Annotated in this window: 44 protein-coding genes (1 of these 44 running past the window's edge); 28 read left to right on the top strand and 16 right to left on the bottom strand. The window is 50.3% G+C overall.

Features of this window, described 5'->3' with window-relative positions; all coding sequences use genetic code 11:
* From IAE27_RS11575 to IAE27_RS11535, 9 genes are all read right to left on the bottom strand, one after another.
* Positions 1 to 54, bottom strand: partial view of a DUF4034 domain-containing protein gene (locus IAE27_RS11575; RefSeq protein WP_200092448.1) — the start only. Its footprint begins 2,058 nt before the window's first position; 54 of the gene's 2,112 nt are visible here — the first part of the coding sequence; the start codon lies at positions 52 to 54; its stop codon lies beyond the left edge, outside the window.
* Between the two features lie 11 nt (positions 55 to 65).
* On the bottom strand, positions 66 to 782 hold the full coding sequence (locus tag IAE27_RS11570) for a DUF1266 domain-containing protein (RefSeq protein ID WP_004103748.1): 717 nt from the start codon (positions 780 to 782) through the stop codon (positions 66 to 68).
* A complete protein-coding gene (locus IAE27_RS11565) occupies positions 782 to 1,978 on the bottom strand; it encodes a PcfJ domain-containing protein (protein WP_154022232.1) in 1,197 nt (398 codons plus the stop codon). The genes IAE27_RS11570 and IAE27_RS11565 overlap by 1 nt, the downstream gene beginning before the upstream one ends.
* A gap of 199 nt (positions 1,979 to 2,177) precedes the next feature.
* On the bottom strand, positions 2,178 to 2,900 hold the full coding sequence (gene baeR, locus IAE27_RS11560) for a two-component system response regulator BaeR (protein ID WP_004103744.1): 723 nt from the start codon (positions 2,898 to 2,900) through the stop codon (positions 2,178 to 2,180).
* Positions 2,897 to 4,426 carry a two-component system sensor histidine kinase BaeS gene (baeS, locus tag IAE27_RS11555; protein WP_070556059.1) on the bottom strand — a complete coding sequence of 510 codons (1,530 nt, stop codon included), beginning with the start codon at positions 4,424 to 4,426 and terminating at the stop codon, positions 2,897 to 2,899. The genes baeR and baeS overlap by 4 nt, the downstream gene beginning before the upstream one ends.
* On the bottom strand, positions 4,423 to 5,838 hold the full coding sequence (locus tag IAE27_RS11550) for an MFS transporter (protein ID WP_070556061.1): 1,416 nt from the start codon (positions 5,836 to 5,838) through the stop codon (positions 4,423 to 4,425). Before IAE27_RS11550 ends, baeS begins: the two co-directional genes overlap by 4 nt.
* A gap of 1 nt (position 5,839) precedes the next feature.
* A complete protein-coding gene (gene mdtC / locus IAE27_RS11545) occupies positions 5,840 to 8,917 on the bottom strand; it encodes a multidrug efflux RND transporter permease subunit MdtC (RefSeq protein WP_200092445.1) in 3,078 nt (1,025 codons plus the stop codon).
* Positions 8,918 to 12,040 (bottom strand): MdtB/MuxB family multidrug efflux RND transporter permease subunit, encoded by a 3,123-nt coding sequence (locus IAE27_RS11540; protein WP_108704763.1) that lies wholly within the window; start codon positions 12,038 to 12,040, stop codon positions 8,918 to 8,920.
* Positions 12,040 to 13,293: an MdtA/MuxA family multidrug efflux RND transporter periplasmic adaptor subunit gene (locus IAE27_RS11535; protein ID WP_115239400.1), complete on the bottom strand. Its 1,254-nt coding sequence runs from the start codon at positions 13,291 to 13,293 to the stop codon at positions 12,040 to 12,042. Before IAE27_RS11535 ends, IAE27_RS11540 begins: the two co-directional genes overlap by 1 nt.
* A gap of 383 nt (positions 13,294 to 13,676) precedes the next feature.
* On the opposite strand from IAE27_RS11535, the gene IAE27_RS11530 reads away from it, so the two are divergent.
* From IAE27_RS11530 to IAE27_RS11515, 4 genes are all read left to right on the top strand, one after another.
* Complete coding sequence (locus IAE27_RS11530) at positions 13,677 to 14,438, top strand: dimethylarginine dimethylaminohydrolase family protein (RefSeq protein ID WP_004113999.1); 762 nt, start codon at positions 13,677 to 13,679, stop codon at positions 14,436 to 14,438.
* 28 nt (positions 14,439 to 14,466) lie between these two features.
* Positions 14,467 to 15,240 (top strand): ABC transporter substrate-binding protein, encoded by a 774-nt coding sequence (locus tag IAE27_RS11525; RefSeq protein ID WP_016809226.1) that lies wholly within the window; start codon positions 14,467 to 14,469, stop codon positions 15,238 to 15,240.
* Positions 15,241 to 15,304: 64 nt separating this feature from the next.
* Entirely contained in the window at positions 15,305 to 15,997 is a 693-nt protein-coding gene (locus IAE27_RS11520) for an ABC transporter permease (RefSeq protein ID WP_004113996.1), read from the top strand.
* Positions 15,994 to 16,719, top strand: a complete 726-nt coding sequence (locus IAE27_RS11515; protein ID WP_016809225.1) for an ABC transporter permease — start codon at positions 15,994 to 15,996, stop codon at positions 16,717 to 16,719. The genes IAE27_RS11520 and IAE27_RS11515 overlap by 4 nt, the downstream gene beginning before the upstream one ends.
* Here IAE27_RS11515 and IAE27_RS11510 read toward each other — a convergent pair whose 3' ends face one another.
* Positions 16,720 to 17,175 (bottom strand): Lrp/AsnC family transcriptional regulator, encoded by a 456-nt coding sequence (locus IAE27_RS11510; protein WP_064372571.1) that lies wholly within the window; start codon positions 17,173 to 17,175, stop codon positions 16,720 to 16,722. It lies immediately after the preceding gene.
* Between the two features lie 14 nt (positions 17,176 to 17,189).
* Between IAE27_RS11510 and IAE27_RS11505 the strand changes: the two genes are divergently transcribed.
* Both IAE27_RS11505 and IAE27_RS11500 read left to right on the top strand, forming a co-directional pair.
* Positions 17,190 to 18,308 (top strand): succinylglutamate desuccinylase/aspartoacylase family protein, encoded by a 1,119-nt coding sequence (locus IAE27_RS11505; RefSeq protein ID WP_115239401.1) that lies wholly within the window; start codon positions 17,190 to 17,192, stop codon positions 18,306 to 18,308.
* Positions 18,309 to 18,534: 226 nt separating this feature from the next.
* Positions 18,535 to 19,809 (top strand): dicarboxylate/amino acid:cation symporter, encoded by a 1,275-nt coding sequence (locus IAE27_RS11500; protein WP_004113990.1) that lies wholly within the window; start codon positions 18,535 to 18,537, stop codon positions 19,807 to 19,809.
* A 298-nt stretch (positions 19,810 to 20,107) separates the two neighbouring features.
* Here the strand turns inward: IAE27_RS11500 and IAE27_RS11495 are convergent, their stop codons facing one another.
* The 4 genes from IAE27_RS11495 to IAE27_RS11480 all read right to left on the bottom strand — a co-directional run bounded on the left by IAE27_RS11495 (position 20,108) and on the right by IAE27_RS11480 (position 23,994).
* Complete coding sequence (locus tag IAE27_RS11495; RefSeq protein WP_004103721.1) at positions 20,108 to 20,725, bottom strand: helix-turn-helix transcriptional regulator; 618 nt, start codon at positions 20,723 to 20,725, stop codon at positions 20,108 to 20,110.
* 106 nt (positions 20,726 to 20,831) lie between these two features.
* On the bottom strand, positions 20,832 to 20,972 hold the full coding sequence (locus tag IAE27_RS11490; protein WP_004200439.1) for a small membrane protein: 141 nt from the start codon (positions 20,970 to 20,972) through the stop codon (positions 20,832 to 20,834).
* A 356-nt stretch (positions 20,973 to 21,328) separates the two neighbouring features.
* A complete protein-coding gene (locus IAE27_RS11485; protein WP_004103720.1) occupies positions 21,329 to 22,027 on the bottom strand; it encodes a response regulator transcription factor in 699 nt (232 codons plus the stop codon).
* A complete protein-coding gene (locus IAE27_RS11480; RefSeq protein ID WP_181879908.1) occupies positions 22,024 to 23,994 on the bottom strand; it encodes an ATP-binding protein in 1,971 nt (656 codons plus the stop codon). Before IAE27_RS11480 ends, IAE27_RS11485 begins: the two co-directional genes overlap by 4 nt.
* A gap of 812 nt (positions 23,995 to 24,806) precedes the next feature.
* On the opposite strand from IAE27_RS11480, the gene IAE27_RS11475 reads away from it, so the two are divergent.
* Entirely contained in the window at positions 24,807 to 26,093 is a 1,287-nt protein-coding gene (locus IAE27_RS11475) for a citrate synthase (RefSeq protein WP_004113987.1), read from the top strand.
* 92 nt (positions 26,094 to 26,185) lie between these two features.
* Here the strand turns inward: IAE27_RS11475 and yegD are convergent, their stop codons facing one another.
* Positions 26,186 to 27,538, bottom strand: a complete 1,353-nt coding sequence (yegD, locus tag IAE27_RS11470; RefSeq protein WP_024274463.1) for a molecular chaperone — start codon at positions 27,536 to 27,538, stop codon at positions 26,186 to 26,188.
* 135 nt (positions 27,539 to 27,673) lie between these two features.
* Between yegD and alkA the strand changes: the two genes are divergently transcribed.
* The 4 genes from alkA (at position 27,674) to asmA (ending at position 31,825) form a co-directional block, all read left to right on the top strand.
* Complete coding sequence (gene alkA / locus IAE27_RS11465) at positions 27,674 to 28,522, top strand: DNA-3-methyladenine glycosylase 2 (protein ID WP_115239404.1); 849 nt, start codon at positions 27,674 to 27,676, stop codon at positions 28,520 to 28,522.
* A gap of 114 nt (positions 28,523 to 28,636) precedes the next feature.
* Positions 28,637 to 29,278, top strand: coding sequence for a uridine kinase (gene udk / locus IAE27_RS11460; RefSeq protein ID WP_004103715.1), 642 nt, complete (start codon positions 28,637 to 28,639; stop codon positions 29,276 to 29,278).
* Positions 29,279 to 29,368: 90 nt separating this feature from the next.
* Entirely contained in the window at positions 29,369 to 29,950 is a 582-nt protein-coding gene (dcd, locus tag IAE27_RS11455; protein ID WP_004103714.1) for a dCTP deaminase, read from the top strand.
* A gap of 27 nt (positions 29,951 to 29,977) precedes the next feature.
* Positions 29,978 to 31,825 carry an outer membrane assembly protein AsmA gene (gene asmA, locus IAE27_RS11450; RefSeq protein ID WP_115239405.1) on the top strand — a complete coding sequence of 616 codons (1,848 nt, stop codon included), beginning with the start codon at positions 29,978 to 29,980 and terminating at the stop codon, positions 31,823 to 31,825.
* Between the two features lie 300 nt (positions 31,826 to 32,125).
* Here asmA and IAE27_RS11445 read toward each other — a convergent pair whose 3' ends face one another.
* Complete coding sequence (locus tag IAE27_RS11445) at positions 32,126 to 33,712, bottom strand: TerC family protein (protein ID WP_004103710.1); 1,587 nt, start codon at positions 33,710 to 33,712, stop codon at positions 32,126 to 32,128.
* Between the two features lie 985 nt (positions 33,713 to 34,697).
* On the opposite strand from IAE27_RS11445, the gene galF reads away from it, so the two are divergent.
* The 17 genes from galF to IAE27_RS11360 all read left to right on the top strand — a co-directional run bounded on the left by galF (position 34,698) and on the right by IAE27_RS11360 (position 57,671).
* Positions 34,698 to 35,594 (top strand): UTP--glucose-1-phosphate uridylyltransferase GalF, encoded by an 897-nt coding sequence (gene galF / locus IAE27_RS11440; RefSeq protein ID WP_049592957.1) that lies wholly within the window; start codon positions 34,698 to 34,700, stop codon positions 35,592 to 35,594.
* Positions 35,595 to 36,053: 459 nt separating this feature from the next.
* Positions 36,054 to 36,683: a phosphatase PAP2 family protein gene (locus IAE27_RS11435; RefSeq protein WP_200092441.1), complete on the top strand. Its 630-nt coding sequence runs from the start codon at positions 36,054 to 36,056 to the stop codon at positions 36,681 to 36,683.
* 1,004 nt (positions 36,684 to 37,687) lie between these two features.
* Complete coding sequence (locus tag IAE27_RS11430; RefSeq protein WP_023321292.1) at positions 37,688 to 39,127, top strand: capsule assembly Wzi family protein; 1,440 nt, start codon at positions 37,688 to 37,690, stop codon at positions 39,125 to 39,127.
* 73 nt (positions 39,128 to 39,200) lie between these two features.
* On the top strand, positions 39,201 to 40,337 hold the full coding sequence (locus IAE27_RS11425; protein ID WP_032726404.1) for a polysaccharide export protein: 1,137 nt from the start codon (positions 39,201 to 39,203) through the stop codon (positions 40,335 to 40,337).
* 4 nt (positions 40,338 to 40,341) lie between these two features.
* Complete coding sequence (locus IAE27_RS11420) at positions 40,342 to 40,776, top strand: protein-tyrosine-phosphatase (RefSeq protein ID WP_004200407.1); 435 nt, start codon at positions 40,342 to 40,344, stop codon at positions 40,774 to 40,776.
* Between the two features lie 16 nt (positions 40,777 to 40,792).
* Positions 40,793 to 42,958, top strand: coding sequence for a polysaccharide biosynthesis tyrosine autokinase (locus tag IAE27_RS11415; RefSeq protein WP_023321290.1), 2,166 nt, complete (start codon positions 40,793 to 40,795; stop codon positions 42,956 to 42,958).
* Positions 42,959 to 43,042: 84 nt separating this feature from the next.
* Positions 43,043 to 44,464: an undecaprenyl-phosphate galactose phosphotransferase WbaP gene (gene wbaP / locus IAE27_RS11410; protein ID WP_023321289.1), complete on the top strand. Its 1,422-nt coding sequence runs from the start codon at positions 43,043 to 43,045 to the stop codon at positions 44,462 to 44,464.
* A 19-nt stretch (positions 44,465 to 44,483) separates the two neighbouring features.
* Complete coding sequence (locus tag IAE27_RS11405) at positions 44,484 to 45,626, top strand: glycosyltransferase family 4 protein (protein WP_070556072.1); 1,143 nt, start codon at positions 44,484 to 44,486, stop codon at positions 45,624 to 45,626.
* 25 nt (positions 45,627 to 45,651) lie between these two features.
* A complete protein-coding gene (locus IAE27_RS11400; RefSeq protein ID WP_070556073.1) occupies positions 45,652 to 46,638 on the top strand; it encodes a glycosyltransferase family 4 protein in 987 nt (328 codons plus the stop codon).
* Positions 46,639 to 46,808: 170 nt separating this feature from the next.
* Complete coding sequence (locus tag IAE27_RS11395; RefSeq protein WP_023321286.1) at positions 46,809 to 47,945, top strand: glycosyltransferase family 4 protein; 1,137 nt, start codon at positions 46,809 to 46,811, stop codon at positions 47,943 to 47,945.
* A gap of 26 nt (positions 47,946 to 47,971) precedes the next feature.
* A complete protein-coding gene (locus tag IAE27_RS11390) occupies positions 47,972 to 49,204 on the top strand; it encodes an O-antigen ligase family protein (protein WP_200092427.1) in 1,233 nt (410 codons plus the stop codon).
* 45 nt (positions 49,205 to 49,249) lie between these two features.
* Positions 49,250 to 50,902 (top strand): hypothetical protein, encoded by a 1,653-nt coding sequence (locus IAE27_RS11385; RefSeq protein ID WP_200092424.1) that lies wholly within the window; start codon positions 49,250 to 49,252, stop codon positions 50,900 to 50,902.
* A gap of 142 nt (positions 50,903 to 51,044) precedes the next feature.
* The gene (locus tag IAE27_RS11380; protein ID WP_200092422.1) at positions 51,045 to 52,517 is read left to right on the top strand and encodes an MOP flippase family protein; all 1,473 of its coding nucleotides are present in this window, start codon (positions 51,045 to 51,047) and stop codon (positions 52,515 to 52,517) included.
* Positions 52,518 to 52,531: 14 nt separating this feature from the next.
* Positions 52,532 to 53,479 carry a polysaccharide pyruvyl transferase family protein gene (locus IAE27_RS11375; protein WP_115239406.1) on the top strand — a complete coding sequence of 316 codons (948 nt, stop codon included), beginning with the start codon at positions 52,532 to 52,534 and terminating at the stop codon, positions 53,477 to 53,479.
* On the top strand, positions 53,476 to 54,465 hold the full coding sequence (locus tag IAE27_RS11370) for a glycosyltransferase family 2 protein (RefSeq protein ID WP_115239407.1): 990 nt from the start codon (positions 53,476 to 53,478) through the stop codon (positions 54,463 to 54,465). The genes IAE27_RS11375 and IAE27_RS11370 overlap by 4 nt, the downstream gene beginning before the upstream one ends.
* Positions 54,466 to 54,635: 170 nt before the next feature.
* A complete protein-coding gene (gene gndA / locus IAE27_RS11365) occupies positions 54,636 to 56,042 on the top strand; it encodes an NADP-dependent phosphogluconate dehydrogenase (protein ID WP_200092420.1) in 1,407 nt (468 codons plus the stop codon).
* A 213-nt stretch (positions 56,043 to 56,255) separates the two neighbouring features.
* Positions 56,256 to 57,671, top strand: a complete 1,416-nt coding sequence (locus IAE27_RS11360) for a mannose-1-phosphate guanylyltransferase/mannose-6-phosphate isomerase (RefSeq protein ID WP_024274448.1) — start codon at positions 56,256 to 56,258, stop codon at positions 57,669 to 57,671.

Here is a 57,671-nt window from a genome sequence, read left to right as displayed (position 1 = left end):
TTTACGGTTGCACATCTCAAACATGGCGGTGAGCAGTGGGTCATCCTTTTCCATAAACACTCCTTTTAAACCGGGTCGAAAATTTTGAAGTCATTCCACGGCAGCGTTTTCCAGCGGCTGAAGGAGGCTTTCAGATAACAGGCCACCTCCTGCACATCGCGTCCGGCAACCGCCGTTGGCGTATCCATTAACGCCAGCCGTACCCGGCGGGCGCGGACGTAGGCGGTGGCGTAATCTTCCCACGAAGCAAAACAATCCTGCGCCCGCTGGGCGTTTAACAGGAGAACCAGCCAGGCCTGATTTTCGTCGCACCAGCCGAGCCCGGCGATACAGCGCGTCAGAAAGGCGGTGCGCATGCAGTCGAACGCCAGCGCGTCGCGAACCCGGCCCTGGGCCGCCAGGTGGTGGTAAAACGTGCGCGGCGAGTTGCCCATGCCCGCCGGCCAGCAGCGCAGGATCTCGGCGATCTGCTGGCGTAACGCCGCGCCGTCGAGGTGCTGATGCAAGCCCAGTTCTTTTTTTACCTGCTGCGTCAGGTGGCGGCGCTGGTCATCATCAAGTTTCAACGCCAGCTGTACGCCTTTTGTCGGCAGGCCATTGCGGTGCGAGAGGAGATCGGCTAACGCCAGCGCCCACTGGCGTCTTCGGCTATCGCGGCGCAGATCGTTAAGACGGTCCTTTTCTTTTTCCTCGGCGATGCGGGCGGCAACCAGCTGTTTATTCTTTTTTTTGGCGCGTAAGCGCAGGTAATAAGCGGTGGTAAACAAGGCTATCAGCAGCATCAAGGACTCTCTCCGGTGTGGGGTCGGTAGCGCGTGGTTTGTAGCGTCAGGCTCTCAATTTCAAAAGGCTGGCTGCAGGTGTTTTTCCCGGCAAGCGTAGGGTGCCATTCATGCTGTGGGAACAGCATTTCCGCCGCGGTCGCCACGTTGGGATCGATCGTCCGAAGATAGCGCAATGCCTCCGGAGCGCTGTGCAGAAGCAGCCACTGTAGCGCCACCGGTGGGTGAGGGAAGTGCGTCATTAAATAAAAATTGTTATGCAGAACGTTGAGTAAAAAATCAAAATCAACCACATCGGTGATAAATTTCCAGCCAGCAAATTGCGGCGTCGCTTCATAGACGATCCCCATACCTTCACAATCGGCGTGGCGCTCGGGACGTGGTTGCAGATAATGTAATAAAGCCAAAACGTCGGCGGCATATTTTTTAACAGGATGCTGGTTCTGCTTACCTTTAATTTGATCGATACTCATGCTGTCATTATTTATCCTCAGGCTCAGGGTGACGTGGGGAATATTATTTTCGTCGCGCAGGCTCAGAAGGCGAAATGCGCCTTGTTCAATTTGCCGGGCGTAGTACTCGCCGTAGCCGCCGGAGAGTGACCCTTTATCCTCGAACTGGCCGACGCAGTGCTGCATATGCCAGGATTCATAGGCCATTTCACTACGCAAGGCCGGGCTGGCGGCATCGAAGGCGACCCACTGGCCAGCAGTGACCTTCATCAGCGGCTTAACGGCGTCGTCGCTGGAGGGGTACCAGCCTCGTTCGCGCAGGCGCTGCATTTTCTGGTGCTCGGCCTCGCGCATGTCCAGGACGGTGAAACAGTTAATGCGCTGAAGTTTGCTTTCCAGCCGCGTGCCTTCCAGCCGCGACAGGAACTCCAGTAACTCTCTTTCCGTCGCCAGCAGCTGCGGATGCTGTGGATTAAGATAGTAAAAGGCGCCGCCGCCCAGCCCGGATATCAACCACGCGGGGATCGCCTTCTCCGCGCCAAAGTAAACCGCATAATCGGCGGCGGAGCGTACGGGGTAAACGTGGGGAAAATTACCGATAGCCCAGCGAAAAAAATGGTTGCTTAGCCAGCGTTGAATACTACTACCGTCGTCACGCTGTTCGCTGCGAGAAATAATGGCCGATTTTACATCAGGGGCGTTAATTATATTTCGTGGACTATATTTTCTATGAATATTACTCATGGCATTCCTTGCGCAGTTGAATATATAGAGAATATCCGCCTGCAATATATCATGCCGGTGACGTATTTCTTATTTTTGCCAGTATTCTCAGATTATGACCCGAAGGGCGCAGTTTTTTCCTGAAGCGCCGCTGAGGGGCTTATTTGGGGGAGCGGATAACAGAAAATGCCAGCCCCGGCGCTGAGCCGGGGCTGTGCGGTTACGCCAGGCGGCAGGCGTCGGCTTCCCAGCGATATCCAACGCCGTAAACGGCGCGGATAAACGACTGCTCGGCGTCCAGCGATTCCAGCTTGCGGCGCAGGTTCTTGATATGGCTGTCAATGGTGCGGTCGGTGACCACGCGGTAATCGTCGTACAGATGATTGAGCAGCTGTTCGCGGGAGAAGACTTTACCCGGCTCCTGAGAGAGGGTCTTCAGCAGCCGGAACTCGGCGGGCGTGAGGTCCAGCAGCTTGTTGCGCCAGGAAGCCTGGAAGCGGCCCTCGTCGACAATCAGCGGGCTTTCGGCATCCAGCGCCTGCAGATCGCGCTGCGGCTTGCAGCGGCGAAGAATGGTCTTCACGCGGGCCACCACTTCACGCGGGCTATAGGGCTTACAGATATAGTCATCGGCGCCGATTTCTAACCCCAGCAGGCGGTCGATCTCCTCGATTTTGGCGGTTACCATCACCACCGGAACCTCAGAGAAACGGCGGATTTCCCGGCACAGAGTGAGCCCGTCGGTACCGGGCAGCATCAGATCCAGCAGGATCAGATGCGGCGGCGTCTGGCGAACGTACGGTAGAACCCGATCGCCGTGATTGATCAGCGTCGGCGCATAACCCGCCGCCTGAAGATAATCGATCAGCAATTGGCCCAGTTTGGGCTCATCTTCCACGATAAGAATGCGCGGCGTGTTTTCATCAACAGGTAATTCAGTCATACGTCTCTCGATAAATTACGTTCCAGAGGTAACTCTACTTTAATGCTAACCCCGCCCAAAGGCGAATGGCCGGCACGTAAAGTGCCGCCGTGGGCAGCCACGATGTTAAGGCAAATCGCCAGCCCCAGACCAGAGCCGCCGCTGGCACGATTACGCGACCCTTCGGTACGATAAAAGCGCTCAACCAGCCGCTCCAGCTGTTCGTCGGTGACGCCGGGCGCGCTATCGGCAAAGTCGAGAATCAGCATCTGGCCGCTCTGGCGGGCGCTAATCTGCAGGCCGCCGCCGCTATCGGTATAGCGCAGGCTGTTTTCCAGCAGGTTGTTGAACAGCTGCATCAGGCGATCCCGGTCGCCGAAAATCGTCGCGCTTTCCGGCAGCGAAACGCCAATCGACAGTCCACGGCTGGCGAAGCGCTCGCGAAACGCGCCGGCGGCGACCTCCAGCAGATTAATAATATCCACCGAGCTTTTCTGGTAGGTGAGGGCGCCTTCATCGGACATGGAAAGCTGGTGCAAATCCTCGACCAGTTTGGTGAGGGTGGCGACCTCCGCCTGTAGGGAGGCGATGGAATCCGGGGTAAATTTCCTGATGCCATCCTGAATCGCCTCCAGCTCGCCGCGCAGCACCGCCAGCGGCGTGCGAAGTTCATGAGAAATATCGGCCATCAGGTCGCGGCGCATTTGCTGATTGCGTTCAAGGGTACTGGCTAGCTGGTTAAAATCTTTCGCCAGGCGCCCCAGTTCATCGCTGCTGGTGGCGGTGACCCGGGTGGAGAAATCGCCGGCCGCCAGACGATGAGTCCCCTCAACCAGCCGTTTAACCGGGGCGAGCAGACCGCGCGCCAGCGGGAAGGTGGCCAGCGCCGCCAGCAGCGTAGCGAGGGCGACAATCAGCCAGCTGGTGCGTTTCTGCTGACGGTCGAAGTTGATATCGGTGTTGCGCGTCAGGCGCTCAACCGGCGAGGCAATGACCGCGCCAACCTCGACGCCGTTAACCATAATACTGCGCCGGGTGCCGTCTGCCGGGACGCGCTCGCGCGGGCCCACCAGTACGCGCCCTTTCTGATCGACCACCCAGAACATCGTGCGCCAGCCGTGCGGAGGCATATCAGGACCGGGACCGCGATCGCCACGATCGCCGCGCGGGCCCTCAAGGGGGCGGTCCGGCGCGGCATCCGGCGGCATCTCTCCGGGGCCGGGGCCCGGACGCGGTTCGTCCATCGGACCCATACCGCGACCCGGCGGCGAGCGATCGTCATTGTCGCGCTCAAAGGTTTTCAGCAGCTGGAAAATAAAGCGGTCGTTGTTGCGCAGGAACTTCCAGCTGCCGTGCTGGGCATACTGTTCGCTCAGGGCATCGCCGAGCATGGTCAGGCGCTGTTCGTTGCCGCGCTTGATATAGTCGATAAAGCCGCGTTCAAAACTGATACGCACCGCCCAGTGCATGCTGATTAGCAGCACGATGCAGGTGGCAAGAATCGCGATAAACAGCTTGCCGGTAATGCCGGGACGCCAGAACTTCAAGACTCACTCCTTTTACGGCGACGAATCACGGTATTCATCGTGGTGTCGTCCGGTACGCGGGAAAAAATGAGTGCCGGCAGCGCAATAACCACCGCCATGCTTAAGTAGGTATAAAGAAACACCTGATGAGCGGTCGCCGCATCGACGCCGATATGCTGCTGGCCGTAGAGACCGAGTAGCATCCCGGCGATAGTGACGCCGATACTCATCGACAGCTGCATGACCATCGATAGCATGCTGTTGCCGCTGCTGGCCAGATCGTCGGGCAGGTCCTTCAGGGTCAGGGTATTCATTGAGGAGAAGCGGCTGGAGTTAATCATTCCCTGCAGAAACAGGACCATCGGCAGCAGCCAGTACCAGCCCGCGAGCGCGACGGCCATAAATAGCAGGCTGACCAGCGCGAGGCCGATCGTTGAAGTCACCAGCACCCGACGATAGCCGAAGCGGTTGACCACCTGAACCACAATGCGCTTCATTCCCATGCTGCCAAGCACCATCGGGATCATCATCAGCCCGGCGTGGAACGGCGAAAAGCCGAGGCCAATCTGTAAAAACACCGGGGTCATGAACGGCAGCATGCCGCTGCCGATGCGCCCGGCGAAGCTGCCGCCAAGGCCGAGAGAAAAGGTGCGGTTGTTGAACAGCTTCAGGCTGAACAGCGCGTTGCGGTTGCCGCGCGCGTGCCACAGATAGCACAGAATTGACGCCGCGCCGATGGCCACCAGCGCCGTCAGCCACAGGGGGGAGATTCCGAGCCCCTTTTTGCCGTCGAGCGCCAGGGTGAGCGTTGCCATGCCGGCGGCCAGCAAAATAAAGCCGAGGATATCAAAGCGCCGGGTTTGCAGGGTGTAGTTGGGCATCAGGCACAGCGTGGCGATGGCGCCGACGATGCCAACCGGAATATTGATCAGAAAGATCCAGTGCCAGGAGGCGTACTCCACCAGCATCCCGCCCAGCGCCGGGCCAAGCAGCGGCCCCACCTGGCCGGGCAGGGTGACGAAGGTCATCGCCGCCATATATTGGCTGCGCGGGACAATTTTCATTACCGTCAGGCGGCCTACGGGAACCATCATTGCGCCGCCGACGCCCTGCAGCACCCGGGCCAGAATCAGCTGATCGAGCGTGGCGGCCTGCGCGCAGAACAGGGAGCCGGCGGTGAACAGCACGATGGCGCTAAAAAAGATATTTCTTACTCCGACACGATCCGCCAGCCAGCCGCTGGCGGGCAGCATCACCGCCACCGTCAGCACGTAGGAGACGATAACCATATGCATATGCAGCGGGCTCTCCCCAAGACTTTGCGCCATTGAGGGGAGGGCGGTGTTAACGATGGTGGTATCCAGCGCCTGCATAAAAAAGCCAAAGGCCACTATCCACAGCTGCCAGCGTACGCTGGAAGGAAGATCTGTCATGTTATTCGCTTACCGGTTGATGGACTTTTCGCGAAAAACGCAGCCGCAGACGGTCGAAGAACAGATAGACCACCGGCGTGGTATACAGGGTCAACAGCTGACTCATTACCAGACCGCCGACAATGGTGATCCCCAAGGGCTGGCGCAGCTCGGCGCCAACGCCGCCAGAGATAACCAGCGGCAGCGCGCCGAACAGCGCCGCCAGGGTGGTCATCATTATCGGCCGGAAGCGCAGCAGACAGGCCTGGAAGATTGCCTCTTCCGGCGGCAGGTTGCCGTTGCGCTGCGCTTCCAGGGCAAAGTCGACCATCATGATGGCGTTTTTCTTCACAATGCCAATTAATAGCATAATCCCGATAAGCGCGATTAGGCTGAACGGGGCATCGAAAAGCTCCAGCGCCAGCAGCGCGCCGACGCCCGCGGACGGAATAGTCGACAGAATGGTTAGCGGATGAACGTAGCTCTCATAGAGGATCCCCAGCACGATATAGACCGTGGCGATAGCCGCCAGAATCAGGATCACCTGCGAGTTCATGGTCTCCTGGAACACCTGCGCGGTCCCGGCGAACGACCCGCGGACGCTGGACGGTACGCCAAGCTGGGTCATCGCCCGGTTAATGGCGTCGCTGGCTTCTGACAGCGATTTGCCGGTAGGCAGGTTAAACGACACGGTCGATGCCGCCGACAGCCCCTGATGGTTCACCGACAGCGGGGCGTTGGCCGGCTGCCATTTGGCGAAATAGGATAGCGGGATCGGCTTGTCTTCGCTGTTGATCACAAACATTTTATCGAGGGCGCTGACGTCCTGGGTGTAGACCGGGTCGACCTGCATCACCACTTTATACTGGTTCAGCGGCTGGTAGATGGTTGAGATCTGCCGCTGACCGAAGGCGTTATTTAGCAGATTATTGGCGTCCTGCACGCTGATGCCGAGTCGCGACATGGTATCGCGGTCGTAGATCAGGTCCATCTCGGCGCCGTTATTCTGGCTGTCGGAGTTGACATCCGCCAGCTCCGGCAGCGCCGCCAGCGTTTTGCGGATTTTGGGTTCCCACTCCCGCAGCGCCGCAAGGTCGTCCGACAGCAGCGTGTACTGGTAGCTGGCGTTGGCCTGACGGCCGCCGACGCGGATATCCTGTACCGCCATCAGGAACAGGTTGGCCCCCGGCTCTTTGGCCAGCTTCTTCCGCAGCCGATCGATAATCTGCTGGGCCGTTTCATGGCGCTCATCGCGCGACTTCAGGGTGATAAACATCATCCCGCTGTTGACCCGCGAGCCGCCGGTAAAACCGGTGACGTTGTCCACCGCCGGATCTTCACGAATGATCTTCATAAAGTCCTCCAGCTTGCCGCGCATCGCCTGGAACGAGATGCTCTGATCGGCCTGGATCCCGCCCATCAGCACCCCGGTGTCCTGCTCCGGGAAGAAGGTTTTAGGAATCGAAATATAGAGCCAGACGCTCAGCGCGATGGTGCCAAGCAGCACCAGGCCGGTTAAGCGGCTATGCTTCAGTACCCACTTCAGCGACTTACCGTATCCGCCCTGAATCGCCACCAGCAGGCGGCCAACACCGCGCTTGCGCGTCGGCTCGTGCGGCTTGCCGCTTTTCAGCAGCCAGCCGCACATCATCGGCGTCAGGGTCAGGGAGACCGCCAGCGAGATACCGATCGCCACCGACAGAGTAACGGCGAATTCGCGCAGCAGCCTTCCCGGCAGGCCGCCCATCAGCAGCAGCGGCAGGAATACCGCCACCAGCGACAGGCTCATCGACAGAACGGTAAATCCGACTTCCCGGCTCCCCTGCAGCGCCGCCTGCAGCGGCTTCATGCCCGCTTCGAGATGGCGGGAAATGTTTTCCAGCACCACGATGGCGTCATCAACCACGAAGCCGGTAGCGATGGTCAGCGCCATCAGCGACAGGTTGTTAAGGCTGAAGCCGCACAGGTACATGGCGGCGAAGGTGCCGATCAGCGAAACCGGAACCGCCACCGCCGGGATCAGCGTCGCGCGCCCCGAGCGGAGGAAGAGGAAGACCACGAGGATCACCAGCGCCACCGAGATCACCAGCGTTTGCTCGACTTCCTCCAGCGAGGCGCGGATGGTCGGCGAACGGTCCTGGGCGATTTGCAGATCGACAGAGGCCGGGATGGTGCGCTGTAGCTCCGGCAGACGGGCGCGAATGCTGTCCACCGTTTCAATGATATTGGCCTCCGGCAGCTTACGGATCATCAGCAAAATCGCCGGTTTGGCGTTAGTCATCCCGGCGTTGCGCACGTCCTGCACCGAATCGGTGACGTTGGCGACGTCGCCGAGGCGCACCGCCGCGCCGTTGTTGTAGTGCACGATCAGCGGCTGGTATTCGGCCGCGGTTTTCAGCTCGTCGTTGGTCGCCACCTGCCAGCGGTGGGTGGCATCTTCCAGCGCCCCCTGCGGTTTACGCACGTTGGCGTTGCTGATGGCGGTGCGCACCGCGTCGAGCGACACGCCCTGGTTAAACAGCGCCTGCGGGTTGAGGTCGACGCGCACAGCGGGCAGCGAACTGCCGCCGACGTCGACGTCGCCGACGCCGTCAATCTGGGCAATGGTCTGCGCCAGTTGGGTTGAGGCGAAGTCGTACAGCTCACCCTGGGACCAGGTATCCGAGGTGAGGGTGAGGATCATGATCGGCGCGTCTGACGGGTTGGCTTTGCGATAGGTCGGACGGCTCGGCATACCGCTCGGCAGCAGGCTTTGCGCAGCGTTAATCGCCGCCTGCACGTCGCGGGCCGCGCCGTTGATATCGCGGTCAAAGTTGAACTCAAGAATGATGCGCGTACTGCCGAGCGAGCTGGAGGAGGTCATCTCATTGACCCCGGCAATCCGCCCCAAAGAGCGCTCCAGCGGCGTCGCCACCGAAGAGGCCATAGTCTCCGGCGACGCGCCGGGCAGCGAGGCGCTGACCATGATAACCGGGAAGTCCACCTGCGGCAGCGGCGCTACCGGCAGCAGGCGAAAACCGAGGATGCCGCAGAGAGTAATGGCGAGCGAAATCAGAATCGTCGCCACCGGACGGTAAATGAAGAGCGCGAAAAACTTCACCTACGCCTCCTCTTCACGCCGCGGGAATCGGCTCTTCATATACAGCGACAGTCGGTCGAACAGCAGATAGATCACCGGGGTAGTGAACAGGGTCAGCACCTGGCTGAGCATCAGACCGCCGACCATGCCAATCCCCAGCGGACGGCGCAGCTCCGCGCCGACGCCGGTGCTGAGCATCAGCGGCAGCGCGCCGAGCAGGGCGGCGAGGGTGGTCATCAGGATGGGACGAAAGCGCAGCAGACAGGCCTGGTAGATAGCCTCGCGCGGCGGCATGCCCTGTTCGCGTTCGGCGGCCAGCGCGAAGTCGATCATCATGATGGCGTTTTTCTTGACGATGCCGATCAGCAAAATGATGCCGATAATCGCGATAACGTCCAGTTCGCTCCCCGCCAGCCACAGCGCCAGCAACGCGCCCACGCCCGCCGTCGGCAGGGTGGAGAGAATCGTTATCGGGTGAATAAAGCTTTCATACAGTACTCCGAGGACGATATACATCGCCACTACCGCAGCGACCACCAGCCAGACGGTGCTGCCCAGCGCCGACTGGAAAGCCAGAGAGCTGCCCTGGAACTGGGTGCGGATATCGCTCGGGAATTCCAGCGCCTGTTCGGCGCCAAGGATGGCATCGACCGCATCGCCCAGCGAATAGTTATCCGGCACGTTAAACGAGATGGTGGTGACCGGGAACTGATCGAGATGGTTTATGGATAGCGGGGCAAAACGCTCCTCGACGCTGGCGATGGATTTCAGCGGCACAATCCCGCCGTCGCTGCTGGTCAGGCGAATATTATCCAGCGCCGCCAGCCCCGGCGTGGCCTGGGTATCATGCTCCAGCACCACGCGGTACTGATTCGCCTGGGTATAGATGGTGGAGATTAAACGCTGGCCGAAGGCGTTATACAGCGCATTATCGACGTCCGCCATGCTGATGCCGAGGCGGCTGGCGCTATCGCGGTCAACGTTGATATACGCCGCCAGGCCCTTGTCCTGCCAGTCGCTGCTGACGTCGGAGAGCTGCGGCAGCGCCTGCAGCCGGGTCAGCAGCTGTGGCACCCAGTTGCTGAGCGCATCCAGCGAGTTCGCCTGCAGGGTGAACTGGTACTGAGTGCGGCTGGCGGTGGTGTCAATGGTCAGATCCTGCGTGGGCTGAAGGTAAAGCTCAATGCCGGGAATCCCGCTCACCGCGTTCTGCAGGCGGCCGATCACCGTCTGCACGCGATCGTCGCGCTCGTCCAGCGGCTTAAGGTTGATTTGCAGGCGGGCGCTGTTGAGCGCCGGGTTAGTGCCGTCAACTCCGACGTAGGAGGTCAGGCTTTCCACCGCCGGATCTTTGAGTATCGCCGCCGACACCTGCTGCTGGCGCTCGGCCATGTTGGCGAACGACGCCGACTGCGGCGCCTGCAGCGTACCCTGAATGATGCCGTTGTCCTGAATCGGGAAAAAGCCCTTCGGAATAAACACCCACAGCATAATCGACAGCACCAGGGTACCGAGGGCCACGCTCAGTGTCAGCCAGGGATGATTCAATACCCGGCTCAGCCAGCGGCCATAGACGGCGATCACCCGTTCAAAGAAACGCTCGCTGGCGCGCGAGAAGCGGTTCTGCTTGCGCAGCGACTCGTGGCTCAGCATGCGGGCGCACATCATCGGCGTCAGGGTCAGCGACACCACCGCGGAGATCAGGATCGCCACCGCCAGGGTAATGGCAAACTCGCGGAACAGGCGGCCCACGATATCGCCCATAAACAGCAGCGGGATCAGCACCGCAATCAGCGAGAAGGTCAACGAGATAATGGTAAAGCCAATCTCTCCGGCCCCTTTCAGGGCGGCGGCCAGCGGCTTTTCGCCTTTCTCGATATAGCGCGAGATGTTTTCGATCACCACGATAGCGTCATCGACCACAAAGCCGGTGGCGATGGTCAGGGCCATCAGCGTCAGGTTGTTAATCGAGAAATCGAGAAACACCATTACCGCAAAGGTGCCGACCAGCGATAGCGGCACGGCGATGCCGGGAATAATCGTCGCCGGGACGTTGCGCAGAAAGACGTAAATAATCATCACCACCAGGGCGATAGCCAGCATCAGCTCGAACTGGGTGTCGCTAACCGACGCCCGGATGTTGGTAGTGCGGTCGGAAAGCACCTGTACTTTGACTGATTTCGGCAGGCTTTCGGTCAACTGCGGCAGCATCTGGCGGATGCTGTCGGCGGTAGAGATAATATTGGCCCCCGGCTGGCGCTGGACGTTCATGACGATCGCCCGCTGATTGTTCGCCCATGCCCCAAGCCAGCTGTTTTCCGCGCCCTGTTCCACGGTGGCGACGTCGCCGAGGCGAATCGGTGCGCCGTTCTGCCAGGCGATAATCAGGCGGCGATAATCTTCTGCCGACTGCATCTGATCGTTGGCGGAGAGGGTCACCGCCCGCGCCGGGCCGTCAAGGCTCCCTTTCGCCGAGTTGACGTTGGCGCTGGTTATCGCGGTGCGCACCGTTTCGCTGGTCAGCCCGAGCGCGGCGATGGCCTGGGCGTTGAGCTTGACGCGTACCGCCGGGCGCTGGCCGCCCGCGAGGGTGACCAGCCCGACGCCGGAAACCTGGGAGATCTTCTGCGCCACGCGGGTCTCGACCATATCCTCGACCTGGGTCATCGGCACGGCGGAAGAGGTGACCGCGAGGGTCATAATCGGCGGATCGGCGGGGTTAACTTTGCTGTAGACCGGCGGGTTAGGCAGGTCAGAAGGCAGCAGGTTGGTGGCAGCGTTGATGGCCGCCTGTACTTCCTGTTCCGCGACGTCCAGCGGCAGCGTGAGCTGGAACTGGAGCGTGACCACTGACGCGCCGCCGGAGCTCTGGGAGGACATCTGCTTGAGGCCGGACATCTGGCCAAACTGGCGCTCCAGCGGGGCCGTCACGGATGAGGTCATCACGTCCGGGCTGGCGCCGGGATAGAGGGTTACCACCTGAATCGTCGGGTAGTCCACTTCCGGCAGCGCCGAAACCGGTAAGAATCGATAGCCGATAATCCCGGCCAGCATGATGGCCACCATTAACAGCGTCGTGGCGACCGGGCGCATGATAAACAGACGGGAAGGGCCGCCCGTACTGCTCGGCGGTAACACTTGCATCAGGAGCGCGCTCCTTTTTTACCGTATTCGCGGCTGGTGGCTTTTTCCGGCTCGGCGGCGGTTGCCGCATCGTGGGCTTCGACGACCTCAACTTTTGCGCCTTCCGTCAGACGATCGATCCCGTCAGTGACCACGCGATCGCCAGCGGAAAGACCGGCGTTAATCACCACTTTCAGACTGTCCTGAATACCCGGCGTGACGGTGTGCTTGCTGACCTTATTCTCGTCGTTCAGTACCCAGACGAAATGACCTTCGTTACCCATTTGCAGCGCGGCGGTTGGGATCACTACCGCGTTTTGCTCGGTATCGACCAGCATACGGGCGTTGACGAATTGATTGGGGAACAGGGCGTCATCAAGGTTTGTAAAGCGCGCTTTCAGCTTGATGGTGCCGGTGGTGGCGTCAATCTGGTTATCGAGGCTCAGCAGCGAGCCTTCGCTGATTTTCTGTTTATTGGTGCGGTCCCAGGCTTCGACCGCCAGCTTTTTCCCCGCCTTTTGCGCCTGTACGACGGTGGCGATTTGGTTTTCCGGCAGCGTAAAGACCACATCAATAGGGTGGTTTTGCGTCAGCACCACAATGCCGGTGGTGTCGCCGCTGGAGATCTGGTTGCCGATATCCACCTGTTTTAAGCCGACCCGGCCGTCAATCGGCGCGGTGATGCGGCTCCAGTTCAGCTGCAGCTGGGCGCTGGCGACAGCGGCTTCGTCCGCCTTAATCGTGCCCTGGGTTTCGCTGACCAGCGACTGCTGGGTATCCAGCTCCTGGCGCGACACCAGATTGGTTTTCACCAGCTGCTGGTAGCGCGCCAGATCGCGGCGAGCGTTGGCGAGGGTCGCCCGATCTTTGGCCAGTTGCCCCTCGGCCTGGGAGAGGGCGACTTTAAACTGGCTGGGATCGATTTCCGCGAGCAGATCGCCCGCTTTGACCTGCTGGCCTTCGGTAAAGTGGATCGCCAGAAGCTGGCCGTCGACGCGGCTGCGCACGGTGACGGTATTCGCCGCCGTCACGGTGCCGAGGCCGGAAAGGTAGCGCGGCACCGCTTCGCTGGTCGCGGTTGCCGCCTGTACCGGCGCGAGGGCTGCGCCAAAACGACCGGGCCGTCCGCCTCCGGGGCCCTGCTGACGCGCGCCTGTCGCCGTCGGCGCGCCGCTATTTGCCGCTTCGCGACCCTGCCAGAACCAGTACGCGGCGCCCGCGACGATCGCTACCACCAGCACGGCTGCCCAACGGCTTTTATTGCTACCTTTCATTAATTTGCTATCTCATCCTGAAACGTTTCACGGAATGATACTAGTTTAGTCAGCGAACGCCGCTTAAAAATGGAGGAATTATGAAAAGACTGTCCAGAAACGTCTGGAAAAAACGCTTTTCCTTGAGTCGGTTACGATGAATAGTTAGGCGAAAAATTCGCTTAACGATTTTGCTTAGCCGGGCGAGGAACCCGGTGAATTATCGCCGGTCATTCGCTGTTTCTTAAGGGTCACAGCGGAATGCGTTGCAGCCAGGCTGATATACAGCGTGAATAAGCGGCCCCGGGGCGTGATTCAGCCTGATTGGCAGGCGCATCTGTTTAATAATCAAATTCACTCAAGATTTTGCTTTAAGCAATGCGACCACTATCAGAGGGTTCTTTATGCATTTTACCCAAGCTATCGCCCGTCTACCGGCCGCCACCTGCGGCGCAGGACAAACTACCGCCCAACTGGGCGCGCCGGATATCGCTGCCACCACGCGCCAGTTTCTCGCCTATGTAGAGACCCTTCTGCAGCTCGGCCTGAAGGTCACCGTGCTTCCTGCCGCGGCGGAATATCCCGATGCGCACTTTGTTGAAGATACCGCGGTGGTCATGCCGGAACTGGCGGTGATTACTCATCCGGGCGCGCCGAGCCGCCAGGGCGAAGTCGATACTATTGCGCCGGTGCTGGCGGGGTTTCGTCCACTGGTGCAGATGAGCGAAAGCGGACATATGGACGGCGGCGACGTGCTGCTGGTGGGCAAACGATTTTTTATCGGCCTGACGGCGCGTACCGATGAGCAGGGGATCCGCGAATTTGCCGCCGCCGTTGAGCCGCACGGCTACACGGTGACGGCGATTGACGTGAGCGCCGGTCTGCATCTGAAATCGATCGTCAACTATGTGGGCCGCAATACGCTGCTGCTGACGGAAGGCTACGTTAACCATCCGGCGTTTAGCGGCTTCAACCGTATCGTGATCCCGGAGGAAGAGGCCTACGCCGGAAATACGCTGTGGATCAACGATACCTTAATTACGCCGCAGGGCTACCCCTGTACCCTGGGCGAAATCAGCAAGCTGGGAATGCCTGTCGTGCAGCTCGACACCAGCGAATTTAAGAAAATGGATGGCGGCCTGACCTGCCTCTCACTGCGTTTTTAATTTTTGCGCCGACACCGGGGAGATCGAAATGAAACTACGCCTTGCCGCACTACTGGCCTGCATGGCGCTCAGCGCGCCGCTGGCCGCCCAGCAGTTTGATACCATTAGCTTTGGCGTCGATGGCGGCTATCCGCCGTTTGACGTACTGGCCCCCAGCGGTGAAATTACCGGTTTTGATATTGATATCGCCAACGCGCTGTGCACCCAGCTAAAAGCCAAATGCGTTTTCGTTAAGCAGCCGTTCGAAAGCATGATTGCCGCTCTCAATGCGCATAAGTTCGATGCCATTATCGCTTCGCTCAATATGACCGATGCGCGTAAAAAGGAAGTGGACTTCACCGACCGCTACTACCGCAGCGCAGCGCAGCTGGTGGCGCGCAAAGGTAGCCCGCTGCTGCCTGAGGTCGCCAGCCTGAAAGGCAAGACCGTCGGCGTCCAGACCGGTTCCACCCATGAAGCGTTTGCGAAGGCTAACTGGGCCAACCACGGCGTGAAGATCGTCAGCTACGCGAATCAGGATAACGTCTACCTCGACCTGCTCTCCGGACGCATTGACGCCGCTTTGCAGGATAATATCCAGGCGGCGACCGGCTTTATTGATACCCCGCGCGGGCAGAAATTCGCTTTTGCCGGTCCGGTCATTCAGGACGGCGGTATCTCTTCCGATGTGGGGATTGCGGTCAATAAAGATAATCCGGCGCTGCGGGATGCCCTGAACGGCGCTATCAAGGCTATTCGCGCCGATGGCACCTACGACGCTATCCAGAAAAAATACTTTAGCATTGATATTTATGGCAAATAAGCCGTGAAGGCGAGGGCGCAGGCGCTGGCTTGCGCCCCTTTACGGCACCCGTGGAAGGCTGAACATGGTCGCAGACTATTTACCCTTACTGTTACGCGGCGCGGCGCTTTCGCTGTGCGTGATGCTCTGCTCATTGCTGGTCGCGCTGCTGCTGGGCCTGATCAACTCGCTGGTTAAACTCTTTGGCCCGCCGTGGCTGCGCCTGTTTTCCACCGCCTACACCACCCTGGTACGCGGTATTCCCGAGCTGGTGATTATGCTACTGCTGTTTTTCGGCGGCGAGATGCTGGTTAACCTGCTGCTGGCAGCGGTGGGGCTGGGGCCGGTGCGCTTCAATACCTTTTTTTCCGGCGTGCTGGCGATTGGCTTTGTGTTCGGCGCCTATTACACCGAGACCTTTCGCGGCGCATTTCTGACCGTCGATCGTGGGCAAATCGAAGCCGCGCAGGCCTACGGAATGCGCCCGTGGACGGTATTTCGCCGGGTGATGCTGCCGCAGATGCTGAGCTTCGCGATTCCCGGGATCAATAATAACTGGCTGGGGCTGATGAAAGCGTCGGCGCTGGTGTCGATCCTGGGCCTGGAGGACATGGTATGGCTGGCCGAGCAGGCCGGGCGCGCCACGCAGAAACCGTTCCTCTTCTATTTCCTGGTTTCCCTGATTTATATGGTCATTACCGCGCTCTCCAGCTGGTTGTTTAGCCGCCTGGCGAAGCGTTATGCGCTGCGTTCTTCCACGGCGGGGGCCGCGCTATGAATCTGCAAACCTTTCTCGATGCGATCCCGAGCTTTATCTGGAGCGACGGCAACGGCGCCGCCAGCGGGCTGGCGATAACGGCGGAGCTGTTTTTGCTCTCCATCGTTCCCGGGATGGCGCTGGCGATTGCGATGGCGGTGGGGCAGGTGTACGGCCCGCGCGCGCTGGCGCTGCCCATCCGTGGTTTTACGTATTTTTTCCGCAGCACGCCGCTCTATCTGCAACTGATGCTGATTTACTACGGCCTGTCGCAGTTCGATATCGTGCAGACGGGTTGGATGAACGAGCAGCCGTTTTGGCTGCTGTTTCGCGATGCGACTTTCTGCGCCACGCTGGCGCTGGTGCTGAACACCTCCGCTTACGTCGCGGAGCTGCTGGCGGGGATGATGCTGACCTTTCCCCGTCAGGAGTGGGTTGCCGGAGAAGCCTACGGGATGGGGAAATGGCAGATTATTCGTCGTCTGGTGCTGCCCGCGACGCTCAGACGTGGGATCCCGGCGCTGAATAATGAAATGGTCTTTTTACTCCACGCCACCTCGCTGGCCAGCACGGTAACCCTGCTGGATATTACCGGCGTGGCCCGCGCGTTCTACGCCATGACCTGGTCGCCGTTTATTCCGTTTCTGATGGCCGCGGCGCTCTATCTCCTGTGCACCTTTCTGCTGATTTTCGCCTTTTCCCGCGCCGAACGGCGCTGGCTGGCGTTTATCCGTCGCGGCTAATCAGGAGCGCTTAATCGCCTGGAGTTCGGTCAGAGTAACGATTTTATCAACGTGAAACTTTTTACTGGTCAGCCAGCTATCCGCCAGCTGGCAATAGTGCGTCATGCTGCGACAGCCGATGCGTACCAGAAAGTCGAAGCTGCCGCTTACCAGCCAGCAGTCCAGCACTTCGGGCGTCTGGCGCATCTCCTGTTCAAACACCGGCTGCGAGCGGCCGTGGTCGGCCAGGGCGATTTGCGCCTGCACCACAAACGCATGCTCCGGCTCGGGCAGTTCGATAATGGCGCTGTAGCCGCGAATGATGCCGTCACGCTCGAGGCCGCGCACGCGTTCCAGACATGGACGCGCGGTGAGATTTACCTGCTCCGAGAGCTTCTGATAAGAAATGCGGCCATCCCGGCGCAGGATTTCAAGGATCTTATGATCGATACGGTCAAGCCGGGTTTTCTTTTCCACAGATGGGACGTCCAATGAAAATTAAACACGATACATTACCTCAACATGCGCTCGGTGGGCAGCGGCAATTAAGCCATTTTCATTTCGGCGCGCCCGGCGCCGGCGAGAAAGTCTATCTGCAGGCGGGGCTGCACGCCGATGAAATTCCGGGCATGCTGGTTCTGCATTATCTTAAAAGATTACTCAGCCAGGCGGAACGACGGGGCGAGCTGCGCGGTGAAATTATTATGGTGCCGGTAGCCAATCCGCCGGGGCTGGCTCAGCTGCTGCTTAACAGCGGCATTGGCCGTTTCGATCTGGCGAGCGGGCGCAATTTCAACCGCGACTTTCCCGATCTGGCGGCGCTGGCGCAGCCCTGGCTACCCGCGGAATCGCCCGCTACGCGCGCCGAATATCTCCAGCAGGTGCGCGATGCCATGCAGAAGGCGCTGGCGGCGCTTCCCGTGGCAAGCGAGGTTCAGGCCCTGCGTCAACATCTGCTGAGCCTCGCCTGCGATGCCGATCTGGTGCTCGATCTCCATTGCGATGACCAGGCGATTTTGCACCTTTACGCCGATCCGGCCTGGCAACGCGAGGCGAACGTACTGGCGGCTTTTCTCGGTATTGGCGCCGTGCTGCTGTCCCAGGAGAGCGGGGGCAACTCGTTTGATGAGGCCTGCGGCCTGCCGTGGCAGCGTTTGAGCGCGCTAAACCCGGCGTGGGGCCCGCAGCAGCCCGGCTGTATGGCGGTGACCGTCGAGCTGCGCGGCCAGCACGAGGTGAATCACGCTACCGCCTGCGACGACGCCGAACGTATTTACCGTTATCTGCAGTACCGCGGCGTGCTGGCGGGCGACAAGCCTGCGGTGCCGCAGCAGGAAACGGTGATGCTGCCGTTTGCTGCCGGGGAGATTGTCACCGCGCCGGCGACCGGCATCCTGGTGCCGCTAAAACAGCCGGGCGAATGGGTCAGCGCCGACGATGTCGTCGCGGAAATCATCGACCCGCTGACCGATATGGTCAAAGCGGTGCGGCCGAGATCGGGCGGGCTGATTTATGCCAGCCGGCGGGCGCCGTTTGTCACGCTGGGGGCGGAAATAATGAAAATCGCCGGCGAGCAGCCGTTCAGTGGCGGCGGCGGGCTGGCGATGTAAGCGGACAGCATCCCTGAGCGTATTTTTGCCCGCCGTCGGCCGTGGCGGAATGAACTTGCTTGATGCACGTCAACGAGCACATCAACTTTTACTATAAAAACCAAAAAAAGAGTTGTAACCCCGTCTGCTTTTATTCAATTTATGTGATGAATGTTTGGTGTGCTCCAATAAATAAAATATATGCACATTGATAACAACACGTTAAATAAATCAGGGGTTAATTTTTGTGGCAAGTGCAAACAAACTCACGCTGTTCATCGTTATCTTTATGCTGTTGGGGATCCTCTCCGGCGCGGCCATTCACGCATACGCCGCGCAAACAACCATAACCGCATGGTCTGAAAATATTACGCTGCTGACCGACGTGTTCCTGCGCCTGATTAAAATGGTGATTGCGCCATTAGTCTTCAGTACGCTCACCGTCGGCATTATGCGGCTTGGCGAAACGGCTACCATTGGGCGGGTCGGCGGTAAAGCCATGGTATGGTTTGTTACCTCTTCAATTCTCTCCATTCTGGTTGGGCTGGTGATTGTTACCCTTGAGCACCCCGGCGCCGGGTTGAATCTGGCAATTCCGAAAGAGTCGGTCGATACCGGCCTGGCGGTGAGCGGGATGAGCCTGAAAGGCTTTCTGACGCATACTATTCCGACCAGCATTACCGAAGCGATGGCCAACAACGAAATTCTGCAAATCGTGGTGTTCTCAATGTTCTTCGGCATTGCCGGAGCGTCGCTGGGGGAGAAATTCAACGCTCCGCTGGTGGCGGCCCTGAACGTGGTTTCCCATATTATGCTGAAGGTCACCGGGTACGTGATGTACGTGGCACCGCTGGCGATTTTTGCCGCCATCTCTTCGGTTATCGCCTCGCAGGGGCTGGGGATCCTGCTTAACTATGCTTCGTTCATCGGCGGTTACTACGTTGCAGTGCTGCTGACCAGCATGGTGCTGCTGGCGGTGGGATATATGGTGCTGAAAAAAGAGGTTTTTCGCCTGCTTAATATGCTGAAAGATCCGGTACTGGTGGCGTTTACCACCAGCAGCTCAGAAGCTGCCTATCCGAAGACCCTTGAGCGCCTCGTGGAGTTCGGCTGCTCGCGTAATATCGCGTCGTTCGTACTGCCCATCGGCTACTCCTTTAACCTCGTCGGCTCGATGGTGTACTGCTCGTTTGCCGCGATGTTTATCGCTCAGGCCTACAATATTCATCTGAGCTTTAGCGAGATCACCGTGATGATGCTGACCCTGATGCTGGCATCAAAGGGAATTGCCGGGGTGCCGCGCTCGGCGCTGGTGGTGCTGGCCGCGACCATCCCGAGCTTCAATATTCCGGTGGCGGGTATTTTGCTGCTGATGGGTATTGACCATTTTCTCGATATGGGGCGTTCCGCGATTAACGTGCTGGGGAATGGGATCGCGACGGCGATGCTGTCAAAAAATGAAGGTCTGTTGCAGGAAGAGGTCGCGGAAGAAGAAGCCGCGGCTCAGCAGGTCGAGGCCTGATCGTCGTGCGCCCTCTCTGACGGGGGCGCGCTTCGTCATAAAAAAGAGGCCCCTAACAGGCACGCAAGGGGCAATGTGACGAAGTAACAGATTCCTCGATAAAGACGTTTTTCTTATGGCTAAAAACACGCTACGGTATTTTCATATCAAGGAACCAGATCATGTTACTGCTGCGCGTAACACCAGAGTAGATATTTTTCATCTCACTGATATTTTTTCGGATTCCCGACCCTTACAAGCCGTCAAATTCCTAATTTTATCGCGCATAGTGTTACTCAGTTCCGGCATATTCGCGGGTTTACCAGCGCTCTTTTAACAAATTAATAAACTGGAAAAAGTCATAATGGTTATTGAGGCGATATTTTTCCATGATTTTACTTTTGTGCCAGGTGATGGTTTTGGGCGTGACTTTGTGCAGGGCGGAGATTTTACTGATATCAAAGCCATGAATAATTCCGGAGGCGACGGCAACCTGCGATTTTGACAGCATTTTGTGCGGGCAGTTGCTGCAGACTATCGCCGAGTCGGCCCGCCGGGCCAGAACCAGACCTTCGCACTTTCTTAGCTCCTGGGCAAGGATGGCCAACATCCTGTCAATATTAACTAATTTTATCGACACGAAAATAACCCCTTTCAGGCAGTTAACAATCAGTTCCTGCTCCGGGAGCTGGTCGTAGCTGTGCAGTATAATAACTGAGCTATCTGATTTGCGATTTTTTAGACTGGTATTACACAGGTAGATTTCACCGGGGAGAACCTCGGCGATAATAATATCCTTATCAAAAAAATCATTTTTCTTATACGAAAAGCTGACGTGCAGATGACCGTCGCGGCGGGTGAGCTCATTGACCATGGAAGCCAGCGATTGCCGCAGAAAAGTGTTGCTGGTATTGATTGCGATGTTTATTTTTTTCATGGCGCTAGTTCCCTGTAAATCAACATAACGCCATGTTGCGATCAATCCTCCGGGCGTATGCGGTGATTGTTACTGTGCAGATAATTTATTATTGGTGTCGCCTGAGTTATTTTCTGCGCGAAGAGTGCTTGGCTGAAAACGGAAATTTCTGTTTTCTCCTGTCGCGGATATAAGAAATAAGACTATATACCGAAACGCAGAGGCAAAATATGCACAGTAATAAGGCTAACCATGTTTGCATGGCCATGATGGATATCCTTTAATTAAATTTTCAGGTGTTAAAAATGTACATCCCAGGCACGAGAATATTTTTATTCTCTTCTTTAAACCGTGCTGGCACAGGCGAACGGACAGCGTACAGCGGGCGGCCAGCGTTCAGGCTGTGCTGAATCTGGCCACAGCCGGTTAGCCTGAGGACGCTTTGAATCGGTACGCTCCCGATGCCATGTCAATGTAAGAAAATTCTTAATATGCTGTCAGTCTCATTTCTCTCATTCCTCTCAAAAACTGAAAAAAAGTGATCAAGAGGCGGAGGAATGAAAAACTATCCGCCATGACGCCGCCGCAAAGATGCAATGCCTGGTGAGGCCGGGTCGGCAAATATCAGGAAAGAAACGCCAGACCTTTGCCAAAAATAGCGCGAATCGGCAGGGCCATGCCCTGAAGGCGGGCCTTGTGGCGCAAGCGGCTGACGACGACATCGATCCGGTGCAGTTCCGGTTCGCCTTCATCGGTGAACAGAGAGGCGTGCAGGTCAACTTTGCTGCACACTTCATTGCGGTTGCGCATTAACAGTTCCAGCAGACGGTACTCCTGCTGCGTTAGCGGCAGGATCAGCCCCGATGGCGCAATCAACTGTTCGCTTTGTAATATCCAGGTGGAAGAGGCTGACCGTTCCGCTGATATCGTCGGCGCGGTGGGCTGGGGCGCGGATTGCTGGCGGAGACGGGCGCCAAGCGCGTGAATGCTCTCCGCGAGGTCGGAAAAGTTGACCGGCTTGATGAGATACAGGTCGGCGCCGGCGTTCAGCGCCTGCAGGCGATCCTGCTCATGGCCTCTGGCGGTGATGACGACCAGTCCGAAATGGCCAATTTCATGCAGATAATCCAGCACGCTAAATCCGTCTTCTCCCGGTAAACCGATGTCGATGAGCACGATATCAACCGGATCGCGATGCAGCTGCCGCCAGAAGGCTTCAGCGCTGCGCACGCCCCATGCATCGAAGCCGCGATGGCGTAAAAAGGCCAGCAGTTCGTCGAGTAAATCAGCGCTATCTTCAACGATAGCGACGCGTAATGTCATGATTTGTCCTTCTGCTGTCCATCCAGCGGCAGTGTGAGCGCAAATTCGCACCCGTCAGCGGTATTTTTCGCCAGGCACAGCTCCCCCCCGTGGGCCTGTATAATTTGTCGGGCGACGTACAGACCCAGGCCGGTGCCGGCTGGCGTGGTCGTATGGGTTTCGCCGCGTCGATAGCGCTCAAAAATATGCTCAACCTGTTCAGGCGCAATGCCGGGGCCGCGATCGCCAATGCGTATTTCAAACCCTTTTTGCAGGCGATAAATCTCGATTCTTATTTCACCTGATGCCGAATATTTGACTGAATTATCGAGCAGATTAGCGATCGCAATACACAGCAGCCCGCTATCAATAAACAGCACCGGCGAAGGCGATTGCGGCCCGACAGTTTGCCCTTCGCAGATGACATGTAAATAATGATTGAGCGACAGATCCACTACCGTGGCGGCGGTATAGATAACCGGCAGCAGCTCCGCATTCTGCCGGTCGGCTTGCAGGTCTCTGGAGGAAAGCCGGGCATCGGCGAGGCAATTATCGGTGAGCTGCACCAGGCGGGTGGTCGCTCGCTGCATACGATCGAGGCGCGCGCTCTGCGTGGACACTGTGGGGCACAGGCGCAGATTTTCCAGCGCCGCCTCGAGGATGGCCAGCGGCGTTCTGAACTCATGCGCCACCATCCCCATAAACTGGCGCTGGTGGAAGCTGGCCTCGCGTTCAATTTGTAACTCTCTCGCCAGCTGCTGCTTGCGCATCAGGGTACGGTTTTCCGCCCGCACCCGCAGTACGGCGATGATCAGGACGGTGACGATATGGATGATCAGCGCATACTGCCAGGTGGAATAAACCCTGGTATGAAACGGAATCACGCCGTGTACCGAGAGCAGGGCCAGCCCGGCTGACACCACGTAAACCGGCGGCAGCAGCCCGAGCAACAGCGTATTCATATCAACCGCTTTACGCCGCCACAGCATCCATGAGGTGATCAACAGCACCGGGGAGGCGATAAAAAATATCCCCGCTTCAATTTGCATTGCCCGGCCGTAAAATCCCAGCGGGATGCTGATTTGCAGCGCAATGTTTAAGCCGATCGCCGCCAGCAGCAGTTGATGCAGCCGCGGCATGTTCTTCTTCAGATCGAAGACCTCGCTATGCAGCCACAGCGCGGTGGCATAGCTTACCAGCGACAGGCAGCTAATCATGTAATCCTGAACCGGCAGAAGGGCGTCGCCGAATAACCATTCCGGGTAGCCATGCAGGGCCGCGACGAGCGGATAGTTCAGCGAAAACAGGCAGATCCCCCACAGCAGACGTCGGCGCAGCGCAACGGCAAGCCACAGGGCGATGCCGCTGGCAATGACCGCCAGACCGAAATAGAAACTCCAGAAAGCGGTATCGAGGGTGGCCGAACGGACGAATTCCTGCGGCGATGAGAGCGTCGCCAGCAGGATCAGGGTGCTGCTGCTCTGCAGACGGAAGACCATCTCGTAGCCTGCCTTCGTGGGCGGGGGCGCTAAAATCAGCACGCTTTCGCGGTAGTCGAGGTCGCTATCGCGGGCTGGGGCATGGTCGCCAAACTCTTTTTGTTTCCACGGGCTATCGCTGCCGTAGAGGCGATAATAGACGGTTAAACGATCGATAAACGGTGGGCCAAGCTGCAGCCAGCGCTGCTCGCCGGAAAAATAAGCCGCCGGGAGTGACGTGCGCAGCCAGAAAGTTTTTTTTGAATACCCAAACGACGGGATCAGCGACGCCGTTTTTAGCGCCTCTTGCGGTAGCGCAAGAAAGGCGTCGAGGGACATCTGGCCGCTGGCGTCGGCGTACCAGTCAACGGGAATATCGATACCCAGCTGACGGACTTCCGCGCGCGCCGGCGTACACATCTGCAGGGCCATAAGGATGCTGCACCATGCCCAGAAATGCGGTCCACGGTGCCTGCGAAGAACATCAAAAAAAGCGCACAAACGATTCAATTACGCCCCCTTGCGGCATGGACTAATCAATCCGTACGGTATAAACGCGCCGGGGCTCTGCGGCTGGCACAGACAACTCTCCGGAATCCGGGAAATAAAATTACAGGGCTGGACAACGCAGCATTCTGCTGGTGCCGCAGATATTATTCCAGCGTTATCTGCAAGCCGGGTAACTGGCCAGACCTGCCGTAAGAAGATTCGCAATCAATGTTAACGTATGAGGGCGGGTCATAATAAGCAAGAGGAAAATTCAAACAGCGCATAGGGATTTATGATGTGCTGCCGTGAAGGTGCATGGAGTTATATACCATTAGCAATAGATTATTTAATCAGCGCATATAAAAGCAGGTGCTTATATTAAGCTTTAATGAATGTCGGGAAAAATGATGGTAATAAACCCTACCTGTCGCCAGGGCCGAGGGGGCAGCGATCGCACGGGGGCGTCAACGCCCGCCGGGCCACCCGTGATAAATAACGCATTCAGGCAATCAGGGCCGCAAAGTCTAGAGACGCGAATCCTGCAGGCGCAAAAAATTAGACAAATATGGTTATATATTGCTCATTGATGAAGTAAAAATATTATTCACAGGCGGAATGTCAGAATTTAGATGCAGCTAATTTCAAGAGATGCGTATTTTATGCGGTTGAAAAATCGCCCTGACGTTCCTTAAGTATGAATAATAGCCGTCGTTTATCAATGTTTTGGTTATTTATATCAAAGAATCAGCGGTCGACTGTGGTTATGTTGGTTATTCCGCCTGGAGAAATGACCAGGTTAATCATTGACTCGTTGTGGAAGGGGACCTTACAGGATGACGACGAAATCGCTAACGCTTTCTTTGGATGAACAGCAGTCTATTCCTTTGGGTACGGTGGCGGGAACGCTGGGCCACCTCGGCATGGATATCCGCCCGCTGGCGTCTTCAGGCCTGTGCAGTTTCGACCCCGGCTTTGCTAATACCGCCGGCTGCACGTCGGCTATCTCCTGGATCGATACCGAGAACAGCGTTCTGCTGCACCGCGGCTATCCGGTCGATCAGCTGGCTCGCCAGTGTGACTTTCTTGAAGTGGCCTGGATTCTGCTGCAGGGCGATGCGCCTGATGAAGCCAGCTATCAGGTGTTCAAAAATACGATTACCCGCCATAGCCTGGTGCACGAGCAGATTGCCCGGATGTGCGGCAGCTTCCGCCGCGACTCGCATCCGATGGCCTTAATGTGCGCCCTGGTCGGCACGCTGGCGGCGTTTTATCATGATGTGCTGGACGTTGAAAACCCGGAGCACCGGGCTCTGGCCGCCACCCGCTTGCTGTCGAAAATGCCGACGCTGGCGGCGATGAGCTACAAGTTCTCTATTGAGCAACCGGCGCAGTATCCACGCAACGATCTCTCTTATGCGGGCAATTTCCTGCATATGCTGTTTGCCATCCCGGCGGAACCGTACCAGCTGAATCCGGTGATTGAACAGGCGATGAACCAGATCCTGGTGCTGCACGCCGATCACGGCCAGTGCGCATCAACCACCACCGTTCGGGCGGCGGGCTCTTCCGGGGCGAACCTGTTTGCCTGTATCGCCGCAGGGCTCGCTTCGCTGTGGGGGCCGACCCACGGCGGGGCTAATGAAGCCAGTATGCGGATGCTGGAGGAGATTAAAACCGTTGATCAAATCCCTGCGTTCCTGAGCAAAGCGAAACGCGACCCGCAGGCGTTACGTCGTCTCGGATTCGGTAACTCTCGCTACCGTAACCTCGACCCGCGAGCCGCTATTTTGCGCGAAACCTGTCACCGGGTGCTGGAGGAACTGGGGATGTGCGATATGCCATTGCAGGTAGCGATGGCCCTCGAAGAGGTGGCGCTGACCGACCCGTACTTCGTGGAAAATGGCCTGTCGCCGAGCGTTGATTTCTATACAGCGGTGATCCTCAAAGCGATGGGGCTGCCTTCATCCATGTTTGTGGTGATCACCGCCGTTGGCAGAACGCTCGGCTGGGTGGCGCACTGGAACGAAATGCACGAAGCGCCGCTGAATATTTATCGCCCGCGGCAGATTTATACCGGTGAAAAGAGGCGGGATTACGTTTCGCGGCGCGAAGGGCGCTGAGAGGAGGCGGCAATCGGGGGGAGTGAATCCGGCTCGCGCTGCGCTAAGCCGGGCAACAAACTCACTGCGTCCCGTAGTCCGGGAACGGATGGTTAACGAAATACCACCTGCGCCCAGCGGGCCAGACCGGCGGTGACCGATCCAAAATCATCGCCGCCGGCAACCGGAATACCCGGCAGATGGGCTGCCAGCGCTTTTTTAATCAACGGCGAGCGAGCGCTGCCGCCGGTCAGGTAAATCACATCCGGCTGCTCATTGCTGTTATCCAGCGCCAGCTGAACCTGCTCCATAATGCGGGTTAACGGCTGATCCAGCGCGGCTTCCAGCCCCTGCTGGCTGATAGCCGTGGCCAGCTCATCGCTGATAAACGGCAGATCGGTTGTCACGGTCGGCTGCGCGGAAAGGGCGATTTTACTCTCTTCCGCGCTACGCACCAGACGGTAGCTAAGACGCTGACGCCACACCTTCAGCAGCAGCGCGACCTTCTCGCTATCGCGGGCGCTGCGCAGCAAATCGTTAAGCAGACGACCATTGGCGGCGCTGTAAAAATCGGTCTGCGCCGGAACGTCGTTAATCGCCACCGCATTCCACCACGGCAGAATCGGCAGCGCGATACCTTTTTCCGTATCGCCGCCCATGCCCAGCAGCGGCATCAGGCATTTAAAGGCCAGGGCGATATCCAGGTCGTTACCGCCGACGCGGCAGCCGCTATGGCCGAGCAGGCTTTGCTGGCGATCGGCTTTTTCCCGCCACTGCGGCCCCATCAACAGCAGTGAACAGTCGGTGGTCCCGCCGCCGATATCGACGACCAGCACGCGTTTTTCTTCGCTCAGCGTCGCTTCGAAATCCAGACCGGCGGCGACCGGCTCAAACTGAAATACGACGTCGCGAAAGCCCGCGCGCTTTGCCGCTCGCTCAAGAATTCCCTGCGCCTGGGCGTTGGCGTCATCGCCGCCCAGCCCCTGGAAGTTAATCGGCCGTCCGATAACCGCCTGGTCGATGGCGTCCGGCAGCTGCGTTTGCGCCTGGAGTTTGATGTGCAGCATCATGGCGCAGACTAAATCTTCAAACAGCGCAACCTGCTGCGGCTTGAGCCCGCTGGCGCCGAGGAACGATTTCGGCGACTTCACGAAGTAAACTTCTTCCGGATCGTCAACGTACTGATGCAGCGAAGCGAGGCCAAACTGCACGCTGTTGCTGAGTACATCGATATCTTCCTCACGATTGAAGCTTATCGCGCGGCGCAGCAGCGCCTGGTTTTCATCACCGTTGGGCGGGACGTCATGATGGCGGTAGAGCCACTCGCTGACCGCTTCGCGGGTCGGCGCGCAAAGCATGGACGGTAGCAGTGAACTGCCGTTTTCCAGCGTCAGCAGCTGCGGTGTATTTTCGCGCATCACCGCGACCGAACAGTTAGCGGTACCGTAGTCAAAACCAATATACATAGCCTGCAAAATCCCCATGCCGGTGAAGAAGGGGGGCGACTTTAGCGGATCGACGGCACTGCGACAACTGGAATTTAAAAGCAAGGCGCGTCCGGCGCGGAGCCGCTATGATTGAAACGCTAAAAAGGAGAAATGATGACGCTGCTACCCTGGAATCCCCCCTACGACTGGCATTGGATGTTCAGCTTTCTTGGCGCTCGTGCGGTGCAGGGGATTGAAACCTTCGGCGACGATGGCTATCGCCGCAGCTTTGCCCTTAATGGCTGCGCCGGGCTGATTACGGTGATGCCGGATGAGGCCGCGCAGGGCATGCGGGTGACGCTTTCCGCCGGACTGCAGCCGGTGGCGGACGAGTGCCTGATGCGGGTGGGGAGATTGTTGGACTTATCCTGTGACCCGCAGCAGGTTGCCCTGACGCTGGGGGCGCTCGCGCGGCCGAGGCCGGGGCTGCGTTTGCCGGGCTCTCTCGACCCGTTTGAGCAAGCGGTACGCGCGGTGCTGGGTCAACTGGTCAGCGTGGCGATGGCGGCAAAGCTCACCGGGAAAGTGGTGGCCGCCTTCGGAGAATCGCTGGCCGACGCGCCGGGTTTTTACCTGTTTCCCGGCGCGCAGAGGCTGGCGCAGGCCGACCCGCTGGCGCTAAAGGCGCTGGGCATGCCCCTGCGGCGCGCGGAGGCGCTGGTACACCTGGCGCGGGCGGCCATCAGCGGCGATCTCCCGCTGGTGGCGCCGGATAATATCGACGCCGGCATGAAGCAGCTGCAGACGCTGCCCGGCATAGGCCGCTGGACGGCCAACTATTTCGCGCTGCGCGGCTGGCAGGCGCCGGATATCTTTCTGCCGGATGATTATCTGATTAAACAGCGTTTCCCTGGTATGACGCCGACCCGTATTGCGCGCTATGCCAGTCGCTGGCACCCCTGGCGCTCTTACGCTTTACTCCATATATGGTATACGGAAGGCTGGTCGCCGGAGCCGGAATAGACCCGAGCGGCGCTTAGCACTGGTATCGACGCGCTGAAATCCCTATAATTGCGGCGTTTGGCGGTCAACCGCCACCCTTCCTACATTCCCAGGTTAATCAGGTCGCAAAAATTTATGACTGATACGTCTCATCAGTGCGTCATTATAGGCATCGCCGGCGCATCGGCTTCGGGCAAAAGCCTTATCGCCAGTACGCTTTATCGTGAATTACGTGAACAGGTCGGCGATGAACATATCGGCGTTATTCCGGAAGACAGCTATTACAAGGATCAAGGTCATCTGTCGATGGAAGAGCGGGTAAAAACCAACTATGACCATCCGAGCTCCATGGATCATAGTCTGCTGTTTCAGCATTTACAGATGTTAAGAAACGGCCAGCCGATAGAGCTGCCGGTGTATAGCTACGTTGAGCATACCCGTATGCCGGAAACCATTCATATTGAACCGAAGAAAGTCATCATTCTGGAAGGGATTCTGCTGCTGACCGATGCCCGCCTGCGCAACGAACTCAGTTTCTCCATATTCGTCGATACCCCGCTGGATATCTGCTTGATGCGCCGCATCAAGCGCGACGTTAACGAGCGCGGGCGGTCAATGGATTCGGTGATGGCGCAGTACCAGAAAACGGTGCGCCCGATGTTCCTGCAATTTATCGATCCTTCCAAACAGTATGCCGATATTATTGTGCCTCGCGGCGGTAAGAACCGTATCGCCATCGATATACTGAAGGCCAAAATCAGTCAGTTCTTTGAATAACACCAACGAATTGTGTAACGTGCAAAGAGAAGCCAATTTGCCCTTATCCCCGGAAGGCGTAGGGGCGCAATGCCTTAAAGGAGAACGTTCATGCGTCTGTGCGATCGAGATATAGAAGCCTGGTTGGATGAGGGCCGGCTGGCCATTAATCCGCGCCCGCCCATTGAGCGCATTAACGGCGCGACGGTCGATGTTCGGCTGGGAAATAAGTTTCGCACTTTCCGCGGCCACACGGCGGGATTTATTGACCTGAGCGGCCCTAAGGCGGAAGTCAGCGCGGCGCTGGACCGGGTGATGAGTGAAGAGATTGTTCTGCCGGATGGCGAAGCGTTCTTTTTGCATCCGGGCGAACTGGCGCTGGCGGTAACCTATGAATCAGTGACTCTGCCGCCGGATCTGGTCGGCTGGCTTGACGGGCGCTCTTCGCTGGCGCGTCTGGGCTTGATGGTGCACGTGACCGCACACCGTATCGATCCGGGCTGGTCCGGCTGTATCGTTCTTGAGTTCTATAATTCAGGTAAGCTGCCGCTGGCGCTGCGTCCAGGGATGCTTATCGGGGCGTTAAGCTTTGAGCCTTTATCCGGGCCGGCTCTACGTCCTTATAACCGCCGCGAAGACGCGAAATATCGCGATCAGCAGGGCGCGGTAGCGAGTCGAATCGACAAGGATTGATAATTTTAGCGGTTTGCTGAGGATGCCATGAGACGAATTCTGACCACGCTGATGATCTTACTGGCGGTTGTTGTCGCCGGTCTTACCGCGCTGGTATTGCTGGTCAACCCCAACGATTTTCGCGCCTATATGGTGAAAGAGGTAGCGGATCGCAGCGGCTATCAGCTCGAACTCGATGGTCCGCTGCGCTGGCACGTCTGGCCGCAGCTCAGCATTCTTTCAGGCCGCATGAAGCTGACCGCGCCGGGCGCGGAGGAGCCGGTTATCCGCGCGGATAATATGCGCCTCGACGTCGGGCTGCTGCCGCTGCTTTCTCATCAGCTGCAGGTCAAGCAGGTGATGCTGAAAGGCGCGGTGATCCAACTGACCTCAAAAACCGAAGCCGTACGTAGCCAGAGCGCGCCGGTTGTCCCGCACGACAACACGCTGCCTCAGGTGCCGGAGGATCGCGGCTGGTCATATGATGTCGAAAAACTGCAGATTGCCGACAGCGTGCTCTTCTTCCAGCATGAAGATGGCGAACAGGTTACGGTGCGCGATATCCGTCTGCAGATGGAGCAGGATGACAGCCATCGCGCGACGGTCGATTTTTCTGGTCGGGTGAACCGCGACCAGCGGGATTTGGCGCTCTCCTTCTCCGCCCGGGTGCAGGGCGGCGACTATCCTCACTCTTTGAAGGCTGATTTTTCACAGCTCAACTGGCAGCTTCGCGGAGCAGAACTCCCGCCGGAAGGGATGAGCGGCCAGGCCAGCCTGCAGGCGAGCTGGCTGGAAGATGCCAAAAAGCTCAGCTTCGATAACCTGAACGTAACAGCAAACGGCAGCACGATTACCGGCAGCGGCAGCGTTGTGCTGGGCGATCGGCCTGACTGGACGCTTAACCTTCATGCCGGCACGCTGAATCTCGATAACCTCCTTTCCCGTGGCGCTGCAGCCAGCAATAATGGCGTCAATCAGCAAGGTCAAAGCCAGACCCGGCAGCTCCGCCCAGTGATTGCCGATAACGATTTTCAGCGGGACTACAGCTCACTGCGCGGTTTTAACGCGCGGATGACCCTGGCGGCGGACCAGCTGCAGTGGCGGGGCATGAATTTTACCCAGGTTAAAAGCGATATCAGCAACCAGCAGGGGCTGCTGACCATCAGCCAAATGCAGGGGAACCTGGACGGCGGGCAGCTTTCGCTACCCGGCTCGCTGGACGCGCGCGGCGAGACGCCGCATGCTTCGTTTAAGCCTCAGCTCGACAACGTTGAGATAGGCACGATTCTGCAAGCGTTTGATTACTCGATTAACCTCACCGGCAAGCTTTCGCTGACCGGCGAATTTTCCGGCGACAAGATTGATGCTGATGAATTCCGCCGCAGCTGGCAGGGGCAGGCGCAAATTCAGATGAAGGATACGCGCACGGAAGGACTTAACTTCCAGCAGCTGGTGCAGCAGGCCGTCGAGCGCAGTACTAACGTTCAAGCCCAGGAAAATTACGATAACGCGACCCGACTCGACGACGTCAGTACCGAGCTGCAGCTGAATAATGGACTGGTTACCTTAAAGGGTCTGCAGGGGCAGTCTGAACTCATGGCATTGACCGGTCAGGGCGAGCTTAACCTGCTGAAAGAAGAGTGCGATATGCGCTTCAACGTTCGGGTTCTGGGCGGCTGGAAGGGTGAGAGCAAGCTCATTGACCGTCTCAAACAGACCGCGATCCCTCTGCGTATTTATGGCAACTGGCAGACGCTGAGCTACAGCCTGCAGGTGGATCAGATACTGCGTAAGCAGTTGCAGGATGAAGCTAAAAAGCGGCTTAATGAATGGGTCGAACGCAATAAAGATACCCAGGATGGTAAGGATGTGAAAAAGCTGCTCGACAAGCTCTGAGCCTGGCAGCGGTCACGGGGTATTGAGGATTCGCGTCAAGTTCGGGAAAGGTATCACTCTTTATCGGGCGGGTAAGGCGCCAGCCGCCGCCCGGCATAAACTGGGGCGCCTTATTAAAGCATCATCTGCATTATGAAATTGCCGGGCTACACTCCGGTGCGCCAGCCTGCGAAAGCTGATGGCCCTTTGTCGGCCGGGTTAAGCGTCAGCCGCCACCCGGCTTTAATTTCAGCGCACTATCAGCCACCGTTTTGTTACGTTACCTTTCGCCCGGCTTTTTAAACTTCACATATGAAGGCGCTACACTTCATAGTCCAGTTCATCTTCTTCCTGCGCCGGCGGCACAATCAACACTTTTTGCACGCGATGGCTCTCTACCTGCAGCGTTCGCAGAACGTAACCGTCAATATTCACCTCTTCACCTTCCTGCGGAACATGCTGCAGATACTCCATCAGCAGACCGGCGACGGTATGGTATTCCCGCTTGTCATCCAGCGGCAGGGGCACGTACTGGACCAAATCTTCCAGCGGCATATGTCCATTAACCGTCCAGCTATCGTCACTGTTTTTGTGAATATCGTGGCGAGCGTCTATCTCTTCCACTTCATTAGGCAGATTACCGGCGATGGTCTCCATCACGTCGCTGAGCGTTACTATCCCCTCTACGGAACCGAACTCATCGACCACAAAGGCAAAATGGGTTCGGGCTTTACGGAACTGCTCCAGCGCAGGAAGCAGCGGCAGCGTTTCCGGGAACACCAGCGGCTGACGGATCAGGGCCTGCAGATCGAGCGGTTCATTACGCAGCGATTGTTGCAGAAGATCGATCACGTGCACGACGCCGAGCATATCTTCGTCATCATTGCCGCCGGTTACCACCAGGCGGGTATGCTGATTTTTGTCGAGTAAGGCGCGAATCTCTTCTTCCGGAGCGCTGAGGTCAATATGTTCAATATCATGGCGCGAGGTCATTATGCTGCTGACGGTGCGCTGATTGAGATTCAGAACCCGCTCAATCATCCGCCGTTCCTGAGGATTAAACAGCGGGTTATCGTCACGGTCGGCAACCAGCGAGGCAGTATCGCTATCCAGCTCGCTATTGTCCTTGCGGCCGCTCAACAGACTCATTACCGCTTCAGTCGTTCTCTGACGCAGCGTCAAGTTGGCCGAAAGAAAACGATGGCGGTTAAAAATCGCCAGCTGATTAAAGGACTCGATCATGACCGAGAAGCCAATCGCTGCGTACAGGTAGCCTTTAGGAATAGGAAAGCCGAAGCCTTCGGCAATCAGGCTAAAACCAATCATCAGCAGGAAGCTGAGACAGAGAATGACGATGGTTGGATGACTGTTAACGAAGCGGGTCAGGGCTTTACTGGCCATCAGCATCAGGCTAATGGCAATAATTACCGCCGCCATCATCACCGCCAGATGGTCAACCATGCCGACCGCGGTAATAACCGAGTCGAGGGAGAAGATGGCGTCCAGCACCACGATTTGCGCGACCACTCCCCAGAATTTCGCGCCTTTGCGCTGAGTGGGATTATTGCTGTCCTTCCCCTCCAGCCGTTCATTAAGCTCAACGGTGGCTTTGAAAAGCAGGAATAAACCGCCAAACAGCATGATCAGATCGCGAGCGCTAAAGCTCAGATCGTGCCAGGTAATCAGCGGTTTGGTGAGCGTCACCAGCCAGGAGATTGACGCCAGCAGCAGCAGACGCATTACCATTGCCAGCAGCAGGCCGGTGACGCGCGCGCGGTCTCGCTGAGCGGGGGGAAGTTTTTCCGCGAGAATGGCGATAAAGACCAGATTATCAATACCAAGTACCAGCTCAATAACGACAAGCGTTATGAGCCCGGCCCAGATCGAGGGGTCGGCAATCCATTCCATATTTAGTTAAAACCTTTACAACCTAAGAGTGCCATGTACAGATCATGGATAAGCTATAGTTAAAATGCAATATTTTCTGCGGCGATTTGCTCGCGGTCAAAATCCGCGCGCCGATGAGTCCCGCTATTAATATAATCAGTTGTTCAGAATATAACCTTATTTAACCATAAGCTTATAGGGTTCTACTTATTTGCTCTGGTGCGAATTTTCATCAATAACAACCGCCAGCATCTGCCGGATGAAAAGCAGGTTTTATGGATGTAAGCGAAGCGGTCGCGCAGAATATCGGCGCAGAAAACCTGGATTGAGCACACGGGCAATGGAAAACTCTATCAATAGATTTGATGTATATAACAGCACTTTCCTGGAATTTAGATTTTTATACTACTTAATGTCGTGGCTTGCGGCAGATCAATTTTTGCTGGACGATATTGTGAGGGTTATATGTGATGCAGAACAAAAAAAGCCATAGTGAAGACTATTAATCGCCTGCAGCATATGCCGGGTCTATATGGGAATGGCCGCCACTGGGGTTGAAGTCAAGGATATCGCCTGTTTCCCTGAAATTTAGCCGTTTTTGTGTGCGAAATAATTTTATATTCAATATAAGCGATTATTTTGGCTAAATTTATGATTTTTTGCAGTCACTTGTTCTGTGTCAACTCTTGTTGAAAGATAACAAGGTATCAAATGGGAAATGATGGACCAGCGATGAATGTCATTACGCCGTCTTATGGTTAATAGCTGATAGATAGCTGACATAAGTCTTTGTAAGTATGAGTAATAATGTCTGTTAAAGTGCGTTTAAGAATTTTCTTAAATCGACCTATTGGTCTGTAGATTTTACGTGTATTCTTAAATTCAGCGTGTAATTTCAGAATTTGACGGACAGTATGGCAGGTATCAAGCGTGTATCATCATGGATAAATGCCAGTGATACATACAATCTGACAGGAACTAAAGATTAATAACCATACGGGTGGATATGAAAATGGTGAGTTTGAAAGCAGTTATACCGGTAGCAGGACTAGGGATGCACATGTTGCCCGCCACCAAGGCCATTCCGAAAGAGATGCTGCCGATCGTCGACAAGCCTATGGTGCAGTACATTGTTGATGAAATTGTAGCTGCTGGCATCAAGGAAATTGTGCTGGTTACCCATTCATCCAAGAATGCGGTGGAAAACCATTTCGACACCTCCTATGAACTGGAAGCGCTGCTGGAGCAGCGCGTCAAACGTCAGCTTCTGGCCGAGGTACAGGCTATTTGCCCGCCAGGCGTAACGATTATGAACGTGCGCCAGGGTCAGCAGCTGGGTTTAGGTCACTCCATTCTTTGCGCGCGCCCGCTGATTGGCGATAACCCGTTTGTGGTGGTGCTGCCGGATATCATCCTTGATGATGCCAGCGCCGATCCGCTGCGCTATAACCTTGCCGCTATGGTCGCGCGTTTCAATGAAACAGGTCGTAGCCAGGTTCTGGCAAAACGTATGGAAGGCGATCTTTCCGAGTACTCGGTCATTCAGACCAAAGACGCGCTGGAAACGGCGGGTCAGGTGGCGCGCATCGTCGAGTTCATCGAAAAACCTGATGAACCGCAAACGCTGGATTCAGACCTGATGGCAGTAGGGCGCTATGTGCTTTCTGCTGATATTTGGCCGGAGCTGGAGCGTACTGAACCCGGCGCATGGGGCCGTATTCAGTTAACCGACGCCATTGCTGAACTGGCGAAAAAGCAGTCGGTTGATGCGATGTTGATGACTGGCGAGAGCTACGACTGCGGGAAAAAAATGGGCTATATGAAGGCCTTTGTTAATTATGGTCTGCGTAACCATAAAGAAGGCGCAAAATTCCGCGAGAGCATTAAGAAGCTGTTAGCGTAATTTTGCCATCAGCAACCTAAGCGTACGAAGGTAAGCGGTTCGCATGATCTGATGATGAACTCAGGGATTCGGGACCGTTTACTCTTTTTAATACAATACGTCACGCTTTAAGGCTTGTATAGAAAAACAAAGGGTTAGATTTTGCTTTGTTATATTGTATCGTTGAAAAGTGCGGTAAAGGTTCGGAGACTTCTGGTAGTCGAATAACATGTCGCATGGTGAAATGGTGTGGCTAGCAAAATTTCATCTTTGCTGATAATTACTTACTAAGATTTTTCTTATGTAAATAGCCCTGAGTCAAGTTGTCAGACAAAAATAAAACTTGACTGAGATCATGTTTGCGCATTAAACAACGGTCATGCATGCATATAAATGTGAAGTGACTGATTGTGTATGCCCACATAAATGTCGCGGAAATGACGTTACGGACTGGAGAGATCGTCAAAGGATGAAAGGTAAATGAACTGGCAGGTTGTCACTTTTTTTGGCGATAGCACCGTACTGTTACCCAGTGCGGCCGTGTTGTTTATCGTTCTTTTTCTGCGCAAAGATTCAAAGCAGGTCGCCTGGCACTGGGCGCTGCTGTTCGGCATCACTGGCGCCATTGTCTGCGCATCAAAACTGGCATTTATGGGTTGGGGTATTGGGATTCGCGAGCTGGACTTCACCGGCTTTAGCGGGCACACCGCATTATCTTCAGCTTTCTGGCCAATTCTCTTATGGCTGCTGTGCGCGCGTGCTACACCAGCTCTTCGTATTACTTCTGTCGTATTTGGTTATGCATTAGCCGGTTTGGTCGGCTATTCCCGCCTGGTGATCCACGCTCATTCAACGTCTGAAGTGATTGCCGGTTTACTGCTGGGAACCGCAGGCAGCGCATTGTTTCTGCTGCTGCAGTCGCGCACCCGCGGCACTCATACAGCGCAGTTATCATGGGGAGGGCTGGCAAGCGTGGTCATCATCCCGGCTCTGCTGTTGAATACCGGCGCTAAGGCGCCAACGCAATCTCTTCTGGGTGAGATCGCAGTGAAGCTTGGTCCGCTGGAGAAACCTTTTACCCGGGCCGATCTGCACAAGCGCTTTTACTGACGCAGAGGCGATCGGGAAAGGTCATGAATTCAGACAGGCGCGTGATGTGTTCACAATATAGTCAGTGTGAAATGATGGGGTGAAAAAGCCTTCATAAGCACTATTTCATATTCATGAAATAAATTGGTGATACGGCATTCTGCGCAATAATTAGCACAATGATAATCAGCCAGGATGTTTCCTAAATAAGTTCTCTGGCTAAATATCGAATTTATTAATGATAACAACACACTGGCATAATTCTTTTTACTATTAAATTTTGTAGTTGACTAACCATAATTAATTCGAAACTAAACCAACACTGTTTTTGTGGTAAAAAGTTAATGAAATCATAATGTTGAGATTAAGTTGCTGTTTGGTGCCGATCGCCGTTTTAGACGTTTAGTGTCAAACAATAACGTTATCGTCGTTATGGTTCATGCCGTTCGCGACGTCGCTAATAATTCGAGATTAGACTCCCAATTGAGGGCAGAATCTCGTAAACTTATGGCCGCGAAATTGATTGCTTTGATGGATTAATCGCCGATTCACCTGAATCCGGCGGTTGAAATTATATGGAAAGAAGTACAGTGCATTGGTAGCTGTTAAGCCAAGGGCGGTAGCGTACCTGCGGGCTGGCATTTTCTGCATATCACATCTCATTTCATGCGACCGAAATTCCTAAAGTGGCCTTCATCCAGGTGATTATCTTCATAACCTGTATATAATTGCGAGTTTGTCGCCACCTCAGAGAAGGTTCTGGAGGGCTGGCAAGAGGAAACTGCGGGTATGATGCGCGATGGAATGGCCTTCAATAACAATTTCGCATACATTGAGTACTGCAGGTAGAGCCGTATGATGAAAACGTCTGTTGGTATGTGATTCATAACACATGCTTTCGTTTTCTCCGGACAAAATCTGCAGACCGAACATACCAAAGGTTGGCGTCAGAGGGCGCTGCATCTATCAGTGTTCCCCTTGTCGCGCCAGCTTGCGGAAACGGGGCTTAAAATGGATCTTGTACAATGATAAAAATCGCGCGAATCGCACTCGCACTAGGGCTGCTTACTTCTGCCAGCTCACTTGCCTATGCCTCCGGGTTGGTAATGAACGACAACGAACTGCGCAACGATCTGGCGTGGCTCTCCGACCGCGGCGTTATTCATCTCAGCCTGTCGACCTGGCCGTTAAGTCAGGAAGAGATTAATCGGGCACTAAAGAAAGCAAAACCCTCTTATTCATCCGAACAGGTGGTTCTGGCGCGAATCAACCAGCGCCTCGACTCATTGAAAGCTGATTTTCGGGTCAGCGGCTATACCTCAACGGATAAGCCCGGCACCCCGCAGGGATTTGGTCAGAATCAGCCTGCTGACAGCTCTTTATCGTTAGCCTTCAATAACAGCGGCGAGTGGTGGGATGTTCACCTGCAGGGAAACGTTGAGGGCGACGAACGCATCAGCAATGGTTCACGTTTTAATGCTAACGGCGCCTACGGGGCGGTTAAGTTCTGGAACCAGTGGCTTTCCTTTGGACAGATGCCGCAGTGGTGGGGGCCAGGTTACGAAGGCAGCCTGATTCGCGGTGATGCTGCCCGTCCGATGACCGGCTTTTTGATGCAGCGTGCTGAACAGGCCGCGCCAGAAACCTGGTGGCTGCGCTGGATCGGCCCATGGCAGTATCAGATCTCCGCCAGCCAGATGAATCAATATACCGCCGTACCGCATACCAAGATTATCGGTGGTCGTCTGACTTTTTCCCCCTTCCAGTCACTTGAGCTTGGCGCATCGCGCATTATGCAGTGGGGAGGGGAGGGCAGACCCGAGTCGTTTAGTAATTTTTGGGACGGCCTGACGGGTAAAGATAATACCGAAGCAAACGATCCCAATGAACCGGGCAACCAGCTTGCTGGTTTTGACTTTAAGTTGAAACTGGAACCTACGCTGGGCCTGCCGGTCAGCTTATACGGTCAAATGATTGGCGAAGATGAATCCGGCTTTTTACCTTCAGCGAATATGTTCCTTGGTGGAGTCGAAGGCCACCACGGTTGGGGTAAAGATGCCATCAACTGGTATCTGGAAGCTCACGATACCCGATCGAACATGAGCCGCACCAACTATAGCTATACGCACCATATCTATAAAGATGGCTACTACCAGCAAGGTTACTCACTCGGTGATGCTATGGGAGGGGATGGCCAACTCTTTGCGGGTAAAGTTGAACTGGTGACAGAGGATAATCAGCGCTGGAGCGCGCGTTTAGCGTATGCGAAGGTTAACCCAGAAAATCAGTCAATCAACAAGGCGTTTCCTCGTTCGGATACATTAAAAGGTGTGCAGCTGGGCTGGAGTGGCGACGTGTACAAATCGGTACGACTGAACACTTCTCTCTGGTATACCGATGCGAACCATAATGATAGCGATGATGTAGGCGCAAGCGCCGGGATTGAAATTCCCTTTAATTTATAGCCTTAACACAGCTTCTGGAAATAGACTGTTGTTTGGGGATTAGAAACTTTTGGTTTACTGATGATGTGACATTATGAAGAAAAAAATTGTTCGATTTTCGGCATTGGCATTAGCAATAGGCTTTTTATCAGGCTGTACCATTATGCCGGGACAGGGGTTAAATAGTCTGCGTAAGAACGTCGTTGAGTTACCGGATAGCGACTACGATTTGGATAAACTGGTGAATGTTTATCCATTAACTCCGGGTTTAGTGGATCAACTTCGTCCCGAAACTGTAATGGCGCGACCAAATCCGCAGTTAGATAATTTATTGAAAAGTTATGAGTACCGAATTGGTGTTGGCGACGTCTTGATGGTAACGGTCTGGGATCACCCTGAATTAACTACTCCTGCAGGCCAATATCGTAGCGCGAGTGATACGGGGAACTGGGTAAATTCTGATGGGACGATTTTCTATCCTTATATTGGAAAAGTATTAGTAGCTGGAAAAACATTGAGCCAAGTGCGACAGGATATAGCGAATAGACTTACAACATATATTGAAAGCCCACAAGTTGATGTAAGTATAGCAGCCTTTCGGTCTCAGAAAGTATATGTAACAGGTGAGGTTACAAATTCTGGGAAACAAGCAATTACAAACATTCCATTAACGGTAATGGATGCTATCAATGCTGCTGGTGGACTTGCCCCTGATGCAGATTGGCGTAACGTTGTACTTACCCATAATGGGAAAGATAAAAAAATCTCACTCTATGCATTAATGCAAAAAGGAGATTTAACTCAAAACCATTTATTATTCCCAGGCGATATTTTGTTTATCCCACGAAATGACGAACTCAAAGTATTTGTGATGGGTGAGGTAGGAAAACAAAGCACGCTTAAAATGGACCGAAGCGGAATGACACTCGCAGAAGCCATAGGGAACTCTGAAGGTATTTCACAATCAATGAGTGATGCTACTGGAATTTTTGTGATTCGCCAATTACAAGGTGATAAGAAAGGTAAAATCGCGAATATATATCAGCTAAATGCACAAGATGCTTCAGCTATGGTTTTAGGTACCGAGTTTCAATTAGAACCCTATGATATTGTTTATGTAACAACTGCACCTCTGGTTCGTTGGAACAGAGTTATATCCCAGTTGGTCCCAACGATCACTGGTGTACATGATATGACAGAAACCGTCCGCTATATTAAGACATGGCCATAAAATTATGTTCAATTCAATTCTTGTTGTTTGCACTGGGAATATTTGTCGTTCTCCGATAGGGGAACGATTATTAAGGAAGTATTTACCTTCGAAAAAAATTGATTCAGCAGGCACTGGCGCGTTAGTAGGTCATGAGGCTGATGCGAGTGCTATTGAAATAGCTAGAATGCATGATTTATCCCTTGAAGGCCATAAAGGTCAGCAATTTACATCTTCATTAGCAAGGAAATATGATCTTATCCTCGTTATGGAAAAATCGCATATTGAACAAATAGGTAAGATTGCTCCAGAGGCAAGAGGTAAGACTATGTTATTCGGTCATTGGATTGATCAGAAGGAAATACCAGACCCATACCGTAAAAGCGAAGAAGCATTCGCTTTGGTATATCAATTGATTGAACAAGCTGGGCAATTATGGGCTAAGAAACTAGTTGTATAATTATTAGGAATAAGTCATGTCACTAACTTCGTATAAAAAAACAGAAAAAGATAATGATGAAATTGATATTGGTCGGCTTATAGGTGAGTTGATTGATCATCGAAAGTTGATTATTGCAATTACATCTTTATTTACTCTTGTTGCACTTATCTATGCCCTATTTGCCACTCCAGTTTATCAAGCTGATGCATTAATACAGGTAGAGCAAAGGCAAGGCAATGCCATTCTAAACAGTCTTAGTCAAGTTCTGCCTAATACTCAACCACAATCACAACCAGAAATCACTCTTCTCCAGTCAAGGATGATATTGGGAAAAACCGTAGACGATTTAAACTTGCAGGCCAGGATCAAACAGGATTACTTTCCTGTTTTTGGTCGTGGCTGGGCAAGATTAACCGGAGAAAGTGAAGGTTCCCTCTCAATTTCAAGATTATATTTGTTTTCTGATAGCAAAAAAATACCTAAGATAGAAGTCGTAATTAATGATAAAGATAATTACACGGTTATTGGTGATGGCTATGAAATAAAAGGTAAAAAAGGTGAACTGGTTGAAGGAAAAGGATTATCTCTTAAAATTGATGATTTCAAGGCCCAACCGGGTACCAAGTTTATTGTATCTTATGTAAGTCGCTTGCAAGCGATCACAGATCTACAAGAATCATTGGAGGTACTTGAAGAGGGTAAAAATACTGGCATGCTAACAGTATCATTTGTTGGCGAGAATCCAGATAAAATTACTGCTATCATTGATAGCATTAGTAATAATTACTTAGCGCAGAATATATCCAGGCAAGCAGCCCAAGATGCAAAGAGTTTAGATTTTCTTAATCAGCAACTACCTCAAGTACGTAATGATTTAGACATAGCAGAGGATAAGTTAAATGCTTATAGAAGACAAAATGATTCAGTTGATCTATCCTTAGAAGCAAAATCTGTACTTGATCAGATTGTAAATGTTGATAACCAGTTAAACGAATTAACATTCAGGGAATCTGAGGTATCGCAGTTATATACTAAAGAGCATCCAACTTATAAAGCATTGATGGAAAAACGAAAAGTTTTACAGGATGAAAAGGTAAAACTTAATAAAAGAGTTACCTCAATGCCTGAAACTCAGCAGGAGGTTTTACGTTTAAGTAGAGATGTAGATTCAGGTCGAGCTGTATATATGCAACTACTCAACCGACAGCAAGAACTAAGTATCTCGAAATCGAGCGCAATAGGTAATGTACGGATTATAGATAGTGCAGTAAGCCAACCAGATCCAATTAAGCCGAAGAAAGCTTTGGTGGTCCTAATCGGTATCATTGTAGGGATATTTATTTCTGCGATTATTGTGATGTTTAGGGTGTTTTTACGGCGTGGGATTGAATCACCAGAACAGCTCGAGGAGTTAGGCATAAATGTATATGCTAGTATACCTGTCTCTGAAACATTCACGAAAAACATAAGCCAGAAAAAAGATTGGCGCGGGAAAAAGCAGGAAAAAATTCAGGGACTTCTTGCTATTGAAAATCCTGCTGATTTAGCAATTGAGGCTATTAGAGGATTAAGAACAAGTTTGCATTTTGCAATGCTTGAAGCACAGAATAATATTCTGATGATATCAGGTGCAAGTCCCAACGCAGGTAAAACTTTCGTAAGTTCTAATCTTGCGAAGATTATTTCTCAGGCTGATAAAACTGTATTATTTATTGATGCAGATATGAGGAAAGGTTATACCCATAAATTATTTTCGACGAATAATGAAAATGGTTTGTCTGAGTATTTATCTGGTATGTCACAAATCACCCAGGTAGTCAAAAAAATACCAGCCATTGGATTCGACTATATATCTAGAGGAATGGTGCCGCCAAACCCCGCAGAATTATTAATGCATCATCGTTTTCAGGAGTTGCTGAGTTGGGCCGCGAAAAATTATGATTTGGTTATTGTTGATACACCACCAATTTTAGCGGTTACTGATGCTGCAATTATTGGAGGTTATGTCGGGACAACACTTTTGGTCGCTCGTTTCGAATTAAATACAGCAAAAGAAATAGAAGTTAGTATGAAACGATTTGAGCAAAGTGGAATACATGTCAAAGGATGTATTTTGAATGGTGTTGTGAAGAAAGCCAGTAGTTATTATGGATATGGATATAACCATTATGGCTATTCATATTCTGACAAAAAAGACTAAATCATAGAAAATTAAGCCAATAAAATATTTATTGGCTTAAACATTATAGGTTTAAAGTATGATTCTTCGAACAGAGAGGAAGGTATGACACTTCTTGCGAGAAACTTTATCGTCAGCGCCGCTCTTGCCTTTTCAGATTTGTTAAGTTTTACAATATCGCTTTATATAGCATTAGCTATTTTAACAACAAATCAGAGCGTTGATTTATATAGCTCTGCACAAATTGAAGAGTGGACAGTTTTACATTGGCTACTCGCTATCTGTTGCGTTGGTTGGTATTCAATTAGGTTACGACATTATTTTTATCGAAAAACATTTTGGTTTGAGCTTAAGGAAATATTAAGAACTTTAGTAATATTTGCTGTGATTGAAATTGCAGTTGTAGCATTTACAACTTGGTCAATATCACGTTATTTGTGGATACTGACTTGGTTGTTAATAATCATACTAGTACCAGTTTCACGTATGATTACTAAGCATATTTTAAATTTCTTTGGATTATGGCGAAGGCCAACATGGATTATAGGTAGTGGTTCTAATGCAAAAGAAGCGTACAAAGCAATAAATAGTGAAGGTAATCTTGGGCTTGAAATTGTAGGGTTTATCTCTACAGAAGCGCATGACACACTGGAGAGTAATATTGATGGTGTGCCAGTTATTATTAATGATCAAAATTGGCTAAGTACAATTGATAAAAAAACGCAGTTTATAGTTGCTGTTGAATCAGCACAAAGTGATATCAGAAATGCGTGGTTACGCAACTTCATGATTAAAGGGTATCGATATGTTTCAGTAATACCAACCTTACGAGGAATGCCATTAGATAGCACTGATATGTCATTCATTTTTAGCCACGAAGTAATGATTTTCCGAGTACAGCAAAACTTAGCTAAATGGTCTTCACGAATAATCAAACGGCTTTTTGATGTTATTGGTGCAACGCTAATTATAATAATAATATCACCACTTCTGCTGTATATTAGTAAAAAAGTTAAGCAAGACGGAGGGGCGGCAATTTATGGACATGAAAGAATTGGTAAAGATGGTAAGCCATTTAAATGTCTGAAGTTTCGCTCTATGGTCACAAACTCTAAGGAGGTTTTAGAAGAATTGTTGGCTAATAATCCTGATGCAAAAGCAGAATGGGATGAAACATTTAAATTGAAGAATGATCCTCGTATTACAAAAATAGGTCATTTTTTGCGAAAAACAAGTTTAGATGAATTACCTCAATTATTTAATGTTCTCAAAGGAGAAATGAGTTTAGTTGGGCCTCGTCCTATAATTACAGCTGAATTGGAAAGATATAATGAAGAGGTCGATTATTATTTATTAAGCAAACCGGGTATGACAGGATTGTGGCAAGTTAGTGGTAGAAGTGACGTTGATTATGAAACAAGGGTCTATCTGGATGCTTGGTATGTAAAGAATTGGTCAATGTGGAACGATATTGCAATTCTCTTTAAAACAATTGGTGTGGTTATAAAAAAAGATGGCGCATATTAATGTTTTAAGGGGTGCTACCATGAAAATAATTATCGTCAACTCGTTATATTATCCTTATAAGTTTGGTGGGGCGGAAGTTTCTGTGCAGTTACTTGCAGAAGGTTTAGTCGCCAGAGGCATTACAGTTAAGGTAATAACTTTAAATAATAAAAAGGAAATAGAACGTTTCAATCATAACGGAGTAGAGGTGGTATCCTTCCCTCTCCGTAACATTTATTGGCCGTTTGATAAAACAAATCATACTAAGATAAAAAAAGCGATTTGGCATGTAAGAGATTATTTAAAAAATCCTATCGTTGAAATGGTTCAAAAAGAAATTTCAAATGACAACCCAGATATTATACATACAAATAACCTTGCTGGCTTTTCAGTTGGTATCTGGGATATAGCTGAAGATATTAAATCTCCATTGATCCATACAACGCGTGATTATTACTTATTCCATCCTAACTCTACACTTTTTAAAAATGGAGCGAATATGGACATAAATAATAGCTTCGTTAAGTCATACTCATGGTATAAAAAGAAGAAGAGCCAAAAAATAGATGCAATGGTTGGCATCAGTAAATACATTAGTGATTTACATAAGGAAAATGGTTTTGCGGGTAAAGCAACGCATACACATATATATAATCCAATAGAAAAAGTAAATATTAGAAAAAAAGCTTGCAATAAGCTAACTATTGGCTTTTTGGGCAGATTAACAACCGAAAAAGGATTTGATGTCTTTATTGAGTATGCAGTCAAGTATAAAAATAATTTTAACTTTATTGCAGCAGGCGATTTTGCATCCACTAGTAATTCTGATGTTTTGAGGAAGGATGCAATTAATTGTGGCATTGTGTTAAAAGGATTTATACCTATTGATGAACTTTTTTCTGAAGTGGATGTGCTTCTCCTTCCTACAAAATGGAACGAACCTTTCGGTCGTGTTGTTGCAGAAGCCGCTGTTAGTGGGATTCCAGTGTTCGCCAATTTAACAGGCGGAATTAAAGAGATATCCGAAAAATTCCCATGGGTTAAAGATATCAGAGATTTTAATGCAGAAAGTATTAATTTATTATTTAAAGGTACCATTCATGAAGTATCAAATCCATTTGATAAAAGCAAAATAACTGATGAATATTTAAGCCTTTATAGTAAGGTATTAAAAGAACAATAAGTATATTTTTAAAGATGGAGGATAAATGCGTAGAATATTAATGGATATGAGATGGGAAGGGACTGGTGGAATAGGGACTTTTGCAAAGGAAATCAATAGAATTAATCGTTATGAGACGCCTGGTTTTTCTGGCAAGCCTTATTCACCTTTTGATCCTATAAAAACAGCGCTTAGGTTAATAAAGAAAAAAAACAGTGTTGTTTTCTTCCCAGGATTTTTACCACCTCTTTTTTCATTAGAACCATACGTATTTACTATACATGATTTAAACCATTTAGATCGCCAAGATAACTCAAGTTTTTTTAAAAAAGCTTTTTATAATTTCATCATTAAGCGCGGTTGTTCAAAATCGAAATTCATTTTTACTGTTTCAGAATTCTCTAAATCAAGAATAGTACAGTGGTCAGGGCAAGATCCATCAAAAATAATCAACGTTGGTAACGGTGTTGCTGAATGCTTTACACCGGAAGGTGAGAAGAAAAATTTCGGGTTTAAATACTTGCTGTGCGTGAGTAATCGGAAAACACATAAAAATGAATATAATACTATTTTAGCGTTCAAGAAGTCCGGGTTATATAATGAATATAAACTGGTGTTTACTGGATCTCCAAATGAAACTATTTCAGATTTTATAGAACATCATGGCTTGACGGAATCCGTCCATTTCACTGGGTATTTAAAGGATGATGAACTACCGCTTTTATACAGAGGAGCAGCAGCTTTAGTATTTGTTTCTTTTTATGAAGGGTTTGGATTACCAGTGATAGAAGCCATGGCAAGTGGTATCCCAGTGGTAACGTCAAGGACAACTTCTTTGGGTGAGGTGGCAGGTGATGCTGCGTTATTGGTTGACCCAGAAAATATAAATGAAATTGCGGATGCTATAAATCAGATTATTTTAGATAATAATTGTCGGCAGCAACTTGTAAATAAAGGATTAATGCAGGCAAGAAAGTTTACGTGGGAAGAAGTTGCACGAAAAGTTGATAATCATCTCCGAAGTATTAAATGATTAAAAAAACATATACTTAATCATAGTATTCTTTACTAGTTGTAAAACATATAATGGCAATATTAGACTCACATGTCGTAATTGATGTATGTTTTATTATACTTATGATGTATATTTCTGGTTAAAATGATATGAAGCGACCCTTCATTATCAATGTATTGAGGTTATTCATGAGCAAGGATTTAAATGTTGGAATTGTCGCGGATTGGCTTGTGACTTATGCGGGCTCAGAGAAAGTAATAAAAGAGTTTATAGAATTATATCCTAACGCTAGCTTATATTCAGTAGTTGATTATTTATCAGAAAGCGATCGACAATTATTTAATGGTAAAAGGGCAACCACAACGTTTATACAGAATATGCCTTTTGCTAAGAAAAAATATCAAAAATATCTACCGTTAATGCCATTAGCAATTGAACAACTTGATGTTTCCAAACATGACATAGTTTTGTCCAGCAGTCATGCTGTATCCAAAGGAGTTTTGACGGGGCCTGATCAACTCCATATTAGCTATGTTCATTCTCCTATACGATATGCTTGGGATTTACAACATCAGTATTTGAAAGAGGCTGGAATGGATTCTGGAGTTAAAGGATTATTAGCAAAATGGCTATTGCATAAAATTAGGATATGGGATCATCGTACTTCCAATGGAGTTGATCATTTTATTGCAAACTCCAAATTTATTGCGCGAAGAATAAAAAAAGTTTATGGACGGGAAGCTGATGTAATATATCCTCCTGTTGATGTGGAGCGCTTTTCATTATGTGAGTGCAAAGATGATTATTATTTTACAGCCTCCAGAATGGTTCCCTATAAGCGAATGGATCTTATAGTCGAAGCCTTTAGCCATATGCCTGATAAAAAGCTAGTTGTTATTGGTGATGGTTCTGAAATGGATAAAATCAAGTCTAAAGCTACAAAAAATATTGAAATTTTAGGATATCAGCCTAATTCAGTAATGCAAGAACATATGAGGCAAGCGAAAGCTTTTGTTTTCGCTGCTGAAGAAGATTTTGGCATTACCCCTGTAGAGGCTCAAGCCTGTGGAACTCCAGTTATTGCCTTTGGTAAAGGTGGGGCACTTGAAACGGTCAAAAGTAATGTAACAGGGATACTTTTTGAGAGACAAGAAATCTCATCTATTATTGATGCTGTAAACAAATTTGAACTTAATCAAGATAGAATCTCATATATGGAATGTAGATTGAATGCTGAAAAATTTTCTGTGCCAAGATTCCAAAACGAAATCTCAGCTTATATCTCTGAAAAATACAAGTTATTTGAAGATTCCAGAAATAAATAATTTATGCTTTATATAGAGATAGTATTATGAATGAGGCAATAAAAGCTATTGAATACGAAACCATTAACACTAGAAACTATACATCCGTAAAATTACTTATATTCATTATCGCACTTTCTTGTCAATTAACAGACATTACGATCGGCCCTGTGAAGTTTTGGGAGCTTCTGGCAATAATTTTTTTTCCATTCTTTATAAGGCGTGTTGAGAAAAAAATGCTATGGTTTTTACTTGCATTTACTATTCTTCTTTTGCTATCAATATTCAAAGGTATGATTAGTTCAATTCATTATGAGTACTTCTCTACCTTGAAAAGCAAGTATAGTATTTCTCTGGTGCGTTACGTAGAACTTATATTATGCTTAATAGTAGCGTTAATACCGTTCAATTTGATAAAAAATAAAAGATTAGACTTTGATTATATTGTTAAAAAGTTTCTCACTTATAATGTATTTCTCACGATCATTATACTTCTTCTTTATGCCATTGATATTGTCTTGAAAACTTCACTGGTATCGTATGGTAGTACTTTTAGATTGAGAGGGTTTTACGTCGAAGGTGGCCCATATGGGCTTTACATAGCAACTTTGATTTTTCTCGAACTAACATTTTATAAAAGAAAAATAATTACAACTTTCTTTCTTATTGCAATATTATTAACGCAGTCTAAAGCTGGCTTTGTTGCTTTCTTTGTTTTTTTATTTTTTATACTTTTCCAAAATAATAGATTTTTAAGTGGCTTTTTGAATCCCAAGAATATATTTCGTTTTTTTATGACGATTTTAATAGTAGTTTTAATTGGGGTTGGTGCCACTTATAAGATTGCTAACAATTATTATCAAGATATACAGAACATTGATGAAGAAATTAAGGGCAGAGAAAATGATTCATCATTAGTAATGGGTAGGATTGCTGCCACGGATATTGGTCCAAGAATTTTACAGGATAATCCATTTTTAGGTGTGGGATTAGGTGCATATTCCTTAGTTCGTAATAATGTGAATTATCGTGGCTCTTTTCCTGTCGTGACAGGATGGGATCTAACTGGATTGGGAGGCTTTTTTAATTTATTAGTAGAAAATGGTGTAATCGGTTTATTGATATTTATTTTTGCAATAAGAAAATATTTTAAGTTGGACAAAATAGGAATATATTTCCTTCTGCTTTTTTGTGTGCCTTTTATTTTCGGTGCTCAGCTTTATATGATTTATCCTTGGTTGTATTTAGGGTTGTATTATGCTTTTAAGAAGAGTAGTTAAGCTGGTAAAGAAAATGATTTTATCGATTAATATCGAGAGGGGAAAATGGGCATATCAAGACGACAACTTTTTAACTTTATAGCCCCGCTAGGTACTTTATCTTTTTTGATGCCTGGCACATCGAGTGCTAAAATAGATAACGGCGCAACTCTCTCAAATGAAAAAGATTTAACAAATAGTAAAACTTATCTAGCTAACCGTGTTTCTGTATCGCCGATTGATTTTGGCGCAGTGTCAAATAATGCTGATATAGATCACACAGAAATTATTTTGAGGGTAATTAAATTTGCGGAACAAAATAATAAAGCTGTTGATTTGAGAGGTGGGCCATGGAGGATTACTCGTGCACTAGATTTTACAAATATTAAACAGATTATTGTTGACTGGACAGGACGATTAATAGTAAATCCTAATTCATTTAAAGACGAAAACGGTTATGTTGTATATATTGGTGTACCAGGCAGTAATGTCAAAAATGGCCGAGCGATATATACCTCTATAGTTGGAGTATTATTAATTATCTCCGAAAGCCGTGATGCTACCCTTAATGGTGTATTCATTAAGGGTAACTTTTTGACTATAGATAGCATTAGAGCAATTAATTTTAACGGTACTGGAATTCATATTTCTGCGACTTGGGACTCAACAATCCAAAGTATTTCGGCTGAACGTTGTGGAAATGTTAAGAATTTTCAACTACGGATAGAGCCGGGTGGTGATACTTCGAATTGTTTATTTATTGGAAGGATACAGAGCGAAAGGGCCTACCATAAATGTTTAGAAATTAAGTGTATACGTTCAGTTATTAATACTATCCACGCCGAGAGAACCTTAATTCAGACAGACGATGATGGCACGAAGCCCTTAATCTCAGGTTTAAAGTATGTAAATGTCTCTATTCAAATTGGAAACTCAACAATTAATCAGATGATATATGACAATGTTTCCGATAAAGTTGCCACGAGTCAGGTTTTTAGTTCTGTAGTAATAAATCTTGATCAATCCTCGATGAGAGATGGTCAATTTAACACCAGTCATGTTGTATCTAATTTCGGTCGTAATTCAGCATTTGAAAATTTTGCTGTATATCAATTTTTCTCTGGTAAAGGAGTTAGAGATTCTAGTTTTAGTAATTTTAAAGTTAAAAAATCTTTTTTGGCTAAATCAAATATAAGAATTATTGGTGGCAACATTAAAAATTTATCTTTAGCGAAAGATGCTGAAAATATTTTATTGAATGGTTGCAATATTTCCTCTGTATTATTAGGGGAAAAGATGACCAATATTTTTTTTGCAAATTGCACATTTGCCAAATCAGCCGAGATCAGCGATTCGCCTACTGCAAACTATGATCATTTAAATCTATCTAACCCAGTCATTTTCTCAGACTGTACTTTCAAAGGTCTGGTATCTGGTGTTGATATCACTCCTTTAAGTATCAGAGGTGGTAATATTAGAGAGGTCAATTTAAAGAGTAATTCACGCGTTTATTTTGAAAACGTTTCGATTGGCAGTTTTAGTTATATAGGTAGACCTTTATTTACCACAAGAAATTGTTACATTGAAAAATTGGTTTCATGGTCGCAGCCTTCAAATGATGTTTATCAGCGGGGCATGACCACTGAAATTTCCACTGATGAAGGGATAACTCAATATATCTATAAAAGTCCACAAGTAGGCTGGGTTAAAATTGAATGAATTCAAGATTATAAAAATAATAAACTTGCTAAATATTTTTTTAAAATTACTTCAGACTACATATTTTCTCATTTTTCTTTCAGTACTTGGGGTAAATTTCTTTCACTTCTTAAAACGATTCCTATCATTGAGTTAAATATTTATGAGCTTAAAAGAGAAGACTGTTAGAGGCGCAAAATGGTCTGCTATTACGACAATTGCAAGTATCGCTATATCATTTCTCCAAATAACTTTGTTATCCCATATTCTTGCGCCACACCAATTTGGTATACTCACTATATCATTGCTGATTATTATGGTTGCAGATACAATTTCTGATTTCGGAATATCTAATTCAATAATACAGAAAAAAGAAATATCGAATTCAGAGTTAACAACCTTATATTGGATAAACGTCTCATTAGGTATTTTTGTATTTGCTGTCGTTTTCTTATTTAGTAGACAGATCTCTTTGCTATTTAATCAACCTGATGTCAAAGAATTGATTCAAACACTTGCTTTTGCATTTTTAATCATTCCGCATGGACAGCAGTTTAGAGCGCTTATGCAAAAGGAGCTTGATTTTACGAAAGTGGGGATCATAGAAACTTTGTCTTTGATCATTGGTTTTACTGTGACTTTAACTTCAGCTTATGTATACCCATTCGCGATAACGGCGATATGGGGATACCTCTGTATGTCATTATCTCGTACTCTTATGTTTTCTATTGTTGGTAGAAAAATATACAAGCCATCCTTCAGCTTTAAATTACAAGGGATATCATCTAATCTAAAATTTGGTGCTTTTTTAACAGCAGATGCGTTGATTAATCAACTTAATTCAAATATTGCTACTATCGTTCTATCGCGTTCTCTGGGAGCTATAATTGCAGGGGGATATAATCTTGCTAGCAATGTAGCTGTAGTTCCACCGTCTCGCCTTAATCCAATACTGACAAGAGTTCTTTTTCCAGCATTTTCAAAAATACAAAATGATAATGAAAAATTAAAAACTAATTTTTATAAACTTTTGTCATTTGTCGGTTTGATTAACTTTCCGGCATTGTTGGGATTGTTAGTTGTTTCCAATAATTTTGTCCTTACTCTATTCGGTGAAAAATGGATATTCATTACACCCATTTTACAAGTTTTATGTGTCGTTGGGCTTTTACGCTCTATTGGAAATCCTATTGGTGCTTTGCTGATGGCAAAAGCTCGAGTTGATGTTAGTTTTAAATTTAACGTATTTAAATTCTTTCTTTTTATTCCTATGATTTGGTTAGGCGCAAAATTTGGAGGGGGAACTGGTGCCGCGTTAGGTTTTTTATTGGTGCAAGTGATAAACACCTGCTTAAGTTATTTTATACTTATTAAGCCGGTTTTAGGAAGTAGTTATCGTGAATACATCATGAGTATACTTCTTCCCTTAAAAATGACGTTGCCTACTATGCTAACTGCATGGTTGGCAGGATTATTTAGTTTATCCGGTTCTCCGCTAATAACATTAGTTATACAAATTATCGTTGGTATAGTGACATTTAGTATGACATTGATTTTCAGCAATAATCAATTTGTTTCCGAAATGAAGTGTTATATTGTTAAAAACCCTAAAATTAGAAAATTTATTAGAGCGTAAATAATATGCATCCTATGATTGCTTTGAAGAAGAAATTAGACGTTATAGAGAAAGTTGTTCCATCAGGGAGTCGTGTTATTTATTTAGATATCCCATTACATCTCAATGTCGGAGATTTGTTAATTTATAAAGGTACTGAACAGTTTTTTCGGGAAAAGAAATATCAAGTATTGGCTAGACGTACTGATAAAGGTAGTTTAAAATACGTCCAGTCTTTAAGGAGCCTACCAGAAGATGTTATTATACTTCTGCATGGAGGTGGAAATTTTGGGGATTTATATCCAAAACATCAAATTTTACGTGAAGAAGTAGTCAAGGCGTTTCCAAATAATAAAATCGTTTACCTGCCTCAGACGGTACATTTTAAAGATCAGCAAGCTTTGAACGATTCAGCAAAAATAATACGTGAACATAAAAATTTGACTATCTTTTGTCGTGATCTTAACAGCGAAAAATTGCTTAAAGAGAAGTTTTGCGATAATGTTATTATGTGTCCAGACATGGCTCACTCATTATGGCAAATTTTCCCTAGGCAAAATAAGACTCAAGTTACTCGCGATACGCTATGGATGTTACGCAAAGATATTGAGAAAACCGATCTATCAGGCCTTAGTGATGCTCCTGAATCTTCTATGTATGAGGATTGGGAAGATATTTGCTCGAATAAGGATCGTTTTATAATGAGAGCTCTTGTCAAAGCTGAACGCATAAATAATATCGCTGGAAGATACATTATCCCTACGTCCCAGCTCTGGGGGAATTATACTGATCAGCTTGTAAAACGTGTCAATGAATACTTCCTTTCTCATAAGATTGTCGTTACTTCAAGGATGCATGGCCATATTTTATGTTGCCTTCTTGATATGCCAACTAAACTTCTCGATAATTCCTATGGGAAAAACTCTACATATTACGATGCTTGGACGCATACCGTTCCTAATTGCGAGTTAGTTAAAGTATGAACAGCATCAATATTCCCACTGTTTCGGTCATCATCCCCGTATACAATGTAAAGGATTATGTTTTACAAGCAATTGACTCTGTTATAAATCAAAAGGTTAAACCCTTTGAAGTTATTATCGTTGATGACGGCTCTACTGATGGTTCTGGCGATATCATTGACGCTAATTATGGCCAAATCCCTTTTGTAAAAATTATTCATACAATTAATCAGGGGTTGGGACAAGCACGTAATGAAGGCACAATGTTGGCATCCGGCGAGTTTATCTATTATTTCGATTCAGATGATTTATTAATGCCGGATCTAATAAGCGATTTCATTAAAATCTATAAAGAAAATCCATGCATCGATGTATTTGCATTTTCTGCTGAATCATTTTCTGATGAAAGTACATCAGATGCAAACATTCAAAAAGATAAACTGCCTGTGTATAAACGTACAATCGAAGGCGTATATGATACTGGTTGTAATGCTTTTGTAAAACTATCTCAAAATGGAACTTTTTTTCCTAATGCTTGGCTTTACATTTTCAAAAAAAGCCTTCACAGCGATAATAATTTATTCTTTAAAAGAATTATTCACGAGGATGAGGAATTTACTCCCCGTTTATTTCTTAAGGCTTCCTTAACAGTTATAACTAATAAGAAGTATTTCAAGCGACGAGTGCGAGCAGGCTCTATAATGCAAACTTCTCGTTCAGAGAAAAATATCATAGGTTATCTTGAGAGTATAAATACTTTGGTGGAACTAAAAAATAATTCAACCGGGTTATGTGAAAAATATCTTAATGTAAGAATTAGACAGAATATTGTACATATTTTTTCAATATTAAAGCAATCTAATATCACTTTAAGCCAATCCACTAATGAGTCACTTGCCAAAGTTCTTAAAGAAAACACTGATTCGTTAGTATTTATAGCTAAGTATAACGTTTTTATTTATAAAGTCGCTAAATACTTCTTAAAAAGAATTGGATTCATTGTATAAAGTCAAACGTTACGATATATAATTGTTGAAACCTTACAATTGTTCATTATGTTATCCCTATTAATGAGTAACACAATTTCAACCTATGCTCTTCAATCATTTTGCGCTAACATATTCATCACATTTAAGCTGCGAACAGTCGCAGTGACCACACCTGACAGGAGTATGTAATGTCCAAGCAACAGATCGGGGTTGTCGGTATGGCAGTGATGGGGCGTAACCTTGCGCTCAACATCGAGAGCCGTGGTTATACCGTCTCCGTTTTCAACCGCTCCCGTGAAAAGACCGAAGAAGTGATTGCTGAGAATCCAGGCAAGAAACTGGTCCCACATTATACTGTGCAAGAGTTTGTTGAATCACTCGAGACTCCGCGCCGTATCCTGTTAATGGTGAAGGCGGGTGCAGGCACTGACAGTGCCATCGACTCTCTGAAGCCTTACCTGGATAAGGGTGACATCATCATTGATGGTGGTAACACCTTCTTCCAGGATACTATTCGTCGTAATCGCGAACTTTCTGCAGAAGGCTTTAACTTCATTGGCACCGGTGTGTCCGGCGGTGAAGAGGGCGCGCTTAAAGGTCCTTCTATCATGCCTGGTGGTCAGAAAGAAGCTTATGAACTGGTTGCGCCAATTCTCAAGCAGATTGCCGCAGTTGCAGAAGACGGTGAGCCGTGCGTAACCTATATCGGTGCGGATGGTGCTGGTCATTATGTCAAAATGGTTCACAACGGTATTGAATACGGCGATATGCAGCTGATCGCTGAAGCCTACGCTTTACTGAAAGGTGGCCTGGCGCTTTCTAATGAAGAGCTTGCGCAAACTTTCACTGAGTGGAATGAAGGCGAGCTGAGCAGCTATCTGATTGACATCACCAAAGACATCTTCACCAAAAAGGATGAAGAGGGTAAATACCTGGTTGACGTGATCCTTGATGAAGCAGCAAACAAAGGTACCGGTAAATGGACCAGCCAGAGTTCTCTGGATCTGGGCGAACCGCTATCGCTTATCACTGAGTCAGTCTTTGCTCGCTATATCTCCTCCCTGAAAGACCAGCGTGTTGCTGCATCTAAGGTTCTTACCGGGCCGCAAGCGAAGACTGCTGGTGATAAAGAAGAGTTCATTGAGGAAGTTCGTCGCGCTCTCTATCTGGGCAAAATCGTCTCTTACGCTCAAGGTTTCTCCCAGCTCCGTGCTGCGTCTGATGAATACCACTGGGAGCTGAACTACGGCGAGATTGCAAAAATCTTCCGTGCAGGCTGCATCATCCGTGCTCAGTTCCTGCAAAAGATCACTGATGCCTATGAGCAGAATGCGGGTATTGCCAACCTGCTGTTGGCGCCTTACTTCAAGCAGATCGCCGATGATTATCAACAAGCGCTGCGCGATGTGGTTGCATATGCAGTGCAGAATGGTATTCCGGTTCCAACCTTCTCTGCGGCTATTGCCTACTACGATAGCTATCGTTCCGCTGTTCTGCCCGCAAACCTGATTCAGGCGCAGCGTGACTATTTCGGCGCGCACACATATAAGCGTACCGATAAAGAAGGTGTATTCCATACTGAATGGCTTGATTAATTCGTGATAAAACAGCCTGGCAATAGCCAGGTTGTTTTTTAATGGGGTAACACGGAATCTAATTTCAGTTTTTATTAGAAAATATAAGATTTATATTCCATCCGAAATTTTTTTAATCTTTCTTCTTTTGCAATTTTGTCAAAATTTGCAAAAGAAGAAGTCATTACTTCCATAACGTCATATTTAATATTTCATTTTATTAAGGATTTTATCATGTTACTTCCTGTGATTATGGCGGGTGGCACCGGTAGCCGCCTGTGGCCGATGTCCCGTGAACTCTATCCAAAACAGTTTCTCCGACTGTACGGGCAGAACTCCATGTTGCAGGAAACCATCTCGCGCCTCTCCGGTCTGGATACCCATGAGCCTATGGTTATCTGCAATGAAGAGCACCGCTTCCTGGTGGCTGAACAGCTGAGACAGCTCGGTAAACTGTCAAAAAATATCATCCTTGAGCCGGTGGGCCGCAACACGGCACCGGCCATCGCCCTCGCGGCGCTGCAGGCCACGCAGAATGGCGATGACCCGCTGATGCTTGTCCTGGCAGCGGACCACATCATCAATAATCAGCAGGTCTTCCACGACGCCATTCGCGTCGCGGAGCAGTATGCGCAGGCTGACCATCTGGTCACCTTCGGTATCGTTCCGAACACCCCCGAAACCGGCTACGGCTATATCCAGCGCGGTGATGCGCTGGGGGAAGGGGAGCACACGCCTTATCAGGTCGCCCGCTTTGTCGAGAAGCCGGACCTGGAGCGTGCGCAGGCCTATCTGGCCTCCGGAGAATATTACTGGAACAGCGGCATGTTCATGTTCCGGGCGAAAAAGTATCTCTCCGAACTGGCAAAATTCCGCCCGGATATTCTCGAAGTCTGCACGGCTGCGGTCCGCGCCGCCGACAGCGGCAGCGACTTTATCAGCATCCCGCATGAGGTGTTCAGCACCTGTCCCGACGAATCCGTTGACTATGCGGTGATGGAAAAGACCGCCGATGCGGTGGTGGTGGGGCTGGACGCAGACTGGAGCGACGTCGGCTCCTGGTCAGCCCTGTGGGACGTCAGCCCGAAAGATGAGCTGGGCAACGTGCTGACCGGCGATGCCTGGGTGCACAACAGCCAGAACTGCTACATCAACAGCGACGAAAAGCTGGTGGCGGCTATCGGCGTTGAGGACCTGGTGATCGTCAGCACCAAGGATGCGGTGCTGGTGATGAATAAAAACCGCGCCCAGGACGTGAAAAAGGTCGTGGAGTACCTGAAGGCCAACCAGCGCAGCGAATACAAACGACACCGCGAAATCTACCGTCCGTGGGGCCGCAGCGATGTGGTGGTCCAGACGCCGCGCTTCAACGTTAACCGTATCACCGTCAAGCCGGGCGGGGCGTTCTCCATGCAGATGCACCACCACCGCGCCGAGCACTGGGTGATCCTCGCCGGGACGGGGCAGATAACGGTCAACGGCAAGCAGTTCCTGCTGACTGAAAATCAGTCGACCTTTATTCCCATTGGTGCCGAGCACTGCCTCGAGAACCCGGGACGTATCCCGCTGGAAGTGCTGGAGATCCAGTCCGGCTCCTACCTGGGCGAAGACGACATTATCCGTATTAAAGACCAGTATGGTCGTTGCTAA

Origin of the sequence: Klebsiella sp. S69, from assembly GCF_016516145.1 — a bacterium.
Taxonomy (GTDB): domain Bacteria; phylum Pseudomonadota; class Gammaproteobacteria; order Enterobacterales; family Enterobacteriaceae; genus Klebsiella; species Klebsiella oxytoca.
The sequence above is the reverse complement of the archived record's forward strand: the minus strand, read 5'-3'. Positions and strand labels throughout refer to the sequence as shown.

Excerpts from the sequence above, each read along its gene's own strand:
- IAE27_RS11570 (WP_004103748.1), bottom strand. The coding sequence starts at position 782 with ATGCTGCTGATAGCCTTGTTTACCACCGCTTATTACCTGCGCTTACGC.
- IAE27_RS11565 (WP_154022232.1), bottom strand. The coding sequence starts at position 1,978 with ATGAGTAATATTCATAGAAAATATAGTCCACGAAATATAATTAACGCC.
- baeR (WP_004103744.1), bottom strand. The coding sequence starts at position 2,900 with ATGACTGAATTACCTGTTGATGAAAACACGCCGCGCATTCTTATCGTG.
- IAE27_RS11550 (WP_070556061.1), bottom strand. The coding sequence starts at position 5,838 with ATGACAGATCTTCCTTCCAGCGTACGCTGGCAGCTGTGGATAGTGGCC.
- IAE27_RS11540 (WP_108704763.1), bottom strand. The coding sequence starts at position 12,040 with ATGCAAGTGTTACCGCCGAGCAGTACGGGCGGCCCTTCCCGTCTGTTT.
- IAE27_RS11535 (WP_115239400.1), bottom strand. The coding sequence starts at position 13,293 with ATGAAAGGTAGCAATAAAAGCCGTTGGGCAGCCGTGCTGGTGGTAGCG.
- IAE27_RS11530 (WP_004113999.1), top strand. The coding sequence starts at position 13,677 with ATGCATTTTACCCAAGCTATCGCCCGTCTACCGGCCGCCACCTGCGGC.
- IAE27_RS11525 (WP_016809226.1), top strand. The coding sequence starts at position 14,467 with ATGAAACTACGCCTTGCCGCACTACTGGCCTGCATGGCGCTCAGCGCG.
- IAE27_RS11520 (WP_004113996.1), top strand. The coding sequence starts at position 15,305 with ATGGTCGCAGACTATTTACCCTTACTGTTACGCGGCGCGGCGCTTTCG.
- IAE27_RS11515 (WP_016809225.1), top strand. The coding sequence starts at position 15,994 with ATGAATCTGCAAACCTTTCTCGATGCGATCCCGAGCTTTATCTGGAGC.
- IAE27_RS11505 (WP_115239401.1), top strand. The coding sequence starts at position 17,190 with ATGAAAATTAAACACGATACATTACCTCAACATGCGCTCGGTGGGCAG.
- IAE27_RS11495 (WP_004103721.1), bottom strand. The coding sequence starts at position 20,725 with ATGAAAAAAATAAACATCGCAATCAATACCAGCAACACTTTTCTGCGG.
- IAE27_RS11490 (WP_004200439.1), bottom strand. The coding sequence starts at position 20,972 with ATGGCCATGCAAACATGGTTAGCCTTATTACTGTGCATATTTTGCCTC.
- IAE27_RS11485 (WP_004103720.1), bottom strand. The coding sequence starts at position 22,027 with ATGACATTACGCGTCGCTATCGTTGAAGATAGCGCTGATTTACTCGAC.
- IAE27_RS11475 (WP_004113987.1), top strand. The coding sequence starts at position 24,807 with ATGACGACGAAATCGCTAACGCTTTCTTTGGATGAACAGCAGTCTATT.
- yegD (WP_024274463.1), bottom strand. The coding sequence starts at position 27,538 with ATGTATATTGGTTTTGACTACGGTACCGCTAACTGTTCGGTCGCGGTG.
- alkA (WP_115239404.1), top strand. The coding sequence starts at position 27,674 with ATGACGCTGCTACCCTGGAATCCCCCCTACGACTGGCATTGGATGTTC.
- udk (WP_004103715.1), top strand. The coding sequence starts at position 28,637 with ATGACTGATACGTCTCATCAGTGCGTCATTATAGGCATCGCCGGCGCA.
- dcd (WP_004103714.1), top strand. The coding sequence starts at position 29,369 with ATGCGTCTGTGCGATCGAGATATAGAAGCCTGGTTGGATGAGGGCCGG.
- asmA (WP_115239405.1), top strand. The coding sequence starts at position 29,978 with ATGAGACGAATTCTGACCACGCTGATGATCTTACTGGCGGTTGTTGTC.
- IAE27_RS11445 (WP_004103710.1), bottom strand. The coding sequence starts at position 33,712 with ATGGAATGGATTGCCGACCCCTCGATCTGGGCCGGGCTCATAACGCTT.
- galF (WP_049592957.1), top strand. The coding sequence starts at position 34,698 with ATGAAAATGGTGAGTTTGAAAGCAGTTATACCGGTAGCAGGACTAGGG.
- IAE27_RS11435 (WP_200092441.1), top strand. The coding sequence starts at position 36,054 with ATGAACTGGCAGGTTGTCACTTTTTTTGGCGATAGCACCGTACTGTTA.
- IAE27_RS11430 (WP_023321292.1), top strand. The coding sequence starts at position 37,688 with ATGATAAAAATCGCGCGAATCGCACTCGCACTAGGGCTGCTTACTTCT.
- IAE27_RS11425 (WP_032726404.1), top strand. The coding sequence starts at position 39,201 with ATGAAGAAAAAAATTGTTCGATTTTCGGCATTGGCATTAGCAATAGGC.
- IAE27_RS11420 (WP_004200407.1), top strand. The coding sequence starts at position 40,342 with ATGTTCAATTCAATTCTTGTTGTTTGCACTGGGAATATTTGTCGTTCT.
- IAE27_RS11415 (WP_023321290.1), top strand. The coding sequence starts at position 40,793 with ATGTCACTAACTTCGTATAAAAAAACAGAAAAAGATAATGATGAAATT.
- wbaP (WP_023321289.1), top strand. The coding sequence starts at position 43,043 with ATGACACTTCTTGCGAGAAACTTTATCGTCAGCGCCGCTCTTGCCTTT.
- IAE27_RS11405 (WP_070556072.1), top strand. The coding sequence starts at position 44,484 with ATGAAAATAATTATCGTCAACTCGTTATATTATCCTTATAAGTTTGGT.
- IAE27_RS11400 (WP_070556073.1), top strand. The coding sequence starts at position 45,652 with ATGCGTAGAATATTAATGGATATGAGATGGGAAGGGACTGGTGGAATA.
- IAE27_RS11395 (WP_023321286.1), top strand. The coding sequence starts at position 46,809 with ATGAGCAAGGATTTAAATGTTGGAATTGTCGCGGATTGGCTTGTGACT.
- IAE27_RS11390 (WP_200092427.1), top strand. The coding sequence starts at position 47,972 with ATGAATGAGGCAATAAAAGCTATTGAATACGAAACCATTAACACTAGA.
- IAE27_RS11385 (WP_200092424.1), top strand. The coding sequence starts at position 49,250 with ATGGGCATATCAAGACGACAACTTTTTAACTTTATAGCCCCGCTAGGT.
- IAE27_RS11380 (WP_200092422.1), top strand. The coding sequence starts at position 51,045 with ATGAGCTTAAAAGAGAAGACTGTTAGAGGCGCAAAATGGTCTGCTATT.
- IAE27_RS11375 (WP_115239406.1), top strand. The coding sequence starts at position 52,532 with ATGATTGCTTTGAAGAAGAAATTAGACGTTATAGAGAAAGTTGTTCCA.
- IAE27_RS11370 (WP_115239407.1), top strand. The coding sequence starts at position 53,476 with ATGAACAGCATCAATATTCCCACTGTTTCGGTCATCATCCCCGTATAC.
- gndA (WP_200092420.1), top strand. The coding sequence starts at position 54,636 with ATGTCCAAGCAACAGATCGGGGTTGTCGGTATGGCAGTGATGGGGCGT.
- IAE27_RS11360 (WP_024274448.1), top strand. The coding sequence starts at position 56,256 with ATGTTACTTCCTGTGATTATGGCGGGTGGCACCGGTAGCCGCCTGTGG.